This window comes from Kitasatospora phosalacinea, from assembly GCF_000717185.1.
In the GTDB taxonomy this organism is placed as follows: domain Bacteria; phylum Actinomycetota; class Actinomycetes; order Streptomycetales; family Streptomycetaceae; genus Kitasatospora; species Kitasatospora phosalacinea_A.
In genome coordinates, this window is the sequence record NZ_JNYE01000010.1 from 56434 (window position 1) to 98907 (window position 42474).

Genomic DNA, 42474 nt, shown 5'->3' on the forward strand with positions numbered 1-42474 from the left:
CACGTTGGCGCGCAGCACTTCGGAGCGCCAGCGGGTGCGGCTGACCCGGGGCAGCAGGACGTGCCACAGCCACAGCAGGGAGAGCATCGGCAGCACGTACCAGGCGCGGACCTCGCCGGGGAAGGCGAACAGCATGACCAGCGGCGGCAGCGGGGCGGTGAGCACGTTCACGGCGGCGGCCAGGTAGCCGACGATGCCCTCGTCGAAGCAGCGGCGCATCCGCCAGGTCATCGCCCGGCGGGTGGCCCGGTCGCCGATCAGGTGCAGGTTGCCCATCGTCCAGCGGTACTGCTGGTTGACGAAGCTGGTGGTGGAGTCCGGCGAGGTGCCCTTGGCGACCAGCACCGGCACGTACCGGGTGGTGTAGCCCTGCTGGTGCAGGGCGAGGCCGGTGTACATGTCCTCGCTGTGGTCGAGCCGGGCGAAGCCGCCCGCGGCGTCGATCGCGGCGCGCCGGTAGACGGCGTTGGAGCCGCAGCAGATGGCGGCGTCGGAGGCGTCCCGGCTGGGCTGCACCCAGCGGAAGAACCACTCCTGGGCGGATCCGGCGGCGCGCTGCACCCAGCCCATCGAGGCGTCGGTGTCGAAGCACTGCGGGCTCTGCACGATGCCGACCTGCGGGTCGCCGAAGTACGGCAGCAGGTGCTGCAGCAGGTCGGCGCGCGGCGCGAAGTCGGCGTCCAGGATGGCGACGTACTCGCCGGTGCTGAGGGTCAGCGCGTGGTTGAGGTTGCCGGCCTTCTTGAACTCGCCGCGGTTCGGACGCACCACGTAGTGGTAGCCGAACTCCGTTGCCAGGGCGGCGACTTCGGGCCGGTCGGCGTCGTCGAGCACCCACACGTCGAGACGGCCCGGGTAGTCGTTGCGGGCGACCGCGCGGTAGGCGTTCGCCAGGATGTCGAGCGGTTCGCCGCAGGTCGGCAGGTACAGGTCGACGGACGGCGGCTGCGCGGGCTGCCAGGCGGAGACCAGCAGTTCGTGGCCGGCCCGGGTGAAGCGGCGGCGGCGCAGGCCGTTCAGGCAGGTCAGCGCGAGCGCGACGGCGTTGATGCCGAGGACGGCGAGGAACGGCCACAGGGCCGGGGTGCGGAGGGAGAAGCTGAGCATTGTGGCGGCGCTGGCGGTGAAGGCGAGCGCGGACAGCAGCGGGACCCAGCGGCGCTGAGGCCCGAAGTACCAATAGAGCTCCTGATCGGAAGGTGGTGACGGAAGGTGATTGGCAGTCATTGGGCCCCCCACGGCCAGACATTGACACCTGTCGCCGGTCAGATTACCTGATTGGTATAGACCAAATGACCACGAGGGATGAACGCCGGAACAACTCCGGTGAAGGCGGTGTGACCAGGAATGACCGCGTCAGGCAAGATCGACGCGGTGGCGCGCGAGGGGCCGGTGGGACGGTTGACGTGCGGAGTGGCCCAGTGGTTCCGGGGCGCGGGTGGCGGACGTCCGCCGGGCGGGGCGGCGGGTTCGCGCCGCGAGTTGACGGGGCGTCAGGTGGCGCTCGGTGACCGAAGGGGCATCCGGTGGCGCCCTTCGGGGCAGCCGGTCAGGGGGCGGCGACGGCCTTCGGGCACGGCGGGGCGGCGGCCAGCACCGCGTCCAGCAGGCCCGGGAAGCGGGCGGCCAGGTCGTCCGCGCGCAGGGTGTTCATCTTCGAGGTGCCGCGCCGGTGCTGCCGGATCAGCCCGGCCTCGCGCAGCACCCGGAAGTGGTGGGTCATCGTCGACTTGGTGACCGGCAGTTCGAAGGCCAGGCAGTTCAGCTCGTCGCCGCCCGCGCCCGCGAGCTCGGAGACGATCCGCAGCCGCATCGGGTCCGCCAGGGCGTGCAGCACGCAGGCCAGTTCCAGCTCCGCGGCGGGGGGTTCGGGGAGCAGGCCGGGGCAGTCCTGGTCGTGGTCGAGGGTCACGGGGTCATGGTACGACACCTCTCGTAGTTTGACAGCCACCGTAGTACGGTGAGTATCGTACGAGGCGAAGAAGCCGTGTCCGGACCACAGGAAGGACGGGCCGCCGTGAGCGCCCTGTTCGAGCCCATCACCCTCCGCTCGCTGACCGTTCCCAACCGGGTCTGGGTCAGCCCGATGTGCATGTACTCGGCCGCCCCCGAGGGGCCCGACACCGGTGCCGCCACCGACTTCCACCTCGCCCACCTCGGCTCCCGCGCCGCGGGCGGCGCCGGACTGGTGATGGTCGAGGCCACCGGCGTCCGCCCCGACGGCCGGATCTCCCCGTGGGACCTCGGCCTGTGGAACGACCGCCAGCAGGAGCAGCTGGCCCGGGTCGCCGCGCTGATCACCCAGCACGGCTCCGTCCCGGCGATCCAGCTGGCCCACGCCGGGCGCAAGGCGTCCACCAACCGGCCCGGCAAGGGCGGCGGCCCGCTCCCGGTCGAGGAGGGCGGCTGGCAGGTGGTCGGGCCGTCCCCGATCCCGTTCAACGAGGGCTACCCCGTCCCGGCCGAGCTGTCCGAGGCGCAGATCGCCGAACTCGTCGAGGACTTCGCCGCCTCGGCCCGCCGCGCGCTGGCCGCCGGGTTCAAGGTCGTCGAGGTGCACGGCGCGCACGGCTACCTCACCCACCAGTTCCTCTCCCCGGTCTCCAACCACCGCACCGACGGCTACGGCGGCGACTTCGCCGGGCGCAGCCGCTTCGCCCGCGAGGTCGCCGCCGCGGTGCGGGCCGTCTGGCCCGCCGACCTCCCGGTCTTCTTCCGGGTCTCCGCCACCGACTGGCTCCCCGGGGAGCCCAGCTGGACGGTCGAGGAGTCCGTCCTGCTCGCCAAGGAGCTGCAGGCCGTCGGCGTCGACCTGATCGACGTCTCCACCGGCGGCAACGTCCCGCACGCGAAGATCCCCGTCGAGCCCGGCTACCAGGTCCCGTTCGCCGAGACCGTCCGCCGCGAGTCCGGCCTCCCGGTCAACGCGGTCGGCCTGATCACCGACGCCGCCCAGGCCGAGGAGATCGTCGCCGAGGGCCGGGCCGACGCGGTGATGCTCGGCCGCGAGCTGCTGCGCGACCCCTACTGGCCGCTGCACGCCGCCCGCGAACTCGACGTCCCCCGCAACTGGCCCGCCCAGTACGGCTACGCGGTCGGTTCGCGCGGCTGAACCCGTACCCGCGGGGTACCCCGGGCGAACCCGCCCGGGGCCCGCGGCACCGTCGCGTCGAGGCCCTTCCCGGGGCTCGGCGGACCGGCACCCGCTCGGCGACGGACGGTCCGCCCCAGGTCGCCGCGGCGTCCACCCAGGTCTCCGCGGCGTCCACGACCGGTGACCCCGGCGCGCCCGGCCGCCCCGAGCGGCACGGTTTTCCGGCAGGGCGGCTACTGCCCGGGCGCCAGCCGGGCCGGGAAGCCGCCGGTGGCGATCGGGCCCCAGCGGCGCGGGGTGATCCGGATCAGCGACTTGCCCTGGCGGCGCATCGCCTCGCGGTACTCGTCCCAGTCCGGGTGCTCGCCCGCGATGGTGCGGAAGTACTCCACCAGCGGCTCCAGCGCCTCCGGCATGTCCAGCACCTCGGCCTCGCCGTCCACCTGCACCCAGGGGCCGTCCCAGTCGTCGGAGAGCACCAGCACGCTCACCGCGGCGTCCCGCTTGGCGTTGCGGGTCTTGGCCCGCTCCGGGTAGGTGGAGACGACGATCCGGCCGTCATTGTCCACCCCGCAGGTCAGCGGGGAGGCCTGCGGGGTGCCGTCGGTGCGGCGGGTGATCAGCAGGGCGCGGTGGCGGGGGCGGACGAACTCCAGCAGTTCGGCCAGCCCGACCCGGGTGTTGGTGGCGATCGAAGGACTCATGCCGCCCAGCCTAGGAGGCGGCGGCGCTCCCGGCCGGTTCGCGTCCCGGCTCCGCGTCGTCCGCGTCGTCCGCGTCCTTCCAGCGGCCCGGTTCGACCATGAACGCGCCCAGCGCGACGCCCAGCAGCGGGATCGCGGGCAGCAGGGCCAGCACGCCCTGCGGGCCGTGGTGCTGGGCCAGCAGGCCGAACAGCGGGGCGACCAGGCCGCCGACGCTGACGGCCAGGCCCAGGGTGACCCCGGCCGCGGTGCCCGGGCGGTTGGGCAGGTAGTCCTGGCCGAGCTTGACCAGCACGGCGAACGGCAGGTTCAGCGCCGCGCCCGCCAGCACGGCGAACAGCAGCGGCGCCCACGCGCCCGGCGTCACCCGCAGCAGCACCAGCATCGGGACGGTCAGCGCCGTGCCCCACTGCGCGGTGCGCACCATGCCGATCCGGTCGGCCAGCCGCCCGCCGCCCAGGGTGCCCGCGACGCCGCCGAGCAGGAAGCAGGTCAGCGCGGCCCCGGCCAGCAGGTGGGAGGCGTGCAACTGCCGCAGCCAGTACAGCTCGATGAAGGTGCTGACGCCGAAGAACACCACCGAGCGGACGACCTCCACCCCGGTCAGCACCAGGAACGGCCGCCAGCGGTCCCGGCCGGAGCGCTTCGCCCCGCCGCCCGCGTGCGGGTACGTCCGGTGCCGGGCCCGGAACAGCACCGCCGCCATCAGCAGCGCGGGCAGCACGAACACCGCCGTCGCCCGCACGCCCCACGCCGACAGCAGCGGGGTGGCCAGCACCGGCGCCAGGAAGAACCCGACGCTGCCGCCCGCCGCGAAGACGCTCATCGCACTGGTGGAGTCGCCCGCCGCCTCCCGGGCCGCCCGCCCCGCCGCCGGGTGGAAGGCCGCCACCCCGAGGCCGGAGAGCAGCACCAGCAGCCACACCAGCGCGTACCCGTCGGCCAGCCCGCTCAGCCCCGCGCCCAGCCCGGCCAGCGCCAGCCCGGCCGCCGACAGCCAGGGCAGCGGGCGCCGGTCCACCAGCAGGCCGACCAGCGGCTGCGGGACCGCGCTGCCCAGCGTCGCCGCCAGGGTCAGCCCGCCCGCCGCCACGTACCCGTAGCCGCGCTCCAGCACGAAGTACGGCACCACCGCGGGCACCAGGCCCTGGTAGAGGTCGTCCACGGCGTGCGCCGCGCCCCACATCCGCATCCGGCGCCACACCCCGGCCGGTTCGCCCGCGCCGCCCGTCCCGCCCGCGCTGCCCGTCCCGCCCGCGCTCCCCGCCCCGTCCGCGCTGCCCGTCCCGTCCGCCCCGCTCGTCCCGCTCGTCGGGACCGTCATGCTCGTCATGCGGACCAGCCTGGCGGCCCCCGCGGCGTGCGGGCTTCCGGTATTCTGCCAACCCGTGTCGTCAACCCGCCAACCGTCCGAGGACGGCCCGTCGCGCGCCGCGCACCTGAAGGAGACCGGCCCGAGCCGCCACCCGCTGTCCCACCGGCAGCGGATCGACTGGCACTGGCACGACGTCAACCAGCTGATCACCCCCGGCCTCGGCGTGCTGGAGGTGAGCACCCCGCACGGCCGCTGGGTCGTCCCGCCGCACCGCGCGGTGTGGCTGCCCGCCGGTGTGCCGCACGCCCAACAAGCGTACGGCCCGAGCGAGTTGCGCTGCCTGATCTACCCGGCCGGGACGAACCCGCTGCGGCTCGCCGCGCCCGCCGTGCTCGCCGTCACCCCGCTGCTGCGCGAGATCATCGCCCACCTGACCGGCCCCGACGCCCCCACCGGACGCCCCGCCCGGACGCTCGAACAGGCCGCCCTGGACCAGCTCGCGCACGCCCCCGAACTCCCGCTCGGCCTCCCGCGGCCCACCGACCCGCGGCTGCGCGACCTGGCCGAGCTGCTCACCGCCGACCCCGCAGACGACCGCTCGCTGGCCGCGCTCGGCCGGGCCGTCGGCGCCGCCGAACGCACCCTCAGCCGGCTGTTCCGGGCCGAACTCGGCCTCGGCTTCCCGCAGTGGCGCACCCAACTGCGCCTGCAGCACGCCCTGGTGCTGCTGGCCGAGGGCCGCTCGGTCACCGCCACCGCCGCCGCCTGCGGCTTCCGCTCGCCCAGCGCGTTCATCGAGGCGTTCCGGCACGCCTTCGGCACCACCCCGGGGCGCTACCAGCAGGACTGACCACCCGTCGGCACCCGCGGGCGGCCGTCAGCGGTGCCGCGGGCGGCCGCCGCGCTCGCGCGAACCCTCCAGCGGACCGGCCGAGTTGGGGGAGCGGCGGCGGGAGGCGGCGACCTGCCGGGAGACCACCACGTCGATCAGGCACCAGGCGAGCACGAAGACGCCCAGCGCCATCAGCGCCAACGCCGGTGTCAGCAGGTCGGTGTGGGCCCAGGAGGCGAACAGCGCCACCACGAAGGCCACCAGGGCGAAGGCGAACGACAGGCCCGCCCGGACGGCGGCCGCCCGCACCTCGTCCGGCAGCCGACCGCGCCGACGAACGGCCATCGCCAACCCCCTGTTCGGCCGCGCGCCCCGGTCGGACGCGCCAGGACCAGCCTTGCCCCGTCAGGACCAGCCTTGCCCCGCCCGGGCGGAGCCATGCCGCCGCCCCGGTCGATCCAGCCGACCGTGGGCGTGTCGCGACGGCGCCCCGCCGGGCCCCCGTCAGGATCGTAACCGGGGCCGCAAGGGCGCCTCCCCGGCCGGTCCGGGTACGGGAGTTCAGTCCGGCAGGGTGGCGTCGAGCTCCTCCAGGGCCCCGAGCACGATGGTCCGCATCGCCCGTTCCGCCCGCTCCGGGTCGCCCGCGCAGATCGCCTCGGCGACCTCCCGGTGCAGCTGCACCGCGTACTCGCGCGGCCGGTGCGGCATCAGCCGGTGCTCGGTGCGGCCGGTGAGGACCGCGCCGACGGTGTCCTTCAGGTGGGCGAACATCTCGTTGCCGGAGGCCCGCAGCACCACCGCGTGGAAGGCGATGTCGTGCGCGAGGAAGGCCTCCAGGTCGGCCGCCCGGGCGGTGACCGTCAACTCGACGGCCAGCGCGCTCAGTTCGCGGCGGTCGTCGTCGTCCGCGCAGCGCGCCGCCAGCGCCGCCGCGGCGGGCTCCACCGCGACCCGCAGCGAGCCCAGCGAGCGCAGCTGGGCGGAGCGGTCCGCCCCGGCCAGCCGCCAGCGGATCACCAGCGGGTCGAACACGTCCCAGTCGGCCTTCGGGCGGACGGTGGTGCCGACCCGGCGGCGCGGCTCGACCATCCGCATCGACTCCAGGATGCGCACCGCCTCGCGGACCACCGTGCGGGACACCCCGTGCTGCTGCTCCAGCTCCTCGGCGCGCAGCACCGTGCCCTCCGGCAGCTCACCGGAGGCGATCGCCGGGCCGAGGGCGGCGAGCAGGCGGCCGGGCAGGCCCTGGATCTCCATCCGGCCAGCTTATCGGCGCCCTCCCGGGGAAGGCGGCCCCCGTCCCACCGCCCTTCACCAGCGCGAACACGGAAAAGTATGACGATTAGGTTTCGGTCGCTTGAATAAGTCATACCTTTGCGCCAAGGTTGCCCACGCAAGCAGGCAAGGACAGGAGCACCACCCATGGCTCTCAGCGCCGAGAACCAGCAGCCGCCCGTCGTCGTGGTGATGGGCGTCTCCGGAGTCGGGAAGACCACCGTCGCCCGGCTGCTCGCCGACCGCCTCGACCTCCCGTACGCCGAGGCCGACGACTTCCACCCCGCCGCCAACATCGCCAAGATGAGCGCCGGGACCCCGCTCGACGACCGCGACCGCCTGCCCTGGCTGCAGGCCCTCGGCGGCTGGCTGGGCGAGCGGTCCGCGGCGGGCAGCGGGGGGGTGGTCACCTGCTCCGCGCTCAAGCGCCGCTACCGCGACGTGCTGCGCACCGCCTGCCCGGACGCGTTCTTCCTGCACCTGTCCGGCAGCCACGACCTGGTCGGTGACCGGATGGCGCACCGCACCGGCCACTTCATGCCGACCTCGCTGCTGGACTCCCAGTACGCCGCCCTCGAACCGCTCCAGGCGGACGAGAACGGCACCGTGCTGGACGTCGGCGCCGACCCCGACACGCTCGTCGGCCGCGCCGTCACCGCCCTGGCACAGCGGAACGCCTGACCCCCACGTCACACCCCCCCACGTCACACACCCCCCACGTCACACCCCGCCACCGCCCGCCCGACAGCCGGGTGGTGCCGGCCCGTCAATGGAGACCCCCGTGACCCCCACCCTGCTGGCTGCCGGCGCACCGGCGCTGCCGCACACCGCGAGCAACGGTCAGCTGCTGCTCGCGGTGCTGCTCAGCATCGGCGCGATCGTGCTGCTGATCACCCGGTTCAAGCTGCACCCGTTCCTGGCCCTCACGCTCGGATCCGGGCTGCTCGCCGCCGTCGCCGGGGCGCCCTTCGACAAGCTGCTGGCCAGCTTCTCCACCGGTTTCGGCGCCACCGTCGCTTCGGTGGGCCTGCTGATCGGCCTCGGCGCGATGCTCGGCAAGCTGCTCGCCGACTCCGGCGGCGCCAACACCATCGCGGACACCGTGCTGGCCCGCACCGGCCCCAAGCTGCTGCCCTGGGCGATGGCGCTGATCGCCGCCGTGCTCGGCCTGCCGCTGTTCTTCGAGGTCGGCGTGGTGCTGCTGGTGCCGATCGTGCTGCTGGTGGCCCGGCGCGGCAACGCCCCGCTGATCGGGATCGGCATCCCCGCGCTGGCCGGCCTCTCGGTGCTGCACGGCCTCGTCCCGCCGCACCCCGGCCCGCTGGTCGCCGTCGACGCCCTGCACGCCGACCTCGGCGTGACCCTGGCGCTCGGCCTGCTGATCGCCGTCCCCACCCTGATCGTGGCGGGCCCGCTGTTCGGCCGCGTCGCCCAGCGCTGGGTCGGCCCGCTCGAACTGCCCGCCGAGACCGCGCCCGCCGAGACCGCGCCCGTCGAGATGGAGAAGCGCGAGCGGACCCCGAAGTTCGGCGCCGTGCTGGCCACCATCCTGCTGCCGGTGGTGCTGATGCTCGGCAAGGCGCTCGCCGACGTGGTGGTCGACGACCCGAAGGCCACCGTCCAGCGGACCTTCGACTTCATCGGCTCCCCGCTGATCGCGCTGCTCGCCGCGACCCTGCTCGGCATGCTCACCCTGGGCCGGGCGGCCGGGTTCGACAAGGGCCGGATCTCCGAGACGGTCGGCTCGGCGCTCGGTCCGATCGCGGGCATCGTGTTCATCGTCGGCGCGGGCGGCGGCTTCAAGCAGACCCTGATCGACGTCGGCGTCGGCCAGGCCGTCAGCGAGTGGTCCGGCAAGTGGCACGTCTCCGCGCTGCTGCTGGGCTGGCTGATCGCGGTGCTGATCCGGCTGGCCACCGGTTCGGCGACGGTCGCCACCATCACCGCCGCGGGCATCGTCGCCCCGCTGGCCGCCGAGATGTCGACCAGTCACGCCGCGCTGCTGGTGCTGGCGATCGGCGCCGGGTCGCTGTTCCTGTCGCACGTCAACGACGCCGGGTTCTGGCTGGTGAAGGAGTACTTCGGGATGAGCGTCGGCCAGACGCTGAAGTCCTGGTCGGTGATGGAGACGGTCATCTCGGTGGTCGCCATCGCGCTGATCCTGCCGCTCAGCCTGATCATCTGACCGACGCCACCCCCAAGCCGCGACGCCCTCCGGACCTCCCGCTTCTCCCGGAGGGCGTCGCCCTGCGCTCAGCCCCCCAGCAGCTCCGCGGTGCGCCTGCGCACCTCCGGCCCGTCCAGCCCGCGCACCGTCAGCGTGGTGCGCCGCCGCAGCACGTCGTCCACCGTGTACGCCCACTCCTGCTCGGCCGCGTACACCACCTGCGCCCACACGTCCGGCCCGTCCGGGTGGATCCGCTCGCCCAGCTCCGGGCGCTCGGCGATCAGCCGGGCGATCCCGAAGGACAGCGTGCCGTAGTGGGTGGCCAGGTTGCGGGCCACCAGCGGGTCCATCCGGCCGCCCGGCTCGCGGTCGGTCAGCAGGCGGCGCGCCACCGCCTGCGGGGCGCCGATGCCCGGCAGCGGCACGGTCGGCGGGATCGGCGAGACGTCCTCGGCCAGGCCCACGCCCGGGGCGTGCTTGAGCTTCTCCAGGATCACCCGGCCGATGTGCCGGTACGTGGTCCACTTGCCGCCCGCCACCGACAGCATCCCGGCCCGGCCCTCGGTCACCACCGTCTCCCGCTTGGCCGCCGCGGTCCCCCCGGGCCCGCCCGGCAGCACCCGCAGGCCCGCGAAGGCGTACGTGATGTCCTGGCGGCGCAGGTGCTCGCCGCGCACCGCGTGCCCGGCCTCGGCGAGGATCTGCTCGACGTCCGCGTCGGTGGCCCGCACCTCCAGCGGGTCCCCGGCGTACTCCTCGTCGGTGGTGCCGAGCAGGACGTGGTCCTCCCACGGGATGGCGAACGACACCCGGTAGTGGTCGATCGGGATGGTCAGCGCCGCCCGCCACGGCGCCTGCCGCCGCAGCACCACGTGCGCGCCCTTGGACAGCCGGATCGACGGCGCCGCGCCCGCGTGCTCCATCCGCCGCAGGTGGTCCACCCACGGGCCGGTGGCGTTCAGCACCAGCCGGGCGTCCACGCCGAACTCGGTGCCGTCCAGGGCGTCGCGCACCTCCGCGCCGGTGACCCGGCCGCGGGTGAAGCGCAGCCCCGTCACCTCGGCGTGGTTGAGCACCACCGCGCCCGCGTCCACCGCCGCCCGCACCGTCATCACGGCCATCCGGGCGTCGTTCATCTGGTGGTCGCCGTACACCGCGACCCGCCGCAGCCCCTCGGTGCGCAGCCCCGGCACCGCGCGCGCCGCCGCCGCCGGGGAGACCACCCGGCCCAGGCCGTCGCGGAACGCCGACAGCGCCGAGTACAGGAACACGCCCGCGCCGAGCTTCGGCGCCGAGTGCGGCCCGCCCTCGTACACCGGCACGAAGAAGGTCAGCGGGTTGACCAGGTGCGGGGCCACGTCGGTGGCCAGCGCCCGGCGCTCCTTGTGGTTCTCGGCGACCAGCCGCACCGCGCCGGTCTGCAGGTAGCGCAGCCCGCCGTGGACCAGCTTGGAGGAGGCCGAGGAGGTCGCGTTGGCGAAGTCCCCGGCGTCCACCATGGCGACCTTCAGCCCGGCCTGGGCGGCGGTCCACGCGGTGGCGGTGCCGAGGATGCCGCCGCCGATCACCAGCAGGTCGTAGCGGGCCCGGCCGAGCAGCTCGCGGGTGGCGGCGCGGGGGGCGAGGCGGCCCGTGCTGCGCTCGGCGCCCAGGGTCGGGACGGTGGCCGCGGGGGGCGGGATGGTTGCCATGGCGTGTGCCGGACGCGGCCCTGGGCCGGTCCGCTGCTCCTTCCGATCGGTGGGTCCTGCCGGGCGGTCCGGGGTCAGGCTTCCGGCTGCTCGTCCTGGTCGATCCAGCCCATGGTGCGCTCCACGGCCTTCAACCAGTTGCGGTGCTCGCGCTCGCGCGTGTCGGCGGCCATCTTCGGCGTCCACTCGGCGGCCCGGTGCCAGTTCGCCCGCAGCGTCTCCGGGCCGTCCCAGAAGCCGACCGCCAGGCCCGCCGCGTAGGCCGCGCCCAGCGCGGTCGTCTCGGCGACGTAGGGCCGCTCCACCGGGACGTCCAGCACGTCGGCGATGTTCTGCATCAGCAGGTTGTTGGACGTCATGCCGCCGTCGACCTTCAGCGCGGTCAGCGTCACGCCGGAGTCCTTCTCCATCGCGTCCACCACCTCGCGGGTCTGCCAGGCCGTCGCCTCCAGCACCGCCCGGGCCAGGTGCCCCTTGGTGACGTACCTGGTCAGCCCGGTGATCACGCCGCGCGCGTCGGAGCGCCAGTACGGGGCGAACAGGCCGGAGAACGCGGGCACCACGTACGCGCCGCCGTTGTCCTCGACGGTGCCCGCCAGGGTCTCGACCTCGGCCGCGGTCGAGATGATCCCCAACTGGTCGCGCAGCCACTGCACCAGCGAGCCGGTCACCGCGATCGACCCCTCCAGGGCGTACACCGGCGGCTGGTCGCCGATCCGGAAGCCGACCGTGGTGAGCAGGCCGTGGTACGAGTGGACGATCTTCTCGCCGGTGTTCAGCAGCAGGAAGGTGCCGGTGCCGTACGTCGACTTGGCCTCGCCCGCGGCGAAGCAGGTCTGGCCGAACAGCGCCGCCTGCTGGTCGCCCAGCGCCGCCGCGACCGGCACGCCCGCCAGGTCGCCGACCGCCTCGCCGTACACCTCGGCGGAGGAGCGGATCTCCGGCAGCATCGCGAGCGGGACGCCGATCGACTCGGCGATCCGCTCGTCCCACTGCAGGGTGTGCAGGTTCATCAGCAGGGTGCGGGAGGCGTTGGTGACGTCGGTGACGTGCCGGCCGCCGTCCACGCCGCCGGTCAGGTTCCAGATCAGCCAGCTGTCCATCGTCCCGAACAACACGTCCCCGGCCTCGGCGCGCTCGCGCAGGCCCTCGACGTGGTCCAGCAGCCAGCGGATCTTCGGGCCGGCGAAGTAGCTGGCCAGCGGCAGGCCGGTCTCCCGGCGGAACCGGTCCTGCCCGACGTTGCGGCCCAGCTCGCGGCAGAGCGCCTCGGTGCGGGTGTCCTGCCAGACGATCGCGTGGTGCACCGGGACGCCGGTGTGCCGGTCCCACAGCACCGTGGTCTCGCGCTGGTTGGTGATGCCCACCGCCCGGACGTCCGCCGCGGTCAGCCCGGCCCGCTCCAGCGCGCCGCGCACCACCGAGCGCACCCTGGTCCAGATCTCCGCCGCGTCGTGCTCCACCCAGCCGGGCTGCGGGAAGACCTGCGAGTGCTCCTGCTGCTCGACGGCGACGATCCGGCCGTCCGCGTCGAACAGGATGCACCGGCTGGACGTGGTGCCCTGGTCGATCGCGGCGATGTGACTGGCAGTCATGCGGTTCCTCGGCTCGTGGGCGGCAGCGGGGCGGGGTGACCATTCGTCAGTCCCCGTCCGCGCAGGTCCGGCAAACCAGGCGGGGCGGTTCACCCGGGCCGGCCGGACGCCGTTCGACAATGTCGAACGGTCTTCGGAAGCCAATCGCAGCCGGACGCCCGCCGTCAAGGCGGTGTGACGCAACCCGCTCACCCCTGCGGGGCTCAGAACCGGTGCGCGCCCAGGTCCCGGGAGATCGCCCGGGCCGCCGTCCGCACCGAGGCCACCAGCGACGGCCGCACCGCGCCGTCCGGACCGCACACCGTCTCCACCGCGCCCGACGCGCACACCGCGCCCACCGGGTTGCGCCGCCGGTCCCGGATCAGCGCCGCCACCGAGGCCACGCCCTCCCAGGTCTCCTCCACCGCGTCCGCCCAGCCCCGCTCGCGCACCAGCGCGCACTGCGCGTCCAGCGCCGCCGGCTCCGTCACCGTCCGGGCCGTGAACGCCTCCCACGGCCCGTCGCCCAACTCGCCGCGCGCCACCGGGTCGTACGCCAGCAGCACCTTGCCCAGCGCGGTCGCGTGCAGCGGCTGCATCGAACCGACCTCCAGCACCTGCCGCGAGTCGTCCGGCCGGAACACGTGGTGCACCACCAGCACCCCCCGCTGGTGCAGCACCCCCAGGTACACCGTCTCCCCGGCCGCCCGCGCCAGGTCGTCCGCCCACACCAGCGCCCGGGCCCGCAGCTCGTGCACGTCCAGGTAGCTCTGGCCCAGCCGCAGCAGCTCCGCGCCCAACTGGTACTTGCCGCTCTCCGGGTCCTGCTCGACGAAGCCCTCCTGCTGGAGCGTCCGCAGGATCCCGTGCGCCGTGCCCTTCGCCAGCCCCAGCCCCGCCGCCACCTCCGACAGGCCTAGCCGGCGCTCCCCGCCCGCCAGCAGGCGCAGGATCGCGGCCGCCCGCGACAGCGACTGGATCGCACCGGGCACCCGCCCACCTCCACTGAACACCGGTCGACGATGCCGACCGCGATGCCGAGAACGGGACGACGTGCCCTCGAAGACCGTACTACCCGGCCGCCCCGTCCCGCCCCACGGCACCCGGCCGCTCACGCGCGGCCCCTTCGGCCCGCCCGGCCCCGTCGGCCCCCTCGGCCCGTCGGCCCCGTCGGCCCGCCCGGTCAGGCCGCGGCGGGCTCCGCCACCCAGCCCGCGACCAGGGCCAGGCCGGTCGGCCGGTGCACCGCGAGGAAGGCGAACGGGCGGTCGAAACGGGCCGTCGCCTGGCGCGAGCGGAAACGGAGGAGCCGGCCGCCCGCCATGCCCCGGGTCATCTCCACCACGGTGACCGCGCTCGCCTCGAAGCCCTTCGCGGTGAACTCCGCCACCGCGGCCTGCTTGGCCCCGCTGACCCGCAGCGGGACGCTCCGGCTGATCCCCGGGAAGTGGCTGCCCGGCCCGGCGGCCGCGCCCAGGCCGAACACCCCGGCCCGCGCCAGCAGGTCGTGCTCCGCCTGCACCCGGAAGGCCACGGTCTGCAGCGTCCCGGAGTTCCGCAGCGCCGAGGACTGCACCGACTCCAGCACCAGCCCCGGCCACGCCTCCCCGTCCGACAGGCCCTCCACCGGCATCCGCCAGGCCGCGCCCGACAGCAGCTCGAACCCGGCCGCCACCACCGCGCCCGGCTCGGCCGCCTCCGCGCCGAGCACCAGGTGCACGTCCACCTCGCCGTCGCCCACCACCCGGACCTCCGTCACCGGGCCCGCCGAGGTCTCCGCCACCGCGATCCGCTCGTACAGCTCCGGGCCCGACACCGTGAGCCGGGGCAGCTCCCGCCAGGCCCACGGCCCCTGGTCGGTCCTGGAGCGGGACGGCCGGAACGGCTTCGCCCACGCGGTGCGCACCGTCAGCGCCGAGGCCAGCACCAGCAGCGCCCCGGACAGCTCCACCGGCATCCGCTCGACCAGGCCGCCGGTCCGCTCCCGCGCCCAGGCGTCCAGCGCCGCCCGGTCCTTCGCCTCGTCGCCGGTCAACCTCCCCCACAGCGAGGCGTCTAACTGCTCCAGCCAGCCGGGCTCCACCACGACCCCGTCGGCCGTCCACAGCCCGAGCGCCGCCGCGCAGCCCGGCACCTCCCGCAGCCGCGCCAGCAGCTCCCGGGCCAGCGACGGCGCCCGCTCGGCCGGGACGCCCAGCGCCCCGGCCAGCTCCGCCCGGGCCGGGCCGCCCGCGCCCGCCGCCAGCACGGCCAGCAGCGGCCACACCCCCAGCGCCGTCCACACCTGCCCGGCGGCGAAGTCCAACTCCCGCCCCCAGCGCGCCCCCAGGGCGTTCACCTGCTCGACCGCGCCCGTACCCGCGCCTGCGCCTGCGCCCGTACCAGCGCCCGTACCCGCGTCCGTCATGCTCCCGTCTCCTCCCCGGCCCGTCCCGTCCCCACCATCCCTACCAGAGCGGCCGGACGGCGCCCCGCCGGGCTACCCGCCGAGCGCCGCCGCGAGTTCCGCGATCGCGGCCGGGCCGACCCGGCAGCAGCCGCCCACCAGCCGGGCCCCGGCCGCCGTCCAGTCCGCCGCCGACCCGGGGTCGAACGCCGCCGGGCCGGTCCAGTCCCGGGCCGACGCGTCCCAGTCCTCCCCGCTGTTCGGGTACGCCACCGCGGGCAGGCCCGTCACCTCCGCGGCCAGCGCCACCGCCGCCGCCACCTCCCGGGGCGCGCAGCAGTTGACGCCCACCGCCACCACCTCCGGCACCTCCGCGACCAGCGCGAACACCTCCGACAGCGGCTCCCCGCCCCTGGTCAGCCCGTCCGCCGCGCCGAACGAGAACCACACCGGCACCCCCAACCCCCGTACGCAGTCCGCCAGTACGGCCGCCTCCAGCAGGTCCGGCACGGTCTCCACCGCCAGCACGTCCGGCCCCGCGGCCGCCAGCACCTCCAGCCGCGGACGGTGGAACTCCGCCAACTCCGAGGCCGACACGCCGTAGTGGCCCCGGTACTCGGAACCGTCCGCCAGCACCGCCCCGTACGGGCCCACCGACGCCGCCACCCAGCGCGGACGGCCGTCCCCCAGCTCCGCCGACGCCTCCTCGGCCGCCAGCCGCGCCACCTCCACGCTCAGCGCCAGCAGCCGGTCCGTCTTCGCGGCGTCCACCCCGCGGGCGGCGAAACCCGCCCGGCTCGCCTGGTAACTCGCCGTGGTCGCCACCCGGGCGCCCGCCGCGAAGTACGCCCGGTGGGCCGCCACCAGCTGCCGCGGCTCGTCCAGCAGCAGCCGGGCCGACCACAGCGCGTCCGACAAGTCGCAGCCCTGGTCGGCCAGTTGGTTCGACAGTCCGCCGTCGAGCAGCACCGGCCCGGCCGCCATCGCCGCCACCAGCGCCGCACCGGAAGGGGAACTGCCGAAGTGCGTCACCATCCCTCCAGCCTGCACCCGCCGTCGGCCCGCGGCGAACCGGCCGCTGCGGGGCGGCCCGCGGCGAACCGGCCGCTGCGGGGGCGGCCGGGGCGGCCCGGGGTCGCGTCAGAGCGCCTCGGCCGCCACCGGGTGCGAGGTGACCGCGATCCGGTTGTAGGTGTTCACCACGGTCGCCGCCCAGGCCACGAACGCCGTCTCCGGCTCGGACAGCACGCCGAGGGCGGCCCGCCGGGCCCGGACGCCCTCGGTCCGGTCGGTGAGCCGGGTGACCGCCTCGGCCAGGGCGAGCGCGGCCCGCTCCCGGGGCGTGAACAGCCCGGACTCCCGCCACACCACCAACTGGGCCAGCCGCTCGTCCTGTTCGCCCGCCTTCCGGGCGCTCGCCGTGTGCAGGCCGACGCAGTACGTGCAGCCGTTCAGCTGCGAGCAGCGCAGCCGCACCAGTTCCAGCAGCAGCGGCTCCAGCCCGGCCGCCGTCGCGGCCTCCTCCACCGCCGCGTGCAGGGCGTGCACGGCGGCGAAGGCCTGCGGGCCCAACTCGGTCATCGGCAGCGGCGGCAGCGGCGGCAGCGGGGGAAGGGCCGCGGGCGGCGGAAGCGTCTCGGTCATCCTTCGAGCGTAGGAGCGGGCCGGGGCCCGGACGGGGCGGAACGGGGCCGGGTCACCCACTCGGGAGGCCGCTTCCGAAACCGTTGACGGTGTCCCCAAATCGTGGCGGGGTACGTCCGGTTCAAGGGCCGTCGAGTCGGCGGAGCGTCAACGAACCGCGAACGTCACCCGCTTGGCCGCACGTGTGCGATCCGTCGCTCAGAGTGCCGGTAGTGTGACGTTCCGTTGCCGCGCCGATCGTGTGACGGCCCACTGAAAGCACCGCAGGGCGACTCCCGCCGACTCCGGTCCCCGGGGCGGCCGCCGCCCGCGCCAGACCACACTGGAGAACTCCGCAATGACCACTTCCGTGCAGCTCGACCGTGCCCAGAAGCGCTTCGACCTCTGGGACGTGAACGGCGACGGCCAGATCGACCGCTCCGACTGGCAGGCCGAGGCCCAGCGCATCCTGCAGGCCTTCGGCGAGGCCCCGGTCTCCCCGGCCGGCCGCCAGCTGACCGAGGCCTACCTCGGCATGTGGAGCTTCTTCGCCGACAAGGCGGGCATCGACGAGCAGGACGGCGCGCTCACCCCCGAGCAGTTCAACCACATCGCCGAGGAGCACATCCTGGAGAACGGCGGCGCCGGCTTCGGCCGCGTCGTCAAGCCGACCATCCAGGCCATGGTCGAGCTGGTCGACGTGGACGGCGACGGCCAGGTCAACCCGGCCGAGTTCAAGACCTGGCTGGACGCGATCGGCGTCTCCAGCGTCGAGCCCGCCGAGGCGTTCCGCCAGATCGACGCCAACGGCGACGGCCAGCTGTCCGTCGAGGAGCTGGTCCAGGCCGTGCGCGCCTACCACCTCGGCGACATCGACGTCCCGCTGCTCGGCCGCTGAGCACCGCCCGGCACCGCTGAGCGCTGCTCGGCACCGCTGACGGCCGAAGGGCCCGGAACGGGGAGGCGCCCCCCGCTCCGGGCCCTTCGGCGTCCCCCGCGCGCGCCCTGCCGATCCCCAGCCGATCCCCAGCCGGTCCCCGGTCAGTCCCCGGTCAGTCCCCGGCCGGGACGAACCGCACCGGCAGCTCCGGCCGCAGGTCCAGCTTCTCCCCGGTCAGCAGGTGGTCGGCCGCGATCAGCACGTTGTAGTGGTTCGGGAAGTGGCAGGCGTCGAAGCCCAGCACGGTGCCGACCCGGTGCTCGCCGACGAACACCTCGTCGCCCCGGTCCAGCACCCCGGCCGCCGCGATCTCCGCGAAGCCGAGGAACCCCACCCGGTCGATCCGCGCTCCCGCGGCGGTGTCCCGCTGGTCCGTGGTCACCAACTCGTGCACCTCGCCCGCCCGTACGCACCGGCTGGCGAACGGCTCCAGGCTCATCCCGCGCTCGGTCCGGCTGTGCAGCAGCACCTTCACCAGCGTGCCGGTGACCGTCCGCTTCGGTCCGTTCTCCCGTACGGGGTTCATCCCAGCGCCCCCGCCCCGGCCCCGGCCTCGGCGCGGTACGCCGCCTCGACCACCCGCAGTGCGTCCACCCCGTCCGGGCCCCGCTCCGAGCCGCCTGCGCCCCCGCCCCCGCTCCCGCTCCCGTCGCGCAGCAGCCCGGCGAACTCGCCGAGGATGCCCTCGTACTCGTGCCACAGCGACTGCTTGAAGCCCTCGTGCCCTGCCAGCAGGTCCGCCCGCAGCACCGTCCCGTCCGCCAACTCCACGGCCACGTCCTTGAGTTCGCCCGGGTACGACCAGTCCAGCTCGATCCGGCCGCGCGCCCCGTCGCCGTGCACCCCGCTCCGGCCCGCCAGCTCCAGCGCCGCGTACCGGTCCACCCCGGTGCCGTCGCGCACCACGTGCGCGTCGGTCAGCTCCATCGGGCCCGCCAGCAGCCGCACCAGGTCGTACGCGTTCGGGCCGTTGTCGGCGACGCAGCCGCCGCCGCACCGCTCCGGGTCTAGGTACCAGCGGTCCCGGCCGACGTGCTCCTCGATCAGCTCGAAGTAGCGGACCGTCACCGACCGCACCGGCAGCGGCTGCCCGGCGAGCGCGGTGCACAGCTCCCGCACCGCCGTGTTGTAGCGCCGGTGGAAGGCCGTGAACAGCGGCACCCGCCGTTCGGCCGCCAGCGCCGCGAGTTCGGCGCCCTCGGCGGCCCGCAGCGCCAGCGGCTTCTCCACGCACACCGGCAGGCCGGCCCGCAGCGCGTCCCGGCAGATCGCCAGGTGCAGGTCGTTCGGGACGGTCACCACCACGGCGTCCAGCCCGCCCGCGGCCAGCAGCTCCCGGTGGTCCGTGAAGCGTGCGACCCCGTTGTCGAACGGCTCCAGCAGCGAACCGTCCCGGTCGCAGACCGCCGCCAACCGCACCCCCGGCAGCCGCTCCAGCGCGGCCAGGTAGAACCGCGAGATCACCCCGAGCCCGACCACCCCGAACCGCAGCCCGCTCACCGCCCGCCCTCCGTCCCGGCGACCGTGCCCGCACCCGTGCCCGCACCCGTGCCCGCACCCGCGGCCGACGCCGGAACCGAAACCGACGCCGGAACCGAAACCGGACGGACGCCGAACTGCTCGGCGACGGCCGCCAGTTCGGCCAGCAGCGGCGCAGCCACCGGCACCCCGTCGCGCCGCGCCTCGGCGGTGCGCCGGGCCTCGTGCCAGCCCGGGTACGCGACCGGGCCCGAACTCCCCTCCGCGGGCGGGCAGTCCAGTACCGTGCCGAACAAGGTCCGGGCGTCCAGGGCGACCTGCTCGGCGTCCCGCAGGGCGGCCGGGGCGATCGCCAGCGCGAACACGCCGATGTCGTCGTCCCGCCCGGACGGGCGGCCGTCGCCCTCCAGCGCGGCCGGGTCCGGCCCGAGGCCCGCGCCCGGCAGCAGCGCCGCCAGCACCTCCACCATCAGTCCCAGCCCGAAGCCCTTGAACTCGCCGCCCGCACCCGACCCGAGCCACAGCAGGTGCGCCTCGCCGCGGTCGAACGCGCCCGGGTCGGTGACCGGCCGCCCGTCCGGCCCGGCCAGCCACCCCTCCGGGATCGCCCGCCCGGCCCGCTCCGCCGCCCGGACCCGGCCGGTCGGCACCGCCGTGGTGCTCATGTCCAGCACGTAGGGCGGCAGTTCACCCGCCGGTGCGGCCACGCTCCACGGGTTCGTCCCCAGCAGCGCCACCGCGCCGCCCGGCGGCCGGGCGATCCGCTGGCGGCCGCAGTTCGAGGCCAGCAGCCCGATCATCCCGCGCCCGGTGACCCGCGCCGCGTGGTGGCCCGCGCACCCGAAGTGGGTGGCCCGGCGCACCGACACCAGTCCGATCCCGTACTGCTCGGCCCGCTCCGCGGCCAGCTCCATCGCGGCCCCGGCCTGCCACAGTCCGAGCGCCCCGGCCGCGTCCACCAGCACCGCCGCCCCCCGGTCGGCCAGCACCACCGGCTCCGCCCGCGGATCGGCCCGGCCCTCGGCCAGCAGCGGCAGGTAGAGCCGGGTCAGGTTGGCCAGCCCGTGCGAGTCCATCCCGGCGGCGTCGCCGTAGCACAGCGCCTCCGCCGCGGCCCGGGCCCGCTCGGGCGGCAACGCGCAGGCCGCGAACACGTCGGTGGCGAAACGGATCAGGTCGGCGTACGGGACGCGGACGGTGCCGGTGGCACGGGGCGCGGACGCCACGGTGGTCACGGAGAACAACCTCCAGTCGGGACGGGGGACTTCAGGGGGAGACGAACGGACAGGTCAGGGGCGGCGGTGGCGGGCGAAGGCCACCAGCAGCCGGGCCACCGCCGAGGCGAAGCCGTCGAGCTGCTCGGCCTCGGCGAACTCGCCCGCCGCGTGCGCCCGGTTGGCGCCGAGGTCGCCCGGGCCGAGCACCACGGTGAACGCGTCGTCCGGCAGGTCGGCCGCCCAGATCGCGTCGCAGGTGAACGCCGGTTCCGTGTCCGGCATCCGGGCGATCCCGGCCCGCCGGGTGAGTAGGTCCTCCAGCTCCGGGTGCCGGTTGTCGAGGACCGGCAGGCCGCGCTTGGGCCAGTCGAGCCGGGTGATCCGCGCGCAGTCGGCGGCGGTCCGGGCGAACTCCGGCAGCCCGGCGAAGGCCTGGCGGAACGCGTCCAGCCCGGAGCGGACCGCGGCCTCCACCGCGGCCTCCGCGCGGCGGCCCGAACCCGCGTCCCGGTAGGGGAGGTTGAGCAGCAGCTCGCCGCTCCCGTAGACCCGGTTGTGCAGCGGGCCGGTGACCGACCCGGCCACGCAGACCGGGTCGCGCGGTCCGGGCGCGGAGCCCAGCTCCCGGGCCAGGTGCTGGGCGAGGAAGCCGAGCAGTACCGTCGCGTTGTGGCCCGCGCCCGGGCAGTCGTCGATCGCGTCCTCGCCGCGCACCCGCAGCCGGGCGGTGGCGGCGGCGGTGGCCCGCGGCAGGTAGCGCAGGCCGGTCGGCTCGCAGAACACGTTCAGCGCGCCCGCGTACCCGGCCCCGACCAGCGGACGGGTGCCGAACACGCCCATCGCGCCGCCCTCCTCGCCGGACACCGCCTGCACCAGCACCGCGACCTCCCGCCCCACCCGGGGCTCCGCCGCCGCCGCGGCCCGCACCCCGGCCAGCAGCGCCACCGCCGGGCCCTTGGCGTCGATCGCGCCCCGCCCGGTGAACCGCCGCCCGTCGAAGCCCACCGGCTCCGCCCCGGCCACGGTGTCCAGGTGCACGTTGAACATCACCGTCGCCGCCCGCGGGAGTTCCGGCCCCAGCCGCAGCACCAGGCTGGGCTGGCAGGCCAGGAACCCGGGCGTCCCCGCCACCGCGTCGCGCACCGTCAACGGCACGTCCGGGCGGTCGAGTTCGGCCTCCGCGGGCGCACCGCGGTACAGCTCGGCCAGCCCGAGGCCCGCCGCCGCCCGCGCGTACCGCTCCAGCGCCTCGGGCAGCAGCGGCAGCGGTGCGCCCGGGCCGGTCTCCAGCGGGCCGGCGGTGGGCAGCCGCAGCAGGTCGAGCAGCAACTCCCGCTCGTCCGGCCGCAGTTCGGCCGTCAGCAGGCTGCTTTCCCGCTCGTCCGGCCGCAGTCCGGCCGTCAGCGGACCGGTTCCCAGGACGTCCGCCGACGGCTCACCCGGCATCGGACACCACGCCTTCCCGCCCGTCCGCCGGCCGGGGCACCGGCGCGTCCAGCACCAGGCCGCCCGGGACGAGCCGCCAGCCGGGGGAGTGCGGCAGCACCTCGCGCTCGACCAGGGCGGTCAACGCCCGTCCGGCGGCGACGAATCCGCTCTCGGTGCGGCCGTCGGCGGCCAGGCCCTCGTGCGGCCGGGTGACCAGGTGCGGTTCCAGCGACCACACGCCGTGCCAGCCGCGGGCGGTCAACAGCCGCAGGGTGTCGGCGAGTCGAGCGTTCCCGGCGCCGGGCAGCACGTACCGGGTGTCCTCGCCGCCGCCGACCGCGTCCTTGACGTGCAGGTGGTCGACGTGGTCGACGGTGCGGCGCAGCAGTTCGAACCCGTCGTAGCCGTAGGGGATCCCGTTGCCGGTGTCGTGCAGCAGCCGTAGCCCGGGGCCGCCCGCCGAGGCCATCAGGTCGAGCGTGTTGTCGGCCGAACTCCCGGCCCAGCCCTGGCAGTTCTCGTGCAGCAGGAGCAGGCCGCCGCGGTGCGCCCGGTCCGCGAGGCGGCGCATCCGCCGCAGCACCCGCAGGCGCCACTCGGCCTCGGGCAGGCCGGTGCGGTTGGGGTAGGACATCACCCGGACCCGGCGGGTGCCGAGCAGGGCGGCGCGGGTGCCGAGCGCGTCGAGCTCCCGGTCGTCCGCCGCGGGGTCGTCGGTGACGTCGGAGGCCCAGTTGCCGATCCGGGCGGCGATGCCGCAGGTCCGGATCCCGTGCTGCCGCAGGGCGGCGGCGACCTCCTCGACCCGGGGGAGCGGCAGGTCGGCGATCCAGACGCCGTCCACCGTCCGCAACTCCAGCTCGTCCCAGCCGAGTTGCTGCAGCGCGTCAATCTGCCCGGCCAGATCGGGCGCGGCCTCGTCGCCGATGCCGCCGAACCGGACGGCGCTCACCGGCCCACCGCCGCGCGCACCGCACCGGTGCGGGACCCGTCCCGCACCGTGCCGCCCGCGGCGATCGCCTTGGCGCGGTCGAGCAGCCGCACCACCTGGGTGTTGACCGCCAGGTCGGGGTGCGGCCCGCGCCGGGTGCCGTCCGCCGCGTAGTACCGGTAGGTGTGCTCCAGGAAGCCGCCGAGCGCGTCGTCGTGCAGCAGTTCGGTGCTCTCGCCGTCGCGGTCGATGACGGTCAGCCGGGCGTACGCGTCGGCCTCGCTGCCGGGGAAGTGCCCGATCAGGGTGCCGTGCGCGAGCTCCAGGGTGACCCGGCGCTCGCGCACCGGCGAGGTGAGGTCGGAGCGGATCCTGGTCCACGCCCCGCTGTCGTGCTGGAGGTTGAGCCAGGCGGTGCCGAGCCGGGGCAGCACCCGCCCGCCGACCACCATGTCGGTGCCGCCCGCGCCGGTCACCTCGCCGGGCCCGGCGAGGGCGAGGCACAGGCCCAGCGAGTGCGGCAGTTCGACGTCGAACGCGGTGGGGTGCCCGTCCCCGGCCAGCGAGCGGGAGAACCGCGGCTTGCGCTGGACGACGTGGATGGTGCGCAGCGGCCCGTACGCGTCCTGGGCGAGCAGCGCGCGCAGCCGATCGGTGAGGCGGCTGCCCAGCCACTGGGCGACCACCACCAGGTCGGTCCCGTACCGGTCGCGCAGCGCGAGCAACTCGTCCAGGCCGCGGCTGTCGGCGGCCACCGGCTTCTCCAGCAGCACCCGCCGGTAGCCGAGCCGGCCGAGCGCGTCCAGGGCGGCGGCCCGCGCGGTGGGCGGGGTGCACAGGTGGACGACGGTGCGGTCCGGGTCGAGCAGCCGGGGCGCCTCGGCGAGGGTGGTCGGGCGCAGGTCGGCGGCGGCCCCGGGCCGGTGGTGCGGGTCGACGGCGAGCACCGGCCCGGGCGCGAACAGGTGCGCCGTGCCGGGGTCGGCGCGCAGCCGGCGCAGCACCGGGAGGTGGAGTCCGCGCCCGGCCCGTCCCATTCCGACGAGTAAGGTCCCGAGTCCGTTCGACATGGCGAGACGTCATTCCTTCCGCGTCGCGGTATTGCTTCACCCGGTATTCAAGCAGTAATTCGCCGACGGTCCGTCCGGGCGTCAAATCCCTTTTACGGCAGTCCATTCGAAGGGGTGAAACAGTTCCGCGGCCGAGGTGGACGGGGTGCCGGGGGCATAGATTCGTGGGAAGGGCTGCTCCGCCCGTCCAATCCATACAATCCGATGAGAGTTTCATGGGTGTCACTACCTCTCCGGGTGTTCCCTTCTTCACCCAGGCCGCGACCTTCGAATCCCTCTGGCCCACCACCCGGCGCCACCTCGACGAACTGATGGACCGCGGCAAGTACTCGCACGGCCCCAAGGTCGCGGAACTCGAAGCCGCCCTCGCCGCCTGGACGGGCGCCCGGCACGTGATCGGCGTCAACAGCGGCACCGACGCCCTGGTCCTGCTGCTGCGCGCGGCCGGCCTGCGCCCCGGCGACGAGGTGATCGTCCCCGCCTACACCTTCGTCGCCTCCGCGACCTCGGTGGTGCTGGCGGGCGGCCGCCCGGTCTTCGCGGACATCGACCCGGTCACGTACAGCCTCGACCCGGCGAGCGTCGAAGCCGTCCGCACCGACCGCACCCGGATGGTCATGCCCGTCCACCTCTTCCACCAACTCGCCGACCTGGAGGCCCTGCTGGCCCTCGCCGACCGGCACGGCCTGACCGTCGTAGAGGACAGCGCCGAGGCCTTCGGCATGCGCTGGGACGGCGTCCACGCGGGCCTGCACGGCGCGGGCGGCGTGCTCTCCTTCTTCCCCACCAAGACGCTCGGCGCGATCGGCGACGCGGGCGCCGTCCTCACCGACGACCCGGCCCTCGCCGAAGCCGTCTCCGCGATGCGCCACCACGGCCGCACCGGCCGCACCCTGGACGACTTCCCCACCATCAACCGCCCCACCGAACTCCTCGGCACCAACAGCAAGATGGACGACGTCCAGGCCGCCGTCCTGCTCGCCAAACTCGGCCGCGCCGACCGGGACATCGCCCGCCGCGCCCACCTCGCCGCCGCCTACACCGAACGCCTGACCGGCACCCCCGGCCTCACCCTGCCCACCGTCGTCCGGCGGAACGCCGCCACCGACCCGGTCTGGTACGTCTACCTGATCGAGTCCGACCACCGGGACGAACTCGCCGCCCACCTCGCCCGGCACGGCGTCCAGACCGAGACGTACTACCCGACGCCGCTCCACCTCCAGCCCTGCTTCGCCGAACTCGGCCACCGCACCGGCGAGTTCCCGCACGCCGAAGCCGCCTGCGGCCGCGCCCTCGCGCTCCCGCTCTACCCCGACCTCGCCGACCACGAACTGGACCTGGTCAGTGACCTGGTCCGCGACTTCCAGCACGGAAAGCAGCGGTGACCCACCGATGACCACCCTCCCCGCGGACACCGCCACCACCATCCCGTTCTTCCCGCCCGACCTCTTCGAGGACGACCGCGACCTGCTGCTCGACGTGGTCCGCGACGTCGCCACCGACCCCGCCCAGCGCTTCATCCTCGGCGAACGCACCGCCCGCTTCGAGGAGTTGCTGCGCACCGACCTCGGCGCCGAGGACGTCATCGCCTGCGGCAGCGGCACCACCGCCCTCACCCTGGTGCTGCGCGCCACGGGCGTCACCACCGGCGACGAGGTGATCGTCCCCGCCTTCGGCTGCGCCCCGCTCGCCAACACCGTCCTCGGCGTCGGCGCCACCCCCGTCTTCGCCGACGTCGACCCGCACACCCTGGTCATCGACCCGGACGCGGCCGAGGCCCTCGTCACCCCCCGCACCAAGGCCCTCATGCCCGCCCACATGTTCTCCGTGATGGCCGACATGCCCCGCCTGCGCGCCCTCGCGACCCGGCACGGCCTGCGCCTGGTCGAGGACTCCGCGGTCGCCCAGGGCGCCGTCCTCGACGGCCGCCCGGCCGGCACCTGGGGCGACGCGGGCGTGTTCTCCTTCGTCCAGGTCAAGTCCTTCGGCGGCCCCGGCGAAGGCGGCGTCGTCGTCACCGGGGACCCCGAACTCGCCCGCACCGTACGGATGCTGCGCAACCACGGCCAGGACGGCGTGCACCGCTTCCGCCACCACCTGATCGGCCTGAACAGCCGCTTCGACGAAGTCCTTGCCGCCTTCCAGATCCGCCGCCACCCCGGCCTGGCCCGCCGCCTGGCCCGCCGCGCCGAGATCGCCGCCCACTACACGGAGAGCTTCGCCCCGCTCGCCGCCCGGGGCGTCCTCCCGCCCCCGCCCGGCACCAACGGCCGCTGCTACTACGTCTACACCCTGCTCGCCGAACGCCGCGACGACCTCCGGCGCCACCTCGCCGCCCACGGCGTCGACAGTCACGTCTACTACCCCCAACCCCTGCCCCATCAGCCCGCCTTCGCCCACGCGGCCGCCCCCGACGGTCACTGGCCGCACGCCGAACGGGCGGCCCGCCAGTGCCTCTCCCTGCCGGTCTACCCGCACCTGACGGACGCCCAGGTCGAGCGGATCACCGAAGCCGTCCTCGCCTTCCCGGCCTGAGAACGCCGGCCAGGCCTGAGAACGCCGGTGGGCGCCCCCTCCGCACGGACGGGGCGCCCACCGGTGGCGGTTCAACCCACCGCCACCCCGTCCGCCCGCACGGCCGCCGCCGCCAGCTCCGCGACCACCCGCCGGTCCGGCTTCCCCGACCCGCCCAGCGGCATCCGCTCCAGCAGCAGCAGCCGCTCCGGCAGCTTGTACCGCTCCAGACCGCACAACTCGCGTAGGAAGAACGTCAGTTCATCGAGCGTCAGCGCCTCCCCCCGTGGCACCGCGCAGACGCACATCCGCTCGCCGAGATCCGGATCCGGCACCGGCACGCACACCGCCTCCGCGACCTCCGGGTGCCCCTCCAGCAGCCGCTCCACCTCCGCGACGGAGATCGACACTCCGCCCCGGTTCACCGTCTGCTTGATCCGCGCCAGCACCCGCAGCGAACCGTCCGCCTCCAGCACCCCCCGGTCGCCGGAGCGCACCCAGCCCCCGTCCACCCGCAGCCGGGCGTCCAACTCCGGCTCCCCGACGTGGCACAGCGGCGTCATCGGACCCCGCGCCTGCAACTCGCCCGGCACCCCCGCGGGCACCGGGCGCCCGTCCGGCCCGCACACCCGGAACTCCGCGACCTGCGGGTCCGGCAGGCCCACCCGCAGCACGTCGCCTTCCGGATCCGCCCACCGCGCATGGCAGTTCAGCCCGTCACTGGCCCCGTACACGTTCACCACCGGGCACCCGAACCGCCGCAGCGCCGCACCCAGCACCGCCGGGGACAGCGCCGCCGCGCTCGACACCACCGCCTGCAACGAGGACAGGTCCTCGCCCGGCGCGGGCACCCGCTCCGCCATCCGGCGCAGCATGGTCGGCACCGCCGCCAGGTGCGTCGGCCGCCACCGCCCCACCGCGGCCAGCGCCCCCGCCGGGTCGAACCGCTCCCCGACCGGCGGCAGCAGCACCGTGGCCCCGCACCGCACCAGCGCCACCACCGCCAGCGAACCGTACGCCGTCGCCGGGCTCACCAGCAGCAGCACCCGCGGCGGCGCACCGTCCGCGGTCGCCAGCACCCGCTCCACGTACCGCCCGCGGCCGCCAGCCAGGGCGTTGTGCGAGTACGCGATCAGCTTCGGGGCGGCCTCCGAACCCGAGGACAGCAGGATCCGGGCGGGCGCCTCCGCGTCCACCACGGCGGGCACCCACTCCGCCCGCTCCGGCCAGGCGTCCTCGCCGAGCACCACCACCTCGTGCAGGTCCGGGAGTTCGGGCCGCAGCCCGTCCACCAGGCCCTTCCACTCCGGCACCGTCACCACCGCGTCCACCCGCGCCGTGCCCCACACCGACAGCAGGTCCCGCCGCCCGTGCCCGGCCGTGCACGGCAGCACCACCGCACCCAGTGCCGCCACCGCCAGGTCCACCACCGGCGCCCGCCGGTCCGCGGGCACCTTCACGCCCACCACCGACCCCGGCCCCACTCCCCGCGCCGCCAGCCCGGCCGCCAACCCCCGGACCCACCGGCCCAGTTCCGCGTACGAGAGCGCGCCCGCCCCGTCCACCACCGCGGCCCGCTCCCCGTGCGCCGCGACCCGCTCCGCGAACAGCTCGTACAACCCCCGCCCCGGGCACCACCCCCGGGCCACCCAGCGCTCCCGCAACTCCCGGTCCACCCGGTCGGGGAACTCCACCCCGGCCACCGAAACCCACGTCACAGCCACCACTCCCGTCCGCCGATCCACCGATCAGAACCCTTGCCCCGCCCGCTCACGTCCCGCCCGCTCACGCCCCGAACTCCCACGGCCCGCGGACGAACGCGCACCCGTCCGCCCCGAACTCGAACGCCGCCGCCACCCGCGGGTCGCGCACCAGCGCGGCCAGGTCCGTGCACACCTCCACCCCGTCCCCGGGGAAGCCGCCGCCGCCCGCCGCCCCGCACAGCAGCCGGGCCGCCGACAGCAGCGAGGACTCGACCCGCTGCGCCCGCCCGGTCCGCTCCCGGGCCTCCAGCGCGGCGACCGCCCCCGCGGCGCAGACCAGGCCGCCCAGCACGTCGCAGACCGTCAGCAGGGTGGGGCGCGGCGGCAGCCCGTCCGGCGCCAGCAGCGCGGCCAGGCCGGAGTGCGCCTGCACCGGGTAGTCGGTGCTCAGCCCGGGCCCGCCGCCGCTGGCCTGCGCGTACACCAGGCCGGGGCGCAGCGCGGCGGCCGTCCCGGCGTCCAGCCCCAGCCCGGCGACCTTCGCGGGCGCGAGGCTGTGCAGCAGCACGTCCGCCCCGCTCACCAACTCCCGTACGGCAGAGCGCCCTTCCGGGCTCCGCAGGTCCGCCTCCAGCACCCCCTTGCCACGGTTGAGCGCCGCGAACCGGGCCGACACCGCCGCCCCCTCCCCGCCCGGCTCCGCCGTCATCGGTGGCACGCCGCGCAGCGGGTCCCCGCCCGGGGGCTCGACCCGCAGCACGGCGGCCCCGAGCAGCGCCAACACCCGCCCGGCCATCGGCCCCTGGACCCGCCGGGTGATCTCCACCACCGTCACGCCGCTCAACGGGCCCGGCCCGTCGAAGGGTTCACCCCGTCGCACGGTTCCCGGCGCCCCCGCCCGCAGCTGCCACGGCATCCCGCCCAGCACCGCGGGCCGCCCCGCCACCTCCGTCAGCTCCACCCCGCACTCCGCCGCGACCCGCAGCAGCCGCCGGTACTCGACCGCCCGGGCCGCCGCGAACAGCTGCTCCGGCAGCGGGCAGGCCGCCGTCCCGTACCGGGCCTGGAACGGCAGCCAACCGCGCCCCACCACCCGCCGCTCGACGTCCAGTTCGCACCAGAACCGCAGCCAGCCGTCCGCCTCCAGCGCCTCCAGCTCGAACCACACCCCGTCCGCCGACCCGAACGGCGGCCCGCCCGCCCCGGACGGCTCCGCGCCGTCGCCGCCCGCGCCGTCGCCCCCCACCGAGGCCGCCGCCAGGTACTGCGACAGCCCGAGCAGCGCGCCCTGCGCCACCGACACCCCCACCTCGCGGTACGCCGCGCCCAGCCGCCGGGCGCGCAGCGCCGCCAGCGTGCCGGTGGTGGCCAGCACCCCGGCCGCCACCGAGGCGAAGTCCACCCGCAGCGGCGTCGGCGCCCCGTAGCGCCGCCCGTGCACGTGCATCACCCCGCAGGCCGCCTGGACGTCCGCCTCGCTGTCGAGCCGCAGCCCCAGCGGCCCGGACCAGGACATCCGGCACGCCAACTCGCCGCCGACCTCCAGCAGTTCACCCTCGCCGACCGCCACCCCGGAAGCCCGCAGCAGCCCCGCCGCCACCTCCCGCGCCACCCGCGGCCGCACACCGACGGCCCCCGTCGCGGCCGCCGTCACGGCTGCCACCCGCGGCCGCACACCGACGGCCGCCGACCCGACGGCCCCCGTCACGGCCGCCGCCCGCGCACCGCGTACACCACGTTCGAGCAGGCCCGGAACCGCGGATCGGCGAACAGCCCCCGCAGCTCGGCGAGTTCGTCCTCGCCCAGCCCCTCCCGCAGCAGCGGCTCCCGCAGGTGCCAGGTGTTGTGCAGCTGCATCTCCAACTGCGGCGTGCCGGGCGCGAGGGTGCCGATCCGCACCTCCGCCTCCACCCCGGTGAACCCGGCCCGCACCAGCGCACCGGCGCACTCCCGCCCCCAGCCCTGGTGCGAGCCGCGCGCCCGGAAGGCCCGCAACTTCGCCCGCTGGTAACGCTCGTACAGCTCCCGGGCCCGCTCGTCGGGGACGGTCAGCACCGGCGCGTACTCGGCGTCGAACTCCAGCAGGTGCAGCACCCCGCCGGGCCGCAGCGCCGCGAACAGCCGGGCCAGCACGGCCTCCCGTTCCGGCAGGTGGGAGAGCACCAGCCGGGCGTGCACCAGGTCGAAGGCGCCCGGGGGCAGTTCGTCGCGCACCACGTCGTGCCGGAGCACCGTCAGCCCGGGTCGCACCGGCACCGGCAGCGGCGCCAGGTCCGTCGCCAGCACCGAGCCCCCGGGCGCGACCCGCTCGGCCAGCCAGAGCGCGACGCTCCCCGCCCCGGTGCCCACGTCCAGGCAGCGCATCCCGGGCCCGACCCCGCCCGCCCGCAGCGCGCCGAAGCTGACCGGGTCGAGCCACGCCGCCAGGCAGCGGTGCTGCCCGGCCGCGTGCGCGCTCCCGTTGTCGAACAGGTACGACCCCGTCTCCCGCACCGCGCCCGCCATCAGACCCGCCCCGCCACGGTGGGAACGGCCCCCGCACCCGCGTGCGCGAGCACCCGCCGCGCCGCCAGCTTCCCCGACCGCACCGCCCCCTCGCTGCTCGGCCGCAGCATCACCCAGTCCCCGGCGTACTCGACCGGCCCGGTCGGCCGCTCCAGGAACGCGGCCCGCTCCCGGACGGCGGCCGGCGCGCCCTGCGGCAGCCCGAGCGGGAAGCGGTGCACCAGCGTCCGGACGGTGGCCGCCCGCAGGCCGGGCAGGAACCGCTCGGCCTCCGCGCAGACCACCTCCGCCACCCGCCCGTCCGGTTCGCCCAGCAGCCCGGGGGAGGCCCACGGCGAGGCGAACGCGGTGACCAGCCCCTTCCCCTCCGGCGCCCGCCCGTCGGCCTTGAGGTGGTCGAGGACCAGCCCGGTGCAGACCCGGCTCTCCTCCTCCGGCACCGACAGCGCGTAGCTGGGCGCCCGGGTCGGGCTCGGCAGCGGCCGGTCCAGCAGACAGGCGACCTTGAGCATCGGCGCGTACGTGCTCGCCGCCAGGTACGGCCGCTCCCGGTCCGGGAGGTCGTCCCCGCGCAGTTCCAGGGCGAGCGGCGCGGGCACCGCCAGCACCGCCTGCCGGGCCCGCACCCGCGCCCCGTCGGCGAACTCCAGCAGCACGCCGCCCGCCCCGCCGGGGGCCGAGCCGTCCCGCACCGAGACCACCTGCCGCCCGAGCTCCACCGGCAGCCGTTCGGCCAGCCGCCGGGCCAGGGTGTCCATCCCGTCCCGGTAGGTCATCCAGCGCGCCCCGGCCCCGCCCACCGACAGCAGGGTGGCGACCATCGGGGCGACCGCCGAGCTGTCCGGCCGCCAGCCGAAGCAGTGGCTGGAGAGCGGTTGCAGCATCGCGGCCAGCAGTTCCTCCCGCCCGGCCGACCCGGCGCAGTACGCGCTCAGCGTGGCGTCCCCGCTGGGTGCGGTCTCCGGCCGGTCGGGGTCGAACTCCCGCCAGCGGGTGGCGAGTTCGGCGGCGAACCGGAGCCAGGCCCAGCGGCCGCGCCAGGACAGCCCGGCGCCGGTCAGCAGCCCCTTCGGGTGCCCGAGGTGGGGGTGGGCGCGCCCGCCCCGCCACAGGGCGAAGCCGGGTTCGACCACCGGCACCTCGTCCTCCGGCAGGCCGACCGCCCGGATCAGCTCCCAGGTGGCCTCGTACCCGGCGCCCGCGATGGTCTCCGCGCCCTCGTCCAGCAGCCAGCCGTCCACCCGGCTGGACGCCATCCGCCCGCCGACCCGGTCCGCGCCGTCGAAGACCCGCACCGCACGCCCGGCCGCGGCCAGGTGGTGCGCCGCGGACAGCCCCGCGATCCCCGCCCCGACCACCGCGACGTCGACCTCGACCTCGTCCATGCCCAGCTCTCCGCTCACCTCAACCCACTTCCACAGATCCGGAGTTCACGTCCACAGGCCGGTACCGATCCGGGTGCTCCCGGCCAGCACCCGCTCCCGCAGCTCGTGCCGCCGCACCTTCCCGGTGGCCGTCCGCGGCACCGCGTCCCAGCCGACCACCAGCGGTTCGGCCAGCGGCGGCAGGTCGCGCACCGCGTCCCGCCAGCGGGCCGGGTCGAGGGTGCCGTCGGCGGTGACCAGCACCGGCTGCGGGCGGCCCTCGGCGACGGACAGCAGCACGGCCTCCTCGACGTCCGGCAGCCGCTCGTGCAGCACGTCCTCGACCTCGACGCAGCTCATCCCGGGCACCATGTCGACCTCCCGGTCCAGCACCAGGACGCGGCCGTCGCGGGTCCGGACCCCGAGGTCCCCGGTGTTGAACCAGCCGCGGTCGAGCTTGCGCCGCCAGCGTTCCGGCTCGTCCAGGTAGCCCAGGCACAGCGCCCCGGTGCGGGCGTACAGCATGCCGGTCTCGCCGGGCCGCACGGTCCGGCCGGGCCGCTGCGGGTCGGTGACCCTGAGCCGCACCCAGCCGGGCACCGGGCGCCCCAGGTCTCGGGTGGTCGGGTGCCGTTCACCGGCGGCGGCCAGCGCGCCCCGGGTGAGGAAGCGGAAGCTCAGCGGCCCGGTCTCGCTCTGCCCCCAGCCCTGCATCCACAGCGGCCGCCGCCGCCGGGTGGCGTCCAGGAAGGTCCGCACCGTCGGCGGGTGCACCGCGTCGAAGGTCGAGATGAACAGCCGCACGTCCCGGAACGGGTTGCCCGCCCCGGCCGCCAGCGGCTGCCAGCGCACGTAGCTGGACGGCAGCGCCTCCAGCACGGTCGGCGGGTGGCTGCGCAGCAGCGCGGCGGCCGCCGACGGGTCCGCGTCGGGCAGCAGCGCGACGGTCCGCGGGGCGCGCCAGAACGCGCTGACGGTCCAGGTTAGCGCCCGCCCGTGGGCGAAGGAGATCGCGCTGGCCACGGTGTCCTCGCGGCGCACCGACAGCACCGGCCAGGGCCGGGCCTCGAACGCGGACAGCCGCCGGATCAGCGTCCGGGTGGAGTGCACCACGAGCTTGGGGACGCCGGTGGTGCCGGAGGTGTGGATGACCGCGAGCGGCTCGTCCTCCCCGCGGGTGCGCACGCCCGGCACCGGCCCGCCGCGCAGCCCGTCCACCGGCAGCGCGCCCTCGGCGGGCCCGTCCAGGCACACCGTCCGCCCGGCCAGCGCGGTCAGCTCCACCCCGGCGGCCCGCGCCCCGCCCAGCACGTCCCGCTGGGTGACCAGCACGTCCGGCCGCAGCCGCCGCAGCAGCGCGCCCAGCCCCTCCGGCGGCACCCGGTCCGAGAGCAGCGCGGGCACCGCCCCGATCCGGGCCGCCGCGCAGGCCAGCAGCACGTAGTCCCAGTGGTTGCGCTTGACCACCGCCACCGAGGAGCCGGGCCCGGCCCCGGCCGCCGCCAGCCAGGCCGCGGTCTCCCGCACCAGCTCGGCCAGCTGCGCGGTGTCGTACGCGGTGCCGCGCTCCGGCGCCAGGTCCAGCGGACGGCCCAACTGCACGTCCACCGAAGGACGTCGATCGGCCAGCGTGTCGAACAGCGGCCCCAGGTCGAGCGGCAGCCGCCCGAACACCGCCCCCAGCCCCCCGCTCACAGCCCACCGCCGGTCACCGCGAGCGCCAGGTCCACGCCGACCAGCAGCGCGCAGCACACCCGGTGCAGGCGAATCCCGAGCCGGCGGGCGAGCAGGATCTCGCCCCGGACGAACCCGAGCACCCACTGCCGGGCCCGCAGCGCGACCACCGGCGCCATCACCAGCGGGAACCACCACGGCGCGTACCCGGCCACCGCCGAGCCGACCAGCAGCACCGCCTCCAGCGCCGAGCACCCGGCCACGAACGCCGCGTTGCCGCGCGGCGACAGCAGCACCGCGGCGGTCCTGCGCCCCACCGCCCGGTCCCCGGCGATGTCGTTGGTGTTGGAGTAGACGCCGAACAGCAGCGGGCCGAGCCCGAACAGCAGCGCCTGCACCACCGCGAAGCCGTCGAACCGCCCGGCCAGCAGCCCGTACAGCGGCAGCACGAAGAACCAGCCGAGCGCGGCGAGGAAGAGCTCCTGGAAGCCGTTGTAGCTGATCCGTAGCCACCAGGTGTACTGGAAGCCGAACACGGCCAGCGCCGCCGTCCCGGCCACCGCCCACCCGGGCCGGGCGGGCGCCGCGGCCACCGCCGCCGCCCAGCACAGCACGCACGCCGCGACGGTCGCCCAGCCGAACCGGATCGCCTGGCGCTCCGTCAGCGTCCCGGCCACCAGCGGCTTGCGGGCCAGCCGCCGGGCGGGCGCGTCCGGCCCGTAGTTCACCGCGTCGCTGCCGTCCCGGTACCCGGTGACGTCGTCGAAGGTGCACATGGCCGCGCTCATCGCGACCTCCCCGCCCAGGAACAGCACCAGCACCAGCAGCGCCGTCCCCGCGCCCACCCCGGTCCCGGAGGCCAGCACCAGCGCGGCCACCAGCGGGACGCTCAGGTAGTAGTCCCAGATGTCGAGCTTGGCCAGCCTGGCGTACGCCCGCCAGGGGACCGGGGCCGCCTCGGGAGCGGCGGGAAGGGCGACGTGCTCCACGGGAAACGCAGTCCTCTCGACGGCGGCCGCAACCCGGGACGCGACTGCCGCGGGGGGCCGGAGACAACGGGCCGACCGCACTGACAGTGCGCCAAATCGCCGCGACGGACGAGGAGTCGGCGGTCGCCATCATGGCATAGGGAGACCGTTCGGACGCATTCCTGTGATCAGACAGAAAGCGGGCGATCGGCTTTTCCGCCGACCGCCCGTGCGATCATCCGACCGCTTTTCCGCCATTGCGCACTACGCGGAGAAACTCCCCGCCCCGCCCGGCACGTGCGTCCCGTAACCCGGCTGCGCCACCACCGACGGACCCAGGCAGAACGGGTTCCCGTAGACCTTCACCGGACGGTCCGTCTGGTTGGCCAACACATGGGCCAGACCGGGGAGTTGCTGGCAACCGGCCGGGTCCCGGTAGACGTCCAGCGGCTGCGCCTCGGTCGAGAACACCACCACGTCACCGCTCGCCGCGCGCGCCGCCGCGGGCGCCGGAGCCGCCAGCCCGAGCACCGAACCCACCGCCACCAGGGAAACCAGAATCGCTCGCACAGTCATCCTTCACGACGTTCCACTCCCGTGTCCGTCACGGGCCGCCACCATCGCTATCGTGCGCACACATCTGAACTCCAATCCCGCCCACCGAATTCACCCGACCGGCCGAAACCCGGGCCGCCGCCGCACGCCCCTCCACCGGCCCCGTCCGATCCCGCCCCGCCCGTCACCCGCCCGGACTACCATCGCCCCCATGACGACCCCGCCGTCCGCCCGCCCCGCACCCTTCGGCCCGCACACCCACTGCCACTGGTGCGGAGCCTCCTACCCGGTCGGCACCGAGAGCTGGCCGCGCACCTGCCCCCGCTGCGGCGAGATCAGCTACCGCAACCCGCTCCCGGTCACGGTCGCCCTCCTCCCGGTCCGCCTCCCCGACGGCGACGCCCGGCTGACGGTCATCCGCCGCACCATCGAACCCGGCTACGGCCTGCTCGCCCTGCCCGGCGGCTACGTCGACTACGGCGAGAGCTGGCAGCAGGCCGCCGTCCGCGAACTGCGCGAGGAGACCGGCATCCTGGCCGACGCCGCAGACGTCCGCCTGGTCGCCACCGACTCCGACGCCCGCGGCGGCTTCCTCTGCCTGTTCGGCCTCCTCCCGGCCCGCGACCTGGCCGACCTGCCCCCCTCCGTCCCCACCGACGAGACCGAGGGCTGGCAGCTCGCCACCGCCGACACCCCGCTCGCCTTCCCCTTCCACACCCGGGTCGCCCGCTCCTGGTTCGACGGCGAGTACCTCCACCTCACCGCCGAACCCACCGCCGAACCCACCGTCTGACCCCCCGAACCCGCCCGCCGGGCCCGGCCACCCGCCCGCCGGGCCCGGCCACCCGCACCGCCGGCCCGGCCCCCGCTACCGCCCCAGCACCGCCATCGCCGCGTTGTGCCCCGGGATCCCGCTCACCCCGCCCCCGCGCACCGCCCCCGCCCCGCACACCAGCACCCGCGGCCACCCGGTCCCCACCCCCCACCGCCCCGCGTCCGGCCCCTCGCCCGCGAACGGGAACGCCAGGTCCCGGTGGAAGATGTTCCCGCCCGGCAGCCGCAGGTCCGCCTCCAGGTCCAGCGGCCCGCGCACCTCCAGGCACGGCCGCCCCCGGACGTCCACCGCCAGGCAGTCCGCCAACGGCTCCGCCAGCACCCCGTCCAACGTCCCCAGCACCCCCGCCAGCGCCGCCTCCCGCACCCCCTCCGGATCCCCGGCGAACAGCCGCGCGGGCAGCTGCAGCCCGAACAGCGTCAGCGTCTGCGCCCCCTCCGGCACCCCCGGCCCCAGGATCGACCGGTCCGCCAGCGAGTGGCAGTAGATCTCCGACGGCGCGGGGGAGGGCAGCCGCCCCGCCACCGCCTCCCGGTACGCCCCCTCCAGCTCCCGGTACGACTCCGCGACGTGGAACGTCCCCCCGAACGCGTCCCGCGCGTCCACTGCCCCGTCCCGCAGCCGCGGCAGCCGGCGCAACAGCATGTTCACCTTCAGCTGCGCCCCCTCCGGCGCGGGCTCCCCACCGCCCGCACCGCCCACCAGCCGCTCCAGCTCGGCCGGTGCCGCGTTGCACAGCACCCAGCGCGCCCCCACCCGCCGCTCCACCCCGTCCGCGTCCAGGTACCCGACCTCGGCCGGCCCCGCCGCGCCCCCCGGGTCGACCGACACCACCTCGCACCCCGTCCGCAGCTCCGCCCCGCCCGCCCGCGCGGCCTCCGCCAGCGCCCCGGTCACCGCCCCCATCCCGCCCACCGGCACGTCCCAGTCACCCGTCCCGCCGCCCACCACGTGGTAGAGGAAGCACCGGTTCTGCCGCAGCGAAGGGTCGTGCGCGTGCGAGAACGTCCCGATCAGCGCGTCCGTCAGCACCACCCCGCGCACCACGTCGTCCGCGAACCGCCGCTCCAGCGCCACCCCCAGCGGCTCCTCGAACAGCTCCGCCCACGCCACCGGATCGTCCACCCGCGCCCGCAGCTGCGCCCGCGAGGGCAACGGCTCCGTCAACGACGGGAACACCCGCTCCGCGACCCGCCCGGTCATCCCGTAGAACTCCCGCCACGCCGCGAACTCCCGCTCCCCACCCGTCAGTTCACGGAACGACCCGGCCGTCCGCCGCTCGTCCCCGCCGTCCACCAGCAACCCCCCGACCCGCCCGTCCCGCTCCCACGGCGTGTACGAGGAGATCCGCCGCCGCCGCAACTCCACCCGCACCCCCAGCTCCGCCAGGATCCGCCGCGGCAGCAGGCTCACCAGGTACGAGTACCGCGACAGCCGCGCGTCCACCCCCGCGAACGCCCGCTCCGACACCGCCGCCCCGCCCACGTGCCCCAACCGCTCCAGCACCAGCACCCGCAGCCCGGCCCGACCCAGGTACCCGGCCGCCACCAGCCCGTTGTGCCCGCCACCCACGATCACCACGTCATGAGCCACCGTCATCCCGCCGGTCTACCACCTCCCGCCCGCCCCCACCAGCACCCCTGCCGCGCGACCCTGGACCCCCGGACGATCACGTGGCATGGTCAGCAGCGTCAGCCTCCCCCGGACGGCCCGCCACAAGCCCAGCCGTCCCCACCACGGCCTGGAGACCACCACGTGAGCACCCCTCCGACCCCCCAGGACCAGCAGCACCCGCACTCCGAACCGCTCTGGCGCCCCGACCCCGCCCGCGCCGCCGCCAGCCGCCTGGTCGACTTCCAGCGCTGGGCCGCCGACCACCACGGCGCCCCCGCCGCCCCGCTCGCACCGGCCGCCACCGACACCGAGGCCGCCACCCGCTACGCGGACCTCCACCGCTGGTCCACCGACGACCTCACCCGCTTCTGGACGGCCGTCACCGAGTACTTCGACGTCCGCTTCCACACCCCGCCCACCGCCGTCCTCGCCGAACCCGCCACCATGCCCGGCGCGAAGTGGTTCCCCGGCGCCACCCTCAACTACGCCGAACACGCCCTGCGCGCCGCCGAGGACCCGGCCAACGCCGACCGCCCCGCCATCCTCCACCTGGACGAGCGCACCACCGAGCCGACCGCCACCACCTGGTCCGAGCTCCGCCGCCAGGTCGGCTCCCTCGCCGCCGCCCTCCGCGCCCTGGGCGTCCGCCCCGGCGACCGCGTCAGCGCCTACCTGCCCAACGTCCCGCAGGCCGCCGTCGCCCTCCTCGCCACCGCCGCCGTCGGCGCCACCTGGACGAGCTGCGCCCCCGACTTCGGCGCCCGCAGCGTCCTCGACCGCCTCCAGCAGATCGAACCCACCGTCCTGTTCGCCGTCGACGGCTACCACTACGGCGGCAAGGACCACGACCGCACCGGAGTCGTCGCCGAACTCCGCCGCGAACTCCCCACCCTCACCACCGTCGTCCACGTCCCCCTGCTCGGCACCCCCGCCCCCGGGGGCACCCTGTCCTACGACGACCTGGTCGCCGACGACACCGCACCCGTCTTCGAACCCGTCCCCTTCGACCACCCCCTCTGGGTCCTCTACTCCTCCGGCACCACCGGCCTCCCCAAGGCCATCGTGCAGAGCCAGGGCGGCGTCCTGGTCGAACACCTCAAGCAGGCCGCCCTCCACCTCGACCTCGGCCCCGACGACCGCTTCCTCTGGTACACCAGCACCGGCTGGATGATGTGGAACTTCCTGCTGGCCGGCCTGCTCACCGGCACCACGGTCGTCACCTACGACGGCAGCCCCGGCCACCCCGACACCGGCGCCCTCTGGTCCGTCGCCGCCCGCACCCGCGCCACCGTCCTCGGCACCTCCGCCGCCTACGTCATCGCCAGCCGCAAGGCCGACCTCCACCCCGGCCGCGACCTCGACCTCTCCGCCGTCCGCTGCCTCGGCACCACCGGCTCACCGCTCCCGCCCGACGGCTTCCAGTGGATCTACGACGAGGTCAAGTCCGACCTCTGGCTCGCCTCCGTCAGCGGCGGCACCGACGTCTGCTCCTGCTTCGTCGGCGGCGTCCCCACCCTCCCCGTCCACCTCGGCGAGATCCAGGCCCCCTGCCTCGGCGCCGCCGTCGAGTCCTGGGACGCCGACGGCCACCCGCACACCGACACCGTCGGCGAACTCGTCGTCACCAAGCCCCTCCCCTCCATGCCCACCGGCTTCTGGAACGACCCGGACGGCCACCGCTACCACGACAGCTACTTCGACACCTACCCCGGCACCTGGCGCCACGGCGACTGGATCACCGCCACCGGCCGCGGCACCGTCGTCATCCACGGCCGCTCCGACTCCACCCTCAACCGCCAGGGCGTCCGGATGGGCTCCGCCGACATCTACGAGGTCGTCGAACGCCTCCCCGAGATCGCCGAGTCCCTGGTCATCGGCCTCGAAGAACCCGACGGCGGCTACTGGATGCCGCTGTTCGTCGTCCTCGCCCCCGGCGCCGAACTCGACGAGGACCTCACCGCCCGCATCCGCACCTCGCTGCGCACCGAACTGTCCCCGCGCCACGTCCCCGACGAGGTGATCACCGTCGCGGGCCTCCCGCACACCCTCACCGGCAAGCGCCTCGAAGTCCCCGTCAAGCGCCTGCTCGGCGGCACCCCCCTCACCCGGGCCGTCAACCCCGGCTCCGTCGACAACCTCGACCACCTGCGCTTCTTCGAACAGCTCGCCACCACCCGCAAGCAGCCCTGACCCCGCAGCCGGAGAAGCCCCGAGGGGCCGCCGCCACCCCCACGGCGGCAGCGGCCCCTCGGGAGCACGACCCCCTACTCCCCGGACAGCACCCGCTGCGCCGCCTCCCGCGCCTCCCCGGCGGTGTCCGCCACCCGCGCCGCCTCCGCCGCCCGCTGGCACTGCGCCAACGTCGCCCGCCCCAGCGCCGCCCGCACGTACGGGATCGCCGCCGCACCCATCGACAGGCTCGTCACCCCGAGCCCCGTCAACACGCACGCCAGCAGCGGGTCCGCCGCCGCCTCCCCGCACACCCCGCAGCTCTTCCCGGCCGCCTTCGCCGCGTCCGCCGCCGCCGCGATCAGGTCCAGCAGCGCCGGCTGCCACGGGTCCTGCAACCGCGCCAACGACCCCACCTGCCGGTCCGCCGCGAACGCGTACTGCGCCAGGTCGTTCGTCCCCAGCGACAGGAACTCGACCTCCCGCAGGACCGCCGCCGCCCGCAGCGCCGCCGACGGGATCTCCACCATCGCCCCGTACTTCGCGTCCAGCCCCACCTCCCGGCAGGCCGCCGCGAACGCCCGCGCGTCCACCCCGTCCGCCACCATCGGCGCCATCACCTCCAGGCGCACCGTCAACCCCTCCGCCGCCCGCGCCAGCGCCCGCAGCTGCGAACGCAGCACCTCCGGGTGCTCCAGCAGCGTCCGCAGCCCCCGCACCCCCAGCGCCGGGTTCGGCTCGTCCCCGGGCGTCAGGAAGTCCAACGGCTTGTCCGCCCCCGCGTCCAGCACCCGCACCACCACCCGGCCCCCCGGGAACGCCTCCAGCACCTTCCGGTACGCCTCGACCTGCTTCTCCTCGCTCGGCGCCTGCGCCGAATCGTCCAGGAACAGGAACTCCGTCCGGAACAGCCCGACGCCCTCCGCCCCGTTCTCCAACGCCGCGGCCACGTCCGCCGGGCCACCCACGTTCGCCAGCAGCGGCACCATGAACCCGTCCGAGGTCCGCCCCGGCCCGGTCGCGGCCGCCAACGCCGCCTGCCGCTCCGCCGCCTGCCGGCGCAACTCCTCCTGCCGCTCCGCCGCCGGCTCCACCAGCACCTCGCCCGACGCCCCGTCGACCGCCACCACCACCCCCTCCGCCAACCCCGTCGCCCCCGCCAGCGCCACCACCGCCGGCACCCCCATCGCCCGCGCCAGGATCGCGCTGTGCGAGGTCGGCCCGCCCTCCTCCGTCACGAACCCCAGCACCAGCGACGGATCCAGCAGCGCCGTGTCCGCGGGCGCCAGGTCCCGCGCCAGCAGCACGTACGGCTCGTCACTGTCCGGCACCCCCGGCATCGGCACCCCCAGGAGCCGCGCCACGATCCGGTTCCGCACGTCGTCCAGGTCCGCCACCCGCCCGGCCAGGTACTCACCCGCCGCCGCCAGCAGCTCCCGGTACGCCGCGAACGCGTCGTACACCCCGCGCTCCGCACTGCTCCCCGCCTCGATCCGCCGGTTCACGTCCGCCAGCAGCTCCGGGTCCTGCGCCATCAGCGCCTGCGCCTCCAGCACCGCCTGCGCCTCACCACCCGCCAGGTTCCCGCGCGCGACCAGGTCCGCCGCCACCGCGTCCACCGCCGCCTGCGCCCGGGCCTGCTCCCGCGGCACCTCCTCGGCCGACACCTGGGTCACCGGCGGCTCCAGCACCGCCGTCCCCATGTGCCGCACCTGCCCGATGGCGACCCCGTGGCTGACCCCCACGCCCCGCAGCGTCCGCTCCATGGTCCGAAACCCCTTCGCCGTCAGTCGCCGTCAGTCCTGTCAGTCCCGTCAGTTCCAGATGAACAGCTCGCCACCGGCCGTGACCTCACCGGACTCCGCCACCCCGCTCAACTGCTCCGCCGAAGCCTCCAGCGCCACGATCGGAGAGATCGGCGACTTCCCCGCCGCCTCCACCGCCGCCGGGTTCCACTTGATCACCGGCTGCCCCCGCTGCACCCGGTCCCCCTTGTGCACCAGCAGCTCGAACCCCTCCCCATTGAGCTGCACCGTGTCGATCCCCAGGTGCGTCAGCACCCCGTGCCCGTTCTCGTCCATCACCACGAACGCGTGCGGGTGCATCGACACCACCTGCCCGTCCACCGGAGCCACCGCCTCGATCGGCTCCCGCAACGGATCGATCGCCGTACCCGGCCCGACCATGGCCCCGGCGAACACCGGGTCGGGAACGTTGGCGAGGCCGACAGCGCGACCGGCGAGCGGCGACGTGACAGTGGTCATGGTGGAGCCTCCCAGGTACGGAGTACATCGCGTGCGGCCGCGGGGCAGCGGCCCATTGATCGACTGACCCCAAATTACGTCAACTTCGGACATTTCATGCGATAGCACCCACAGGCCGCCCGGGTGAAGATCGCCACCCGCCTCACTAGCACCGCACACGAACCGACCGCCCCGCGCCATCCCCGCCGCCCCGCCACCCTCAAGTGGTCTAGTCCTCTTGGCCGCCCCGCCGCACTCTACGGCATCCGAGTGACCCCCCATCAGCCGCGCCCACCCACCCCACACGGGGCCGACCGGGTGACTCCACCCCGCCCCGATTAGGCGCCCGGCCGCCGACCCGCTATGGTTGCCCGAGTCGCCGCGCAACGGCGGCAAACAGAGCAAGTCGGACGAGTAAAGCTTCGGTCAACGCCGAGTAAACGGTCTGGTAAGCTCTAAACACGAAAGAACGAAGCGCCCGGAGATGCGGTCGGAAGGCCGGTCGAAGGAAGTGTCCGTTCCTTGAGAACTCAACAGCGTGCCAAAAGTCAACGCCAGATATGTTGACATCCCCGGCCAGCCGGTATCGGTTGGTTGGAGA

Annotated in this window: 37 protein-coding genes (1 of these 37 only partly in view); 9 read left to right on the forward strand and 28 right to left on the reverse strand. The window is 75.5% G+C overall.

Annotation, left to right across the window (positions count from 1 at the left end; genetic code table 11):
* Together OO57_RS06300 and OO57_RS06305 are read right to left on the reverse strand one after the other, a co-directional pair.
* Positions 1-1227, reverse strand: partial view of a glycosyltransferase family 2 protein gene (locus tag OO57_RS06300; RefSeq protein ID WP_033251280.1) — the 5' portion only. It extends 456 nt beyond the left edge of the window; only the first 1227 of its 1683 coding nucleotides appear in the window; the start codon lies at positions 1225-1227; its stop codon lies off the left edge, out of view.
* 322 nt (positions 1228-1549) lie between these two features.
* The gene (locus OO57_RS06305) at positions 1550-1879 is read right to left on the reverse strand and encodes a metalloregulator ArsR/SmtB family transcription factor (protein WP_033251320.1); all 330 of its coding nucleotides are present in this window, start codon (positions 1877-1879) and stop codon (positions 1550-1552) included.
* A 138-nt stretch (positions 1880-2017) separates the two neighbouring features.
* Between OO57_RS06305 and OO57_RS06310 the strand changes: the two genes are divergently transcribed.
* Complete coding sequence (locus OO57_RS06310) at positions 2018-3112, forward strand: NADH:flavin oxidoreductase/NADH oxidase (protein WP_033251281.1); 1095 nt, start codon at positions 2018-2020, stop codon at positions 3110-3112.
* Between the two features lie 215 nt (positions 3113-3327).
* On the opposite strand, the gene OO57_RS06315 is transcribed toward OO57_RS06310, so the two are convergent.
* Positions 3328-3798 (reverse strand): PPOX class F420-dependent oxidoreductase, encoded by a 471-nt coding sequence (locus OO57_RS06315; protein WP_033251282.1) that lies wholly within the window; start codon positions 3796-3798, stop codon positions 3328-3330.
* Between the two features lie 10 nt (positions 3799-3808).
* Positions 3809-5131: an MFS transporter gene (locus OO57_RS06320; protein ID WP_324606766.1), complete on the reverse strand. Its 1323-nt coding sequence runs from the start codon at positions 5129-5131 to the stop codon at positions 3809-3811.
* A 55-nt stretch (positions 5132-5186) separates the two neighbouring features.
* Between OO57_RS06320 and OO57_RS06325 the strand changes: the two genes are divergently transcribed.
* Complete coding sequence (locus OO57_RS06325; RefSeq protein ID WP_324606767.1) at positions 5187-5963, forward strand: helix-turn-helix transcriptional regulator; 777 nt, start codon at positions 5187-5189, stop codon at positions 5961-5963.
* A 27-nt stretch (positions 5964-5990) separates the two neighbouring features.
* Here OO57_RS06325 and OO57_RS06330 read toward each other — a convergent pair whose 3' ends face one another.
* The gene (locus OO57_RS06330; protein ID WP_158715032.1) at positions 5991-6290 is read right to left on the reverse strand and encodes a hypothetical protein; all 300 of its coding nucleotides are present in this window, start codon (positions 6288-6290) and stop codon (positions 5991-5993) included.
* A gap of 216 nt (positions 6291-6506) precedes the next feature.
* Positions 6507-7205 (reverse strand): FadR/GntR family transcriptional regulator, encoded by a 699-nt coding sequence (locus OO57_RS06335; RefSeq protein WP_033251285.1) that lies wholly within the window; start codon positions 7203-7205, stop codon positions 6507-6509.
* A gap of 165 nt (positions 7206-7370) precedes the next feature.
* On the opposite strand from OO57_RS06335, the gene OO57_RS06340 reads away from it, so the two are divergent.
* Complete coding sequence (locus OO57_RS06340; protein WP_051776710.1) at positions 7371-7904, forward strand: gluconokinase; 534 nt, start codon at positions 7371-7373, stop codon at positions 7902-7904.
* Positions 7905-7992: 88 nt separating this feature from the next.
* The gene (locus OO57_RS06345) at positions 7993-9408 is read left to right on the forward strand and encodes a gluconate:H+ symporter (RefSeq protein WP_051776712.1); all 1416 of its coding nucleotides are present in this window, start codon (positions 7993-7995) and stop codon (positions 9406-9408) included.
* Between the two features lie 68 nt (positions 9409-9476).
* On the opposite strand, the gene OO57_RS06350 is transcribed toward OO57_RS06345, so the two are convergent.
* The 6 genes from OO57_RS06350 to OO57_RS06375 form a co-directional block, all read right to left on the reverse strand.
* Positions 9477-11081 (reverse strand): glycerol-3-phosphate dehydrogenase/oxidase, encoded by a 1605-nt coding sequence (locus tag OO57_RS06350; protein WP_033251286.1) that lies wholly within the window; start codon positions 11079-11081, stop codon positions 9477-9479.
* A 74-nt stretch (positions 11082-11155) separates the two neighbouring features.
* On the reverse strand, positions 11156-12676 hold the full coding sequence (glpK, locus tag OO57_RS06355; protein ID WP_033251287.1) for a glycerol kinase GlpK: 1521 nt from the start codon (positions 12674-12676) through the stop codon (positions 11156-11158).
* A gap of 203 nt (positions 12677-12879) precedes the next feature.
* A complete protein-coding gene (locus OO57_RS06360) occupies positions 12880-13647 on the reverse strand; it encodes an IclR family transcriptional regulator (RefSeq protein WP_033251288.1) in 768 nt (255 codons plus the stop codon).
* Positions 13648-13838: 191 nt separating this feature from the next.
* Positions 13839-15062 carry a serpin family protein gene (locus OO57_RS06365; protein ID WP_063737505.1) on the reverse strand — a complete coding sequence of 408 codons (1224 nt, stop codon included), beginning with the start codon at positions 15060-15062 and terminating at the stop codon, positions 13839-13841.
* A gap of 72 nt (positions 15063-15134) precedes the next feature.
* Complete coding sequence (mmuM, locus tag OO57_RS06370) at positions 15135-16076, reverse strand: homocysteine S-methyltransferase (RefSeq protein ID WP_234337237.1); 942 nt, start codon at positions 16074-16076, stop codon at positions 15135-15137.
* A gap of 105 nt (positions 16077-16181) precedes the next feature.
* The gene (locus OO57_RS06375) at positions 16182-16685 is read right to left on the reverse strand and encodes a carboxymuconolactone decarboxylase family protein (RefSeq protein WP_081973490.1); all 504 of its coding nucleotides are present in this window, start codon (positions 16683-16685) and stop codon (positions 16182-16184) included.
* A gap of 337 nt (positions 16686-17022) precedes the next feature.
* Between OO57_RS06375 and OO57_RS06380 the strand changes: the two genes are divergently transcribed.
* A complete protein-coding gene (locus tag OO57_RS06380; protein ID WP_033251290.1) occupies positions 17023-17562 on the forward strand; it encodes an EF-hand domain-containing protein in 540 nt (179 codons plus the stop codon).
* Between the two features lie 154 nt (positions 17563-17716).
* Here the strand turns inward: OO57_RS06380 and OO57_RS06385 are convergent, their stop codons facing one another.
* From OO57_RS06385 to OO57_RS06410, 6 genes are read right to left on the reverse strand one after another with little or no spacing between them, the layout of a single operon-like run.
* Entirely contained in the window at positions 17717-18130 is a 414-nt protein-coding gene (locus tag OO57_RS06385) for a DUF6917 domain-containing protein (RefSeq protein ID WP_033251291.1), read from the reverse strand.
* The gene (locus OO57_RS06390; RefSeq protein ID WP_033251292.1) at positions 18127-19104 is read right to left on the reverse strand and encodes a Gfo/Idh/MocA family protein; all 978 of its coding nucleotides are present in this window, start codon (positions 19102-19104) and stop codon (positions 18127-18129) included. The genes OO57_RS06385 and OO57_RS06390 overlap by 4 nt, the downstream gene beginning before the upstream one ends.
* Positions 19101-20318: an Ldh family oxidoreductase gene (locus OO57_RS06395; protein WP_234337238.1), complete on the reverse strand. Its 1218-nt coding sequence runs from the start codon at positions 20316-20318 to the stop codon at positions 19101-19103. The genes OO57_RS06390 and OO57_RS06395 overlap by 4 nt, the downstream gene beginning before the upstream one ends.
* A 54-nt stretch (positions 20319-20372) precedes the next feature.
* Positions 20373-21746 carry a M20/M25/M40 family metallo-hydrolase gene (locus OO57_RS06400; protein ID WP_234337239.1) on the reverse strand — a complete coding sequence of 458 codons (1374 nt, stop codon included), beginning with the start codon at positions 21744-21746 and terminating at the stop codon, positions 20373-20375.
* A complete protein-coding gene (locus OO57_RS06405) occupies positions 21736-22680 on the reverse strand; it encodes a sugar phosphate isomerase/epimerase family protein (RefSeq protein ID WP_063737506.1) in 945 nt (314 codons plus the stop codon). Before OO57_RS06405 ends, OO57_RS06400 begins: the two co-directional genes overlap by 11 nt.
* The gene (locus tag OO57_RS06410) at positions 22677-23729 is read right to left on the reverse strand and encodes a hypothetical protein (RefSeq protein WP_033251293.1); all 1053 of its coding nucleotides are present in this window, start codon (positions 23727-23729) and stop codon (positions 22677-22679) included. Before OO57_RS06410 ends, OO57_RS06405 begins: the two co-directional genes overlap by 4 nt.
* Before the next feature lie 215 nt (positions 23730-23944).
* Between OO57_RS06410 and OO57_RS06415 the strand changes: the two genes are divergently transcribed.
* Together OO57_RS06415 and OO57_RS06420 are read left to right on the forward strand one after the other, a co-directional pair.
* Complete coding sequence (locus OO57_RS06415) at positions 23945-25114, forward strand: DegT/DnrJ/EryC1/StrS family aminotransferase (RefSeq protein WP_033251294.1); 1170 nt, start codon at positions 23945-23947, stop codon at positions 25112-25114.
* Positions 25115-25121: 7 nt separating this feature from the next.
* Positions 25122-26264: a DegT/DnrJ/EryC1/StrS family aminotransferase gene (locus OO57_RS06420; RefSeq protein ID WP_033251295.1), complete on the forward strand. Its 1143-nt coding sequence runs from the start codon at positions 25122-25124 to the stop codon at positions 26262-26264.
* Between the two features lie 71 nt (positions 26265-26335).
* Here the strand turns inward: OO57_RS06420 and OO57_RS06425 are convergent, their stop codons facing one another.
* From OO57_RS06425 to OO57_RS06455, 7 genes are all read right to left on the reverse strand, one after another.
* Complete coding sequence (locus OO57_RS06425) at positions 26336-27961, reverse strand: class I adenylate-forming enzyme family protein (protein WP_033251296.1); 1626 nt, start codon at positions 27959-27961, stop codon at positions 26336-26338.
* A 67-nt stretch (positions 27962-28028) separates the two neighbouring features.
* Complete coding sequence (locus tag OO57_RS06430) at positions 28029-29609, reverse strand: CoA transferase (RefSeq protein WP_234337240.1); 1581 nt, start codon at positions 29607-29609, stop codon at positions 28029-28031.
* 41 nt (positions 29610-29650) lie between these two features.
* A complete protein-coding gene (locus OO57_RS06435; protein ID WP_033251298.1) occupies positions 29651-30451 on the reverse strand; it encodes a class I SAM-dependent methyltransferase in 801 nt (266 codons plus the stop codon).
* Complete coding sequence (locus OO57_RS06440) at positions 30451-31854, reverse strand: protoporphyrinogen/coproporphyrinogen oxidase (RefSeq protein WP_199811210.1); 1404 nt, start codon at positions 31852-31854, stop codon at positions 30451-30453. The genes OO57_RS06435 and OO57_RS06440 overlap by 1 nt, the downstream gene beginning before the upstream one ends.
* 27 nt (positions 31855-31881) lie before the next feature.
* Complete coding sequence (locus OO57_RS06445) at positions 31882-33510, reverse strand: AMP-binding protein (protein WP_081973491.1); 1629 nt, start codon at positions 33508-33510, stop codon at positions 31882-31884.
* Positions 33507-34478 (reverse strand): UbiA family prenyltransferase, encoded by a 972-nt coding sequence (locus tag OO57_RS06450; protein ID WP_033251300.1) that lies wholly within the window; start codon positions 34476-34478, stop codon positions 33507-33509. Before OO57_RS06450 ends, OO57_RS06445 begins: the two co-directional genes overlap by 4 nt.
* 243 nt (positions 34479-34721) lie before the next feature.
* On the reverse strand, positions 34722-35033 hold the full coding sequence (locus tag OO57_RS06455) for a hypothetical protein (protein ID WP_033251301.1): 312 nt from the start codon (positions 35031-35033) through the stop codon (positions 34722-34724).
* Between the two features lie 190 nt (positions 35034-35223).
* Between OO57_RS06455 and OO57_RS06460 the strand changes: the two genes are divergently transcribed.
* On the forward strand, positions 35224-35805 hold the full coding sequence (locus OO57_RS06460; protein ID WP_051776716.1) for an NUDIX domain-containing protein: 582 nt from the start codon (positions 35224-35226) through the stop codon (positions 35803-35805).
* 75 nt (positions 35806-35880) lie between these two features.
* On the opposite strand, the gene OO57_RS06465 is transcribed toward OO57_RS06460, so the two are convergent.
* Entirely contained in the window at positions 35881-37446 is a 1566-nt protein-coding gene (locus OO57_RS06465) for a phytoene desaturase family protein (protein WP_033251302.1), read from the reverse strand.
* A gap of 156 nt (positions 37447-37602) precedes the next feature.
* Here OO57_RS06465 and OO57_RS06470 point away from each other — a divergent pair, with 156 nt between their 5' ends.
* Positions 37603-39651: an acetoacetate--CoA ligase gene (locus tag OO57_RS06470; protein WP_033251303.1), complete on the forward strand. Its 2049-nt coding sequence runs from the start codon at positions 37603-37605 to the stop codon at positions 39649-39651.
* A 74-nt stretch (positions 39652-39725) separates the two neighbouring features.
* Here the strand turns inward: OO57_RS06470 and ptsP are convergent, their stop codons facing one another.
* Both ptsP and OO57_RS06480 read right to left on the reverse strand, forming a co-directional pair.
* Positions 39726-41396, reverse strand: a complete 1671-nt coding sequence (gene ptsP, locus OO57_RS06475) for a phosphoenolpyruvate--protein phosphotransferase (protein ID WP_033251304.1) — start codon at positions 41394-41396, stop codon at positions 39726-39728.
* Positions 41397-41444: 48 nt separating this feature from the next.
* On the reverse strand, positions 41445-41894 hold the full coding sequence (locus tag OO57_RS06480) for a PTS sugar transporter subunit IIA (protein ID WP_030464622.1): 450 nt from the start codon (positions 41892-41894) through the stop codon (positions 41445-41447).
* Between the last annotated feature and the right edge of the window lie 580 nt (positions 41895-42474).

Bases quoted from the DNA above. Each gene is read 5' to 3' on its own strand.
- OO57_RS06480 (WP_030464622.1), bottom strand. From the start codon at position 41,894: ATGACCACTGTCACGTCGCCGCTCGCCGGTCGCGCTGTCGGCCTCGCC.
- OO57_RS06410 (WP_033251293.1), bottom strand. From the start codon at position 23,729: ATGTCGAACGGACTCGGGACCTTACTCGTCGGAATGGGACGGGCCGGG.
- OO57_RS06320 (WP_324606766.1), bottom strand. From the start codon at position 5,131: ATGACGAGCATGACGGTCCCGACGAGCGGGACGAGCGGGGCGGACGGG.
- OO57_RS06315 (WP_033251282.1), bottom strand. From the start codon at position 3,798: ATGAGTCCTTCGATCGCCACCAACACCCGGGTCGGGCTGGCCGAACTG.
- OO57_RS06435 (WP_033251298.1), bottom strand. From the start codon at position 30,451: ATGGCGGGCGCGGTGCGGGAGACGGGGTCGTACCTGTTCGACAACGGG.
- OO57_RS06350 (WP_033251286.1), bottom strand. From the start codon at position 11,081: ATGGCAACCATCCCGCCCCCCGCGGCCACCGTCCCGACCCTGGGCGCC.
- OO57_RS06380 (WP_033251290.1), top strand. From the start codon at position 17,023: ATGACCACTTCCGTGCAGCTCGACCGTGCCCAGAAGCGCTTCGACCTC.
- OO57_RS06420 (WP_033251295.1), top strand. From the start codon at position 25,122: ATGACCACCCTCCCCGCGGACACCGCCACCACCATCCCGTTCTTCCCG.
- OO57_RS06335 (WP_033251285.1), bottom strand. From the start codon at position 7,205: ATGGAGATCCAGGGCCTGCCCGGCCGCCTGCTCGCCGCCCTCGGCCCG.
- OO57_RS06365 (WP_063737505.1), bottom strand. From the start codon at position 15,062: ATGACGGACGCGGGTACGGGCGCTGGTACGGGCGCAGGCGCAGGCGCG.
- OO57_RS06465 (WP_033251302.1), bottom strand. From the start codon at position 37,446: ATGACGGTGGCTCATGACGTGGTGATCGTGGGTGGCGGGCACAACGGG.
- OO57_RS06345 (WP_051776712.1), top strand. From the start codon at position 7,993: ATGGAGACCCCCGTGACCCCCACCCTGCTGGCTGCCGGCGCACCGGCG.
- OO57_RS06330 (WP_158715032.1), bottom strand. From the start codon at position 6,290: ATGGCCGTTCGTCGGCGCGGTCGGCTGCCGGACGAGGTGCGGGCGGCC.
- OO57_RS06385 (WP_033251291.1), bottom strand. From the start codon at position 18,130: ATGAACCCCGTACGGGAGAACGGACCGAAGCGGACGGTCACCGGCACG.
- OO57_RS06400 (WP_234337239.1), bottom strand. From the start codon at position 21,746: ATGCCGGGTGAGCCGTCGGCGGACGTCCTGGGAACCGGTCCGCTGACG.
- OO57_RS06460 (WP_051776716.1), top strand. From the start codon at position 35,224: ATGACGACCCCGCCGTCCGCCCGCCCCGCACCCTTCGGCCCGCACACC.
- OO57_RS06340 (WP_051776710.1), top strand. From the start codon at position 7,371: ATGGCTCTCAGCGCCGAGAACCAGCAGCCGCCCGTCGTCGTGGTGATG.
- OO57_RS06415 (WP_033251294.1), top strand. From the start codon at position 23,945: ATGGGTGTCACTACCTCTCCGGGTGTTCCCTTCTTCACCCAGGCCGCG.
- OO57_RS06375 (WP_081973490.1), bottom strand. From the start codon at position 16,685: ATGACCGAGACGCTTCCGCCGCCCGCGGCCCTTCCCCCGCTGCCGCCG.
- OO57_RS06455 (WP_033251301.1), bottom strand. From the start codon at position 35,033: ATGACTGTGCGAGCGATTCTGGTTTCCCTGGTGGCGGTGGGTTCGGTG.
- ptsP (WP_033251304.1), bottom strand. From the start codon at position 41,396: ATGGAGCGGACGCTGCGGGGCGTGGGGGTCAGCCACGGGGTCGCCATC.
- glpK (WP_033251287.1), bottom strand. From the start codon at position 12,676: ATGACTGCCAGTCACATCGCCGCGATCGACCAGGGCACCACGTCCAGC.
- mmuM (WP_234337237.1), bottom strand. From the start codon at position 16,076: ATGGTGACGCACTTCGGCAGTTCCCCTTCCGGTGCGGCGCTGGTGGCG.